The organism is Pengzhenrongella phosphoraccumulans, assembly GCF_045689905.1.
GTDB classification, from domain to species: Bacteria; Actinomycetota; Actinomycetes; order Actinomycetales; family Cellulomonadaceae; genus Pengzhenrongella; species Pengzhenrongella phosphoraccumulans.
In genome coordinates this window covers 3,026,942-3,084,612 of the sequence record NZ_CP144210.1, presented here as the reverse complement: position 1 = coordinate 3,084,612, position 57,671 = coordinate 3,026,942, and the positions used below count along the sequence as shown (strand labels likewise).

Genomic DNA, 57,671 nt, shown 5'->3' with positions numbered 1-57,671 from the left:
GGCTCCTGGCCGCTGCCGTCCTGGCACCGGTCGCGCTCACGCTGATGAACTTCGTGGTGACCAGCTACTACGTGCCCACGCAGGGCAGGTACGGGCTCTCGCTGATCCCGCTCGCGGTTGCGCTCGCCGCCGCCCAGTTCCGCCATCGAGCGCTCCAGATCACCCTCGCGGTCCTCACCGTCACCTGCCTGTGGCTCGCGTGGTACCAGCCGCCCCTGCTTGCCGGTTCCTAGCCGTCTCCTCACCGCTGGCGCGGTGCGCGGGCCTTCAGTCCCGGTCGCTCGCTGTGCGGCTCCTAGACTGGAGACGGCCCTTCGAGGTCCGCGCCATCCCGATCCGGGGACGGCACGCCGTCTTCTGCTCGGAGTGCTCGTGTCCCGAATCGCTGTCGTTGGTACCGGAATCGTTGGCCTTGCAGTTGCGGCTCGACTTGCGGAGCGGGGCGACGAGGTCGTCGTCCTCGAGAAGGAGCAGGCCGTCGCTCTCCATCAGACCGGCCGCAACTCCGGGGTGATCCACTCGGGCCTCTACTACGCGCCGGGGAGCCTCAAAGCCAAGATGAGCCGAGCCGGCGCTGTCTCCATGACGAAGTTCGCCGAAGAGAACGGCATCGAGACGCGTCGGTGCGGCAAGCTCGTCGTCGCAACGAACGAGAGCCAGGTCGCTGGCCTGCACAAGCTCGCCGACCGCGCCGTCGAGCACGGGATCGATGCCCGGCTGCTGGACACGAAGCATGCGGCTGAGTTCGAGCCCCACGTCCGCGCCGTCGAAGCCCTCCGGGTGGAGTCGACCGGAACGATCGACTACTCGCAGGTGTGCCGCGCGCTCGCTCGCTCGGTTACCGAGCATGACGGCGAGGTCCGCTTCGGATCGGAGGTCCTCGGCGCCCGCACGTCCGGCGCCCGTGTCGACATCGAGACGTCACGCGGGGTGGTTCGCGCCGACGGCTTCGTCAACTGCGCCGGATTGTTCAGCGACCGGGTGGCCGCGGCATCGGGACTCGAGCCCGACGCACGGATCGTGCCCTTCCGTGGCGAGTATTTCGAGCTGGCACCCCATGCGGCAGACCTCGTGCGCGGACTCATCTACCCGGTTCCTGATCCCCGTTTCCCCTTCCTCGGTGTGCACCTCACCCGAATGATGGACGGATCGGTCCACGCGGGTCCGAACGCAGTGCTGGCCCTGGCACGAGAGGGCTATCACAAGCTCGACATCGTTCCCCGCGACATTCTCGGCTCGCTCGCCTGGCCGGGTCTGTGGCGGCTCGGAGCGCGCAACCTCGTCCCCGGTGCGCACGAGGTGTTCCGGTCGTTCTCCCGGCGACTGTTCGCCGCAAGCCTCGCCGAACTCGTTCCCGAGATCGTCCGCGCCGACCTCATTCCGGCACCGGCGGGGGTGCGCGCCCAGGCGATCCGCCGCGACGGCACTCTCGTCGACGACTTCCTCGTGCAGCGGTCCGCCCGCCAGGTGCACGTGCTCAACGCACCGTCGCCCGCCGCGACGGCTTCGCTCGAGATCGCGCGCCACATCGTCGACGAGCTCGATGTCGTGCTTGCATAAAGCGATTAACACAATCTCCCGCAGTTCGGACATTCTTCGGCGGGTTGCGCAGGTTTCTTCCGGATTCCCGTTCGAGCGCCTAAGATTGAATTCAATCTTTGCCCACTCAGCGCCAGAGGTCCTCCATGCAAACCCCCGGTCGACGCGGACTCCGAGCGGTCACGCTCGCGGCAGCCTTGGGCTGCACGCTGGCCGCGTGCACCGCTGCTCCGTCCGGCGACCCGTCAGGGCGGGCGTCCGGCGGGCCGACCGTGGCGGCGACAAACGACTCGCCGGCTCCGACTGCGTCGGCGACCCCCGGCGACAAGCCGACCGCGGCTGATCCGGCGGATCCGACCGATCCAGCTCCTGCGCCCGATCCGACGACTGATCCCGCGTCCGGCCTGGCGGCGGTGAATGTCCGCGTCCCGAACAGCGGCTGGAACGCCAGCAGTGCGGCGGTCGAGGTGGGAGCCTTCGTCGAGGGCGTCGTCGAAGAGGGCGGCAGCTGCACGCTGAAGCTCACCAAGGGGTCCAAAATCGTCACCGCCCAGGCGAACGCGAGCGCGGATGCCGCCATCACGGGCTGCGGCGACCTCTCCGTGAGCGGCGCCTCGCTCAGCAGCGGTACCTGGTCCGCCACCGTCAGCTATGCCTCCGTCACCTCCGCAGGAACATCCGCCGCCCTAGACATCGAGGTCCCCTGATGCGCCTGCCTACTCGTCGACGCGACCGCGACGGCTCGCGTCGACGCAGCATCGCCGCCACCCTCGCCCTGCTGCTCCTCGGAGGGCTCTCCCTCGTCGCGGCCTCGAGCGCGACCGCGGTGTCGGCGAACCTCGCCGCATTCGATCCTGGCTACATCATCAGCGACCTGAACATGTACGACTCCGGCTCGATGAGCGTCGCGGACGTCCAGGCGTTCCTCGATGCGAAAGGTGCGGCATGCCGCACCTCAGCCGACGGGATCCCGTGCCTCAAGGCAGTCCGGGCCGACAGCTACGACCGCGTCGCCGATGCCCAGTGCCCGGGCGGTTACGTCGCCCAGGCGGGCCTGTCGGCCGCGCAGGTCATTGTCGGCGTAGCGCAGGCGTGCGGGATCAACCCACGCGTGATCCTGGTGACGCTCCAGAAGGAGCAGAGCCTGGTGACCCGGTCAACCGTCACCGCCAGCAACTACCAGAAAGCCATGGGTTACGGCTGCCCGGACACCGCGCCGTGCGACGCCCAGTACTACTGGTTCTTCAACCAGGTCTACAAGGCCGCGTGGGCGCTGCGGAACTACGCCGTCCGTCCTCAGGCGTGGCAGCGCCAGGTCGGGGTTGTGAACACGATCGCGTACCACCCGAACGCAGCCTGCGGCTCGTCAGGTGTACTTATCCGCAACCAGGCAACCGCAAGCCTGTACAACTACACCCCGTACCAGCCCAATGCCGCCGCCCTCGCGGCGGGCTACGGCTCCGGCGACGCCTGCTCGGCGTACGGCAACCGCAACTTCTTCGCGTACTACACCGACTGGTTCGGTGCGCCCAACGGCGCGCCGCCGATCGGCGCCGTGGACGCCCGCACCGCGACGAACACGTCCATCACCGTGCAGGGCTGGGCGCTCGACCCCGACACCTGGGCCTCCGTCCAGGCGCACGTCTACGTCGACGGCATCGGTTACCCCGTGCTCGCCGACCTCTCCCGGCCCGATATCGCGTCGATCTTCGGTCGCGGCGACAAGCACGGCTTCACCGTGACCGCACCCGCGAGCCCGGGGTCGCACGCCGTCTGCACGTTCGCGATCAGCGCCGACGCGGGTCCGAACACGCTGCTCGACTGCAGCACCGTCGTCGTGCCCGACTCTGCGCCGATCGGGGTCGTCGACGCGGTCACTACCACCGCTTCGTCGATCACAATTTCCGGGTGGACGCTCGACCCCGACACCTGGGCCTCCAACCAGGCGCACGTGTACATCGATGGGGTCGGGGTCGCTCTCCAGGCGGACCTTTCCCGCCCCGATATCGCGGCCGCATACGGCCACGGCGACCGGCACGGCTTCACGTACACCGCGCAGGCGACCCCGGGCCGGCACGATCTCTGCGTGTACGGGATCAACACCGTCGCAGGGCCGAACACCCTCCTGAGCTGCCGCACGGTGTACGTCAACGTCCCGCTTACAGCGCCGTTCGGCTCGGTCGACTCGATCGTGCCGTCGAGCACCGGCGTGACGGTCTGGGGCTGGACGATCGACCCCGACACGAACGACCCGACTGACGTCCACGTCTACATCGACGGGACCATGGTCGTCGCCAAGGCGGACCAGTCCCGCCCGGACGTGGCCGCGGCGTTCGGCCACGGCGACAAGCACGGGTTCTCCTCGACCCGAACTCTCGGAGCCGGCGCGCACAGCATCTGTGTCTACGCGATCAACACCGGCCCCGGCGCCCATACGATGCTCAACTGCAGCAACTTCGTGGTGCGGGACTCAACCCCGATCGGGAGCGTCGACGCCGTGACCGCGACGCCGGGCGCCGTGTCGATCTGGGGCTGGACGCTCGACCCGGACACGAGCGACCCCATCGCGGCGCACATCTACATCGACGGGACCGGGGTAGCGATCCCGGCAGACCAGTCCCGGCCCGACGTCGCCGCCGCGTTCGGCCATGGCGATCGGCACGGGTTCTCCTACACCACGCCGCTCGCAGCGGGGACGCATGCCATGTGCGCCTATGGGATCAACTCGTCCGGTGGGGCCAATGCCCAGCTGTTGTGCCGATCGTTCCTGGTGCCGTGACCCGCGGCTCCTACTGACCGTTGTCGTCCCACGGGATCGACGACGCCACGTCCCGATCACAACTCGGGGGGTTCGCGCCGGGCTCCACCCGAAAAACATGGGCTGAGCCCGATGTGAACTCCTCCGTGAGCAACGCACTCCCACGAAGCCCCTCCAGCGTGAAGTGCCTGGTTCCGTCCGAGATGCCCCGCTCGCCGAAGTAGACGTGACTGACCCGGTATTTCGCCAGCAAAGCCGGGACGCACGGGTCGTCCGCCGCGACCGCAAGGTTGTCGCGCAGCCAGAGCCGCTCCTTCCAGCTGTCCGGCGCTCCACCGAGATACGGCGCATTGCCGAACAGGGTCGGGACCCGGCGGTCGGCGTACATCCACATCGCGCCGTCCACCCGCAAGTCGTCGAGCACCCGAGCTCCCGCGGGCACCTGCGCGGCCAGGAAGTCGAAGGCCTTCTGGGAATCTGCGTCGACGGGGCTCGCCCGGTCGGCTACCTGGATCCCCATCGGACCGACCGGGGGCAGACCGACCGCCAAGAGGAGGGCCCCGCACACCAGCGCCACCCCATCGACGGCCCACGTGTGCTGAACCCGCGCCACCAACGTCCGTAGAACACCGGCCACCGCCGCCGCGGCGACGCCGACAGGGATGGCACCAAGGACGAAAAGGTTCCACGAGAGCCGCGCTGACTCCCGGTACCACGGCGTGGTGAGCACGCCGATCCACGTCCCCTGACCGGTTGTCAGGGCGACGTACGCGACGAAGAAGATCCCGTAGGCGAGCGTCGGCCCGAGGAAGCGCCGCCACCGCGAACCGAGGGTGAGCACCCCTCCGATGACCACGAGGACCCCGACGACGTCGATCGCTGCCCCGACCCCACCCGCGCCGCTGATCGACAGGGCCGCCCGGATCGCACGCGCGGCCGACCACGCACCCGACGTCATCGTCACGAGGGCGCCGGACCGTTCACCGGCGGATCCCAGCAACGCGGGGTCGGCCAGCACGAGCAGCGCGGCCGCCGCCACCCCGGTAGCGCCCGCCCAGACGAACCACCGCACGAATCCTCGGCCTGCACGGTCCTGCACTGCAAGGACCAGTGCCGAGGTCCCCACGAGCACCAAGGCGGTTGGGAGCTCCGACGTGTGCACCGTAGCGATCCCGATCACGGCCAGCACCGCCAGGGGAAGTGCCCGCCACGAAGGTCGCCAGGCGCCCGGGCACCGTGCCGCCGGGTCCCGGCGCAAGGCAAAGGGAGCCAGAGCCAACGCAGTCCCGGGGATGAGCGCCAGCCCGACCAGTGCGTTGAGCCGCCCCGACTGCTCGATGCCGTACAGACCGGGAACCAGAAGGCACGCGAGGGCGGCGAAGCCCGGGACGAGGACGCGCGGGCCACCCAGGTGCCGCGCGAGCGCGAACGTTCCGACCGGGAGCACCATCGCGCCCGCCACCACGGTCGACGCGAGCATGAGCTGGGAAACCGACAGCCCCGTCACCCGTTGGAGGCTGGCGACGGCGACGTCGAACCCCAACGGGTAGAAGCTGCCGGCCGCATCCGCGCTCGACACGTCAGACGACAGCACGATGGCTGTGTCGAGCGTGTGGAAATCGAGGATCTGCCGTATGAAGAAGCCGTGATGCATGGCATCCCAGCCCGCCGGCACGAGCATCGGAGCCTGGAAGGCCACCCACAGGGCGAACCCGCTGCCCAGTGCGAGCACCAGCAGGAGCTCCGATCCCCCGACGGAAACCACCCGATCGTCGGACGTCCGGGCGTGCCGCGCCGACCAACCGGCCCGGACATCGAGCAGGTCGCGACCTGCGAGCCCCGCACCGAAGAGGCACAGCACCCCGAGGACCACCGCCCCGGCCGAGGACGGATCCACGCCCAAGCTCGCCGCCACGTGGCTCACCAGGCTCAGTAGCCCGAAGCTCACCGGCGGACCGACCCCCAGCGCCCACCACCAGCCGTGGGAGCGCGCGAGGAGCCGCACGAGCGCGACCCCGGGGCCGAACAACATGAGGACCCAGGCGGCTGCCGCAACGGCCTGCGTCATGTTCACGCGCCCCCCTGATGGAACGTCAGGCGGGCATCCGGCCGGTGACCCGCCGTATGCGACCACGGGCGCGACGCGCTATCTCACGCACGCCACCGGCCTCCATGTACTGCCGGAACAGCGCCAGGTCACCGCGGATGGAGATCGGCGGCGGCGGCGCGATCCGCAGCGGGATGGTCGCTGAGCCCAGGGACGCTGCGAGGTCGGCTGCACGCCGGGGGAGCCGGCAGAACTCGATCAGCGGCGCGAGGACGAGCGACCAGCGGTATCCGTTCGCAAACTCGCGCACCCGCGCACGAACGCCCTCGATCGCTTCGGTGTCGAACAACATCTCCTCGAGCGCGGCGGCGAGAGCGTCGACATCCTCGGGTTCCACCACTCGGCCGAGGCCGTGGGTGCGAATGAGGTCGCCGAACGTGTCACCCCGTGTCGCCACGATCGGCAGCGTGGCCCAGAGATAGTCGAGGATGCGCGTGCGAAAGCTGTACGCGGTCTCGATGTGCAGGAAGTGGGTCGAGACGCCGACATCGGCATCGAGCAGGTAGTCAGCCCGCTCCTCGTACGGCACCCAACCCTCGTTGAAGAAGACGTGCTTGCCGGTGAGGCCGAGAGAGTCCGCGAGCTGCCGCGTGTCCCAGGCGATCTTCATGTCGGGCACGCCCGGGTTCGGGTGCTTGAGCCCGAGGAAGAACAGCCGTACCTCCGGGCGAGTCGCGCGCAGCTGGTCGACGGCCCGGATCAGGGTCAAGGGATCGAACCAGTTGTAGATCCCACCGCCCCACAGGATCACCTTGTCCAACGATCCGATGCCCTCGATGGCACCCTTGATGGCGTGGCGACTCTGGACCGGGTCCTCATCAGCGATCCCGAACGGCACCACGGCGAGGAGGGAGTCGAGCGTCTCGTCCTCGTCATAGACCGCGGGATTGACCCGCCCCTGACCCGCGAGCTGCCCCAGCCAGAAGTCCCGCTGCTTGTCAGACGCGCACAGCATGTAGTCGGCGCGGGCGATCTGCTCGTTGAGGGCGCGGGTCGTCTCCCGTACCGCCATCACGCGCTCGCCGGGACCGAGGTCCTTGGCCTGCTCGAGCTGTTCGAGGTGCATCGGGTCGTAGATGTCCGCGACGATGATCTTCGAGCTCGTCTTGAGCCACGGCGCCGCCTCGAGCAAGAAGCCCTGGAAGATGATGACGTCGGCCCAGTTGGTCGCGTCGATGAGCTTCTGCGCGTAGACGTACTCCACCGAGAAGTCGGCGTGGGACGTCGAGCTGCCTGCCGTCGACACGAGCCGCACCTCGTGCTCGGGGGCGAGCGCCTTGGCGATCTCCCACGCACGGATCGCTGGGCCGGCCATCTTGGCCTTGAGCGGCTCGCCGGTGACGACGAGGATCCGCTGCCGTGCCTCGAAGTGCGACGCGATGTCGAAAGCCTCGACGAGCACGCGGTGTGCCTCGAGATAGCTGTCGATCGCGTACGCCGGCTCCATGGCCTGCCGGAACAGAGGAAAGAGCTCACGGTCAGACCGGCGTCGGCGGGCCTGCAGGGCTTCTCGCGTCGCTTGCAGCGTCTCAAGGTTGTCAACGAAGTAGTCGATGGCGAACGGCGCAGTGAGCGCCATCTTCGGCAGCTCGATCGTGCCGACGTCGTCGCCTCCGGGCGATCGCTGCAGGTCGAGGGCAGTCGTGTCGACCCCCGCGCGCGCGAACGAGCGACGGATGGCGAGCGCCATCGCGGCAGGCAGCGCCTTGGCGAGCGAAACGTCGTCGAGGTTCTTGTACATCGACATGAGCGCATTGCGTTCGAGCAGGTAGCTCTCGCGGAAGTCCCCGAACTTCTTCATCGTCACGTGATGCTTGTGGTAAGCCACGGATCCGGGCACATACCGCACCCGGTAGCCGAGGATGTTGAGCCGCCAACCGAGATCGACGTCTTCGTAGAACATGAAGAAGCGCTCGTCGAACCCGCCCACCTCGCGAAAGAGCTCCGCCGGCATGAACATCGCGGCGCCCGTGCCGAACAGGACATCCTTGGCGATGTCCCACTCCCCGGTGTCGAGGTTCTCAACCTCGCGCTTGTACCCCATCCCGAACCAGGTCAATGAGCCGTCGACGTAGTCGATGCGCTCGCCGTCCCAGTCGAGCACCTTGCTCGCCACGCAGCCGATCAGGGGATCCGAGTCGAGCTCGGCGACAGCGGCACGGATCCACTGCTCACCAGGTCGGGCGTCGTTGTTGAGGAGACCGATGTACTGGCCGGTCGAATGCGCGACCCCGAGGTTGCACCCGCCAGCGAAGCCGGTGTTTCCCCCGGCCGGCACGACGATCGCGTGGGGCACCGCGGCGCGGATCCGCTCGACGCTGTCGTCGCCCGAGTCGTTGTCGATGACGACAAGCTCGAGCAGCTCGCGCGGCCAGTCCACGTCATCGAAGGCACGCAGTGCGGTGATGGTGTCGTCCGCACCCTTGTAGTTGACGAGGATGACCGAGACGACTCCCCGCCGGACCTCGGGCGTCAACACGTTCTCGCGGCTCACTCTTCTCCCTTTGCCGGGGACCACATGGCGCCCATCGCGACGATTCCGCCAGACTCGCGCAGCTCACCCGGTTCCACATCGAAACGCAGGCAGTGGCGGCGCAGGTCGAACGTGTGCTGCGTGGTCCAGTCGACGATCGAGGCGACGACGTCGAACGTGCCGGCCTGCAGCGGCAGGCGCGGGATCGTGCAGTCGATGTACCCGTCACCACGGATGCTCGAGATGTCGAGCCCGCCGTCGCGGGTATGGAAAGCCCACACGTACACGCCGTCGATGCTCTCGAGCGCGAGGCCGAAGACCGGGCGTTCGAGCGACCCGTCCGCGTGGTAATGAATCCGGAGCGTTGCGGCCTCACCTGTCTGTGCGGCGGTGGTGCTCTTGCCGGTGGAATCGAGCAGCTCGACCCGCACGACCTTGGCCTCGCCTGAGCCGTGCCGGCCCGGCTCGTGCCCGGCCTCGTCCTTTTCGCTTCGGGAGGCGAGGCTCTCGTCGATGTAGTTGTCGACCGTCGCCTCGGCAGGACCGGCGGCGACAAGCTTGCCGTGCTCGAGCCAGGCCACGTGATCGCACATCGTGCGCATCGTGCCCATGGCGTGGCTCACGAGAACGACGGTCTTTCCGGCGGCACGGAAGTCTGCGAACTTCTCCATGCATTTCGCCTGGAACGCCATGTCGCCGACAGCCAGAACCTCGTCGACAAGCAGGATCTCCGGGTCGACGTTGATCGCCACGGAGAAGCCCAGCCGCACGTACATGCCCGAGGAATAGTTCTTCACCGGCTGGTCGATGAACTGCTCGATCCCGGCGAAGTCGACGATCTCGTCGAACTTCGACTCGATCTCCTTCTTGCCGAGCCCGAGGATCGACCCGTTGAGAAACACGTTCTCCCGGCCGGTGAGCTCGGGGTGGAAGCCCGACCCGAGCTCGAGCAGCGCGGCGAGCGAACCCTGGACGCGCACGCTGCCGGTGTCCGGCACGAGGATCCGCGCGAGGCACTTCAACAGCGTCGACTTGCCCGAGCCGTTCTCGCCGATCAGGCCGTAGGTCGAGCCCTGCGGGATCTCGAACCCGACGTCGCGCAGCGCCCAGAACTCCTCGTACTTCGCGCGTCGACCGCGCATGAGCGACGCCTTGAGCGACTGATTGCGCTCTTTGTACATCCGAAACTTCTTGGAGACCCCGTCGACCACGATCGAATCGGTCATAGTTCCTCCGCCATCCGCGGCTCGAACCGCTTGAAGATCCGCCAGCCGATGAACAGCGTGATGACCGCTGAACCCACGCACCACGCCATGTCCACGCTCGACGGCCACATCTCCTCGTAGAGGACGAACCGGAACGCCTGCGTGAAGTGCATGAGCGGGTTGAGCTCCCAGAGCCGCACCAAGGGGAAGCTCAGGTCCCATTGGGCGAGCCAATTGTTGAGCAGAACGTTCGCGTCCACAACGTACTGGAGCGGGTAGATGATCGGCGTCGCGTACAACCACATCTGCAGCAGGATCGACACGAAGTGCTCGGTGTCGCGGAAGTACACGTTCGCCACGGCGAGCATCAGCGCGATCCCGAGCGCGAAGGCGGTCAGCAGCAGGAGCAGCACTAGCACCATCGGGATCCACGGGAGGACCATCTGCCCGAAGAGCGTCAGGAAGACCATGAGGACGCCGAGCTCGATCGCCGTGGTGACGTCGAGCGCGAATACCGTCGAGGCGACGAGAACCTCTCGCGGGAAGAACACCTTCTTCACCAGGCCGGCGTTCGCGACGATCGACCCGAGCCCGCCCGAGATGGCACCCGAGAAGAAAGTCCACGGGACGAGTGCGCACATCAGCCACAGAGCAAAGACGTTCAGCCCTGTACGGCTGGGCTCGATCTGGACCCGCATGAAGACCCCGAACACGACGGAATAGATAGCCATCGTCGCGATGGGGTTGATGAGCGACCAGAGGTTGCCGAGAGTGGTGCGCTTGTAGCGCCCCTTCACCTCACGCAGAGTGAGGTTCAGGAGCAGCTCGCGCGTCTGCCGGTTAGCGAGATCACCCATCATGTGGTGCTCGATCCCGAGTAGGAAACGCCAAGGCGAGCGGGTGCAGGCCCGGGGCAAAGCCCCCGGCTAAGACGTCGGTGCATGCGTCGATACTAAGTGACGTGTCCCGCGAGGCGGACAAGACAGTCACTGCTGACGCAGGCCCCGGACCCATCCGTAGACGCGCCGGGGCGCCCGGAGTGCCCGGAAAGACCTCGTCCCGGCGAGGGTATGGAAGTCGTCCTCGGCGACCGAAACGCGGGAACCGAGCCGGGCCACCGTGGCGCTCAATGCCTCCACCTCGGCGCGGCGTGCCGCCAACTCCTTGGTGGTCTTTCGCAGGGTCTCCTCCGCTGTGTCGTAACGCAACCGCAGCACCTCGACAGCGCCGTCCGCATCGTTCTTGATCGCCCGAAGGACGAACTGGTAGACCGCCGCATCGGGTTGGTCCTCCACCCATTCCACGACCCCGTCGGGCAGGTTCGTCGCATCGATCGCGATCTCCGTCGCGAACGTCCCCGCGGTCGTGGACCGGACGTCGACCGCCACCAACCCGGCGTTGCGCACGAGATCGAGGAGGGTCGCGCGGGTGAAGAACTGCACGTGAGTCCGGTCGAGGAGCCCCCGATCGGAGTAGACCCATTGCCCTTGGAGCAGCGCCAGGCGGAGCGCTGCATGCGCGACGTTCGGGATCGAGATCACGATCGAGCCCTTCTCCGCGAGCAGTCCCACCGCGCTGCGCAGAAGCCGCTCCGGATCCCGCACGTGCTCCAGCACGTCGCCGAAGACCACGACATCGAACGAACCCGCACCGAAGTGGTCCACGAGGTTGGCCGTCTCGAGGTCGGCGACGAGGACCTCGTCGAGCACCTCCTTCGCCCGGAGCGCTGCCTCAGGATCAAGCTCGACTCCGCTGACACGGCAACCTCTCGCCATCAGCGCCTCGCCCAGATAGCCGGTCGCGCAGCCGACGTCGAGCACGCGGCGATCGGGGCCGACTAGCCTCAGCATCAGGGCGTGGGAAGTGTCGGCCGAGGAATCGACCTCGGCGTCGTAAGTCGGCATGGAACAGGCCTTCCTGGGTGCCAGCCAGCAGGCGGCACTGCAGTGCGGAACGGGAGGTTTGCGATCGAGGACGGCGACCGCCATCGACAGTGTGCTACTCCACTTCCCTCGCTGCAAAACAGGCAGGCCCGGCGGAGCCGTCCCGCCTTCGCTGGCCGGACCCGTGGGCGCCGCGTGAGAACATCTGCGAATGCGGATCACCCTGGACGCGACCCCTCTGCTGGGCCCGCGGACCGGTGTCGGTCGCTACACCGAGCACCTCATCGCTGCCCTGCCCGCCGCGCTGCGCCGGCGCGGGATCGAGCCGCAGGTGCGGGTGAGCACCTGGACAGCGCGCGGCGGGCGGCTGACGGATCTGCCCGACGACGTGACTCAGGTAGGGCCACGCGTCCCCGCACGACTGCTACGGGAGGCCTGGCGCCGCGTCTCCTTCCCCCCGATCGAGGCCCTCGTAGGGACGACCGAGGTGTTCCACGGCACCAACTTCGTCTCGCCGCCCACGAGGCACGCCCGCGAGGTGGTCACCATCCACGACCTCACCTATGAGCTGCTCTCGGGCACGGTCTCGTCGGCGAGCCTGATGTACCGCGAACTCGTGCCGAAGGCACTGAAGCGCGGCGCGCTCGTAGTCACTCCGACCCACGCGATCGCCGCCGCCGTGCGGGCGCACTATGGGCTTCCTGCGGAACGCGTGCACGTGACCCCGCTCGGGGTCGATGCGACCTGGTTCGCAGCCGCCGGGTCCACACCGACCTGGCTTTCGCGCCGCGCCCTGCCGCACGACTACTTCGTCTTTGTCGGCGCGCTCGATCCCCGCAAGAACCTGCCACGGCTGCTCGCCGCCCACCAAGAGCTTCGCGCGGCGGACAGCGGGGCACCTGACCTCGTGCTCGCGGGTCCTGCAGGCCGCGAGACCCGCCTAGCCGAGCAGCCCGGCGTACACGTGACAGGTTGGCTCGAAGACGACGAGCTTCGCTCGCTGGTAGCGGGCTCCCGCGCCCTGGTGCTCCCGTCGATAGACGAAGGCTTCGGACTCCCGGTGCTGGAGGCGCTAGCGACCGGTCGGCCAGTCGTGATCTCCGACCTCCCGGTGCTGCGGGAGGTCACCGGCTCCTTCGGCATCGCCGCGCCCCCCACCGACGTCGCTGCCCTAGCCGGGGCCATGGCGCAGGCCCTCACCGCACCGGACGACGAGACCGCACGGACCGCTCGGCGCGACTGGGCCGGTCGCTTCACCTGGGAGGCCTGCGCCGACAGCACCATCGACGCCTACCTCGCGCCGCGATGACCGCTGTCCACGAATGCCCAGACGTCACCGTCGTCACGGTCACCTTCAACGCGGCGACCTTGGTCGAGGAGTGCCTCGCGGGGCTGGCCACGCAGGTTCTCGGCAACCGCACGATGGAGGTCGTGGTAGTCGACAACGCCTCCACCGACGGCACCGCCGAGCTGGTGGCGCGCACGTACCCCGAGGTCCGCGTGCTCAGGTCCCCACGCAATCTCGGCTTCGCCGGCGGCAACAACCTCGCGCTGCGCAGGATCGAGAGCCCCTACGTCATCCTGCTGAACAACGACGCCGTTCCTGGCCCGGGTTTCGTGGCTGCCCTCGTGGATTCGATCGCGGCCGCCGACGGGCAGCTCGCGGGCCTGACAGCGACGGTGCTCCTGGCCGACCGGTTCCGCGCTGCGAACGTGACCGACCCTGCGGCAGATCGGATCACGGGCGCGGACGGTACCTACGTGCGCGACCCCGATGGGCCGATCACCCTGGTGAACTCGACCGGAAACGCCGTCAGCCGGGACGGCTACGGCTTCGACCGCGGGTGGCTCACCGAAGCAGGTGGGGAATGCCCGCCCCCTGAAGTGTTCGGCTTCTGCGGGGCCGCGGCGATCCTGCGCGTGGCCGCACTGGACGACGTCGGCCTCTTCGACGAGGACTTCTTCCTGTACTACGAGGACTCCGACCTCTCCTGGCGGCTGCGGCTCGCTGGCTACCGGATCGAGCACTGCGCGGAGGCCGTGGTGCACCACGTGCACGCCGCGTCGACCGGCGAGGGCAGCGACCTGTTCAGGTTCTTCGACGGCCGAAACCGACTGCTCATGGTGACGAAGAACGCCAGCGGATCGCTCGCAGCGCGCGTGCTCGCTCGGTACCTCCTCACGACCGCGTCGATCGCCGTCCGCCGATCGCAGCCTCCCGCCCATGTACGAACGCGGCTGCGGGTCATGGGCTCCGCCACGCGGCTGCTGCCGACGATGCTCCGCAAGCGACGGGCGATCGGGCGGAGCGCCCGGACCCCGCGCGCGGAGGTCGAGCGGCTGCTCGTGGATCCCCCGCCTGCGGCGACCGGCGGTTACCGGACCTGACGTTGCCGAGCCGCCGTCCAGCGCCGAGCTGACGCCGTCCGCCTGATCGCGAGTTGCCAGAACTGGAGCATTCATGCGCGGGTCGAACCGACCGTACCTCTACCCCGTCGATCATCTCCGAGCAGCGGCTGCCCTCCTGGTGCTGATCTACCACAGCACCCAGCTCATCTCGCTCGCGATGGCCCCGGACGCAGGTCTCGGGTCCTCGGCGAGGTGGCTCTTCTCCCTCAACCCGCTCAAGACCGTCATTCTCGAGGGCCACACCGGCGTGGCGCTCTTCATGGTCCTCAGCGGGTTCATCTTCACCGTGGGGATGCTCGGTGAGAACGCTCGGTACGGGCCGTACATACGCAACCGAGCGTTGAGGATCTACCCCCTGTATCTCGTCCTGCTCCTTGTGGGGGTCTCCGCGACCGGTTCATCCTTTGACCTGGGCGTCTTCGTGCGAGCGGTGCTCCCACTCGCCAACTTCGGGCCGATCGCCATCGGTGGCGCCTGGGGTGCGATGTTCTGGGCGGTCGCCATCGAGGTGCAGTTCTACCTGGTCTTCCCGTTCCTCCTGTCGTTTCTCAACAAGAGGGGGCCACGCGCGCTTCTGGAGATCATTGCCGCCATGATGCTGCTCCGCGCGCTCGCGGTGCTCGCCAACCCGGCCGGCGTCGACCTCAACGCACTGACCTACTACTCGCTGGTCGGCCGCCTCGATCAATTCCTTCTCGGCATGCTCGCCGCGTGGCTCTACTCCCGGCACCGGGGATCGCTGACGGTGCCCACCCTGCTGGCGAGCGGGGCCGCCGTCACCGCACTGCTCTGGGGTTTCAACCAGCTGCACGGATATGCGGATCCACAGTGGTGGCGCATCGTTTGGGTCGATCTTGAGGGCGCTGCCTGGGCGGTGTTCATCGCCTCGTACGTCAGCGTCTTCGAGCGATCCGCGGGCAGGTTCTCGCGGCTGCTCGCCCGGCTCGGTGAGACGAGCTACTCCATCTATCTGCTGCATTTCGTCGTGATCGGGTGGATCGCGTCGGACGACTCGCTGTGGATCCGGCTCGGGGGCCGGTCACGTCCGCGATGGCCACCGGACTGCTGGTCGTGGCGCCGATCACGATCGGCGCGGCCTTCCTCACGTACCACTCGATCGAGAAGCCCTTCCTCGCCATGCGCGGAACCTACCGGAGCCACCCCGCACCGCCACGGATTCCCCGCCTAGCCCCTGAGGTGGACCCGGTCTCGCCCGGCCACGCGGAGCCCGGCCTGAGCTCAGCACGCGGCCGGTAAGGTGACGACTCATATCCTCGCGCCCACCAGGAGGTCTCCAGTGCGTCTGCTCGTCACCGGCGGAGCCGGCTTCATCGGCTCGAACTTCGTCCACCACACCGTCCGCGACCGTCCAGATGTGCAGGTCACCGTCCTGGATGCGCTGACGTACGCGGGCGACGAAGCTTCCCTCGCCCCCGTCGCTGACCAGATCACCTTCGTTCAGGGCGACATCACCGACGCCGCTCTGGTCGATCGCCTCGTGGCAGAAACAGACGTCGTCGTCCATTTCGCCGCCGAGTCGCACAACGACAACTCGCTCGAGAACCCCTGGCCGTTCGTGCAGACCAACGTGATCGGCACCTACACGCTGCTCGAGGCCGTCCGCCGGCACGACAAGCGCTACCACCACATCTCCACCGACGAGGTCTACGGCGACCTCGAGCTCGACGACCCGAACCGCTTCACGCCCGAGACGCCGTACAACCCGTCGAGCCCATACTCCTCGACGAAGGCCGCAAGCGACCTGCTCGTGCGCGCCTGGGTGCGTTCGTTCGGCGTCCGCGCGACGATCTCCAACTGCTCCAACAACTACGGGCCGTACCAGCACGTCGAGAAGTTCATCCCCCGCCAGATCACCAACGTGGTCGACGGCGTGCGACCCAAGCTCTACGGCACAGGCGAGAATGTCCGCGACTGGATCCACGTCGAGGATCACAACTCGGCGGTCTGGGCCATCATCGACGGGGGTCGGATCGGCGAGACGTATCTCATCGGCGCCGACGGGGAGATGAACAACAAGGACGTCATCGAACTGATCCTCGAGCTGACCGGCCAGCCGCGCGACGCGTACGACCTGGTCAATGACCGCCCAGGGCACGACATGCGCTACGCGATCGACTCGAGCAAGCTGCGCACCGAGCTCGGCTGGGCTCCCAAGTTCTCGAACTTCCGCGACGGGCTTGCCGCGACGATCGCCTGGTACCAGGCCAACGAAGCCTGGTGGCGCCCGCAGAAGGACACGACCGAGGCCAAGTACGTCCAGCTCGGCCGCTGACCGCGCGTCCGCTACGCCCCAATTGGGGCCCCGCGGCGTAGCGGATCTGCACAGGTCCTCCACGCCGCGGTGCCCCAAGTCCAGCAAACCCACAGCCCGGCACCCTAAACTCCTCGGGTGCCTTCCCATCACGCCACCTCAGCGCGCCCGCACGCCGCGCGCCACGCCCGCCGACCGGAGTCCCACCGGATCGTCGTCGGCACGGCGCTCGCCGTCACGGCGCTGCTCGCGTTCAGCGTGACCGGCGTGGCAACTGCCTACACGAAGCTCCAGGGCAACATCAGCTCCGCAGACGTCACCAACCTCCTCGGTGACGACCGCCCAGCGGCCGCCGTCGCGCCGGACCCCAACGACCCGAACGCAGGCCGAGCGCTCAACATCCTCCTCATGGGGTCGGACGTGCGTGACGGCGAGAACGCGGCGATCGGCGGCTCCGTCGATGGCATGCGCTCGGACACGACGATCGTGCTGCACCTGTCCGCGGACCGGAAACGTGCAGATCTGGTGTCGATCCCGCGCGACACGCTGGTCGACATCCCGGCGTGCGAACGCTCGGACGGCTCGAGTTCCAAAGCCCAGAAGGGGCAGTTCAACGCCGCATTTTCGATCGGCTCCCAGAGCGGCGAGGTGTCCGACGCGGCGGCGTGCGCGATGCGCACGGTCGAGAAGAACACCGACCTCCGGCTCGACGACTTCGTGGTGATCGACTTCGCCGGCTTCACGCGCATGGTCGACGCCCTTGGCGGCGTGCCGATCTGTGTCCCGAACGACATGGACTCCCCCAAGGCCGGTCTGAGCCTCACCGCCGGCCAGCAGACGCTCGACGGTACGACGGCCCTCGCTTTTGCCCGCGCGCGCACCGGGACCGGCGTCGGCGACGGGTCGGACACCAACCGGATCGGGCGCCAGCAGCAGCTTCTCGCCGCGACCGTACGCGCCGTGCAGTCGAAGAACCTGCTCACGGATGTGCCCGAGCTGCTCCAGTTCCTCAATGCCGCGACGTCGTCGATCACGGCGAGCCCCGAGCTCGCCTCGATCCCCAACCTCACCGGCCTCGCGTTCAGCCTTCGCGGCACGCCGAGTGGCAGCATCACCTTCATGACCATCCCGTTCGCCACCGCGCCGTCCGACCCGAACCGGGTCGTGATGACCAAGGACGCCGACGCCGTCTGGGCGAACCTCAAGGCAGACCAGCCGATCGTCGCGCCCGCCGCCCCAGCCGAGACCCCGGCCGCGACCCCCGGCGCGACGGCCGACCCGGCCGCCCCGGCCGCGCCCCGGCACCGGCACCGACTGAGACGAAGAAGCCCGGCAAGGACGCAATCACGGCCGACGACGTCACCGCCGTCTGCGGCTGAGGACCACCGTGGCCCCTGACGATCGCCCCCGTCGCCCGTCGGGCGCGAGCCGCGCCCGTACCGGTGGCACCGCCCGACCGGTCGACGAAGCAGGTTCGCGCCCGGCGCAGGCCGCCCGACCCGTTCCCCCGCGCGCCCCCACAGGCCGCGCGCCGTCGGCGGTCCCGCCGAGCTTCCGCCCCGGCGGCGAGACCCGCCGCCCGTCCGCGTCGGAGCACGCGACCTCGATCGGGACGCCGGCGCGCCCACCTGCCCCACAGTCACGTCCACGGACCGACCCAGCTGTCCGAGGGGCGGGCCCAGCGAGCGCCGCTGCGCCCGTTCGCCCGTCAGCGGCGCCGCCGACTCCGCGCGGGCCCGTCGGACCTCCCAAGCCACCTCGAACGCCTGGCTCACGCCGTAAGCGCATCGCGATCGTCGCGGCCGTCGTCGTGATCGCCATGATCGCTTGGCCCGTAGGCCTGCTGATCTGGGCCAACGGCAAGATCCAGCACGTCGACGCCCTGTCCGGTGCGGCCAACACCCCCGGCACCACGTATCTGCTCGCGGGCTCCGACTCCCGGGGCGGCGCCGACGGGATTGCCGAGGATGGCACGCTCGGCGCCCGCACCGACACGATCATGCTGCTCCAGGTCCCGCCAAGCGGTCCAGCAGCCCTTATCAGCCTGCCACGCGACACCTACGTCGACATCCCGGGCCACGGCCCGGCGAAGCTCAACGCCGCGTACTCCCTGGGTCAGGCGCCGCTCCTCGTCCAAACCGTGGAACAGCTCACCGGCCTCCATGTCGACCACTTCGTCGAGATCGGCCTCGGTGGCGTCAAGAGCGTGGTCGACGCCGTCGGCGGCGTCGAACTATGCCTGGACCCCGCGGTCAACCTCGTCGAGCTACCGATGAACGACGCCGACTCGGGGCTGATCTGGGACGCACCCGGGTGCAAGGTCGTCGACGGCACGATGGCGCTGTCGTTCGCTCGCATGCGCAAGGCCGACCGCGAGGGCGACATCGGCCGCGCCAAGCGCCAGCAGCAGCTCATCTCGGCGCTCTCGTCGACCATCGCAACGCCGTCGCTGGTGCTTCACCCCGGCCGCCAGGTCAAGCTCATCGAGACCGGCCTCGGCGCCGTCCAGGTGAGCAACGAGACGGACATCATCGACCTCGGCCGCCTCGCGCTCGCCTTCCGCAGCGCAACCGGCCCCACCGGCATCCGCGGCACGCCCCCGATCTCCAACCCGGACTACCGCCCGGGGGGCGTCGGCTCGACAGTGCAGCTCGACCCGGACACGGCCCCGGCGTTCTTCGCCGCAATCCTGGCAGGGACGCTGCCCGCCGGTCCTGTCGGCGGGCTACCGACCCCCTGAACCGCGGACCACGGCCCCGACCCGCTCGAACCCGGCCTGCACAGCTGCGCGCAACGGCGGCCCCACCCGCTTCTCGACGCCGTAGTGGATCGTCGCGGCGAGCATGAGCGCGAACGACGTTGCCAAGGCGAGCACCACGTAGGGCGAGAACGTGCCGGCGAGGTTCGAGATCAGCCACCAGCCCCAGTGCTCGTGCACGAGGTACAGCGGGTAAGTCAGCGCGCCGAGCGTCGTCAGCCAGCGCCAGTCCAGCCGCGCGACCGGCGTCAGGGTCACGACGGCGACCATGGCGATGCAGGCCACGACGAGCACGGCGAGGACCACGGCCGACGGCGCGTGGTCGGTGTTCCGGAGCTGCTTGACCATCTGGTCGGGCACCACGAGCCACACGGCCGCGGCCGTGTTGGCCACCACCAGCCACCACGCGCCCCGCGAGTGCCCCTCGCGCCGGATGAGGAACAGGACCATCCCGGCGGCGAACAGCGGCGCGAACTGCGCGACCAGGATGGTCTGCAACCACCCGGACCCGACGGCGTCGGCCACGAGGGCCAGCGCGGGCCACAGCGAGGCGAACAGCAGCACCCGGCGACGCGTGACGCCGATCGCGACGAACACGACGATCAGCGCGTAGAACCGCAGCTCGGCCCAGAGCGTCCAGTAGACGCCGTCGACGTTCCCCACATCGAACAGGGACTGCAGCATCGTGAGGTTGACCGCGACCTCGCCGGGCGTGACGTCCTTGCCGCCGGGCCAGATCCACAGCAGCAGGGCGCCGGTGAGCAGCACCCCGGACCAGTACGCAGGGAACAGGCGCGCGATCCGGGACGCGGCGACGTTGGCCACGGAACGGTCCCACGCGGTCATGAGGATGACGAACCCGCTGATCACCAGGAACAGCTCCGGGCCGAGCGAGCCGTACATCAGCCACTCCCCCACGTTCGGGAAGACCTCGGCCGGTGGGCGCCCCCAGGCCTGGGAGTTGCGCACCGTGTAGTGGTAGATCAGCACCGCCATCGCGGCGAAGAACCGGAGTCCGTCGAGGGCTCCGAGGCGGGCGCGACGCGGTGGAACCACCGCCTCCTGCAGCTCGACGGTCGGGGTGCGAGGGGCGTCAAGCAGGGTGCCCGACGGCGCGGCTGAGGTCGGCAGGGTGGCAAGTGGCATCGATCGACTGTAAGCGTAAAGACCTCGCAAACCGCAACTCACAGGGCTGGACATATCGAGGATCGATATGTATGTTGGGTCTCAACGTATCGATCTTCGATATGCACACAGACCTGGGGGAGCCATGAAATCGACGCTGCGGATGGCGCTGCGCGACTCGGAGTACGTCGGACCGCGGACCAGCCGGGTGATCGCCGGCCTGCTGCTGCTCGCCGGCGTCGTCGCCGCGGTCAGCGGGGTGGGGTACGCGATCAACGGCGCGACGCAGGCACCGGCGACCGTGACGGTGCCGATCAGCCTCGAGGCGGACGACGGCGCCCCCGCGGCCCGGTCTCAGTGAGCGTCGACGGCGTCGTCGTGCCCGACGGCGCCCGCCTCCAGGTCGCGCCGGACGGGCTGCAGCTCGTGGCCGAGTTCACCGGTGCCAGCCGTTGGACGGGCTTCCTCGCGCGCGGCGATGCTGCGCTGATGGGACTCGGCATCGGGGCGTGCGCGCTGCTGCTGGTTCCCGTCGTCAACGCGGTTGCGGCGGGCGACCCCTTCCGGCGGAGCAACGCCGCCCGGATCGGGTGGACCGGGGCGATCGTGGGCGTCGTCGGGATGGTCGCGCCGATGCTGCCGAGCTTCGCGGCGATCACGGTCATGACCTCGTTCGACGCCGCCGACGGGACCAACCCCTTCGCAGTCGTGTTCGGCGCCTCGCTCGCGCCGATCGGCATCGCCGCGCTGATCCTCGTGGTCGCCGAGGCGTTTCGGCGCGGGACGCAGCTCAGTGCCGACACCGCGGGGCTCGTATGAGCAGGCAGGCAGCTGCGACGCCCAACGTGACCCCGGACGAGACCCCGCGCGACGACCCGGCGGGCGGCACGGAGCACCGCGTCGTGTGCCATCTCGACGCCCTGCTCACCGCGCGAGGGCTCACGCTGACCGAACTTGCGGTGCGCGCCGGGGTCACGGTGGTGAACCTGTCGGTGCTGAAGAACGACCGCGCCCGGGCGATCCGGTTCTCGACGCTGACGGCAGTCTGCGACGCCCTGGACTGCCAACCGGGCGACTTGTTGACCGTCGACCGATCCGATCCGTGAGGTCAGCTCAACCTGGACGGCGGGCAGTGAGGAGGTGGTGGGGGTGCATCCGGCCGTGATCCAGGCGCTGCGTGGTCGTGGTCAGGCCGAGCTCACGCAGCCACCCCGCCATGATCGAGGGTTCGACGAAGTCGAACGACGATCCCTCGGTGATCCGCAAGACCTTGACTGACACCGTCTCTTGCAGGGTGTTCCACCGAACCTTCCAGTGCGGGTGCGTGCCCATCTCCTTGATGATCAGGCTCCCGCCGGGGGCGAGAACGGCTGCGGCATCGGTCAGCAGGCGGCGCTGCGACACGGCAGGCAGGAGGTAGAGCATGTCGACGAACGCGACGGCGTCCCAGGGACCCGCCGGAACGGCGCCGGACTCGTCGACCGCGAAGGTGAGGCGCGCCGTCGAACGTCGGGCAGCCGCCTGGGCGAGGCGGATCTTGCCCGCATCGATGTCGGTGCCCGTCACCGTGCGCCCGGGTTCACTGAGCGCGGCATAGGCGGAGAAGAGCCCGTGACCGCAACCGATCTCCAAGATCCGGCCCGACGCCGGGAGCGCCGCGGCGACCGGCTCGAAGGGCGCGCTCCACCAACGCACGAGCACGTGCGCACGGGCGGCCGCAGGCTCGCCCCCATACAGGGCCAGTGCGGCGCGGCCCGCGGCGGACGGCCGGCGACGGGGCCCACTCATGCGCGCGCCCCGGCAAGGTCTCGAAACGAGCCGAGCCGGTAGCCGCGTTCGACGACCATGGCGCGCGCGCTGGGGTCGGTCAGCATCGCGAGCTCGTCCGCCCAGTGGAAGCCCCACGCGAACCGGTCGGCGTCGACGTCGCCCGCCTCGCCCGGGTGGGCGTTGATCTCGACCGTTGCCCCGGTTCCGCGCGCCAGGCCGGCGAGGGACCGCCCGAAGGTCGACAGGTCCATCGACCCGGCCTCGTCCAGGCCCGCGTACCCGTCCGTCGTCGCGAGACCCGCAGAGCGGAGCCGGCGCCGGAGCGCGGCGGCGAGCACCCCCACCCCCGCGCCGACCGGGCCTCGACGTCGGCTGGCGGGCAGGCGAACGGCGGGGATCCCGTGCTCGACGGCGAGACCCGTCACCACCCGCGCGACGACCGGCCACAGGTGCGTGTGCTGGTGGGTGTCCAGGTGCGTGACCGGGAGCCCGATGCCGAGGACCCGCTCGAGCTGGGCAGACAATTCGCGGCGCACATCGTCCGGATCGATGCGTCCCGCGACCCCGCGCGCGACAACGGTCCGGTAGGTCAGGGGGAACGACCCGCGCGCGTTCACCAGCGTCGGCACCTCACGCGCGGAGAGCAGCGGCGGGTCCTCGCCGACGAGCGCCAGGTGGGCGCCGAGGTCGAGGGTCGGGGTGTCTCGCAGCATCGCGGCCGCGGACTCGAACGCCCGGCCGACAGCCAGCAGCGTCGTGGACGTCACGATGCCCTCGACGTGGCCGCGGTGGATGGCGCGGCCGACCCCCTCGGTCAGGCCAAGGTCGTCGGCCGTGACGATGAGCAGCCGGGTCATGCGCGCGCGACGGGAGTGACGGACTTGAGGTCCTCGCGCAGCGAGACCATCTCGCGCAGCATCGTCCGGATCACCCCGAACGACGACAAGGTCGAGATCCCACGGGTGCGCGGGAAGTAGTCGACGCCAATCTGGACGATCTCGAAGCCTGAGCGCTGCGCGCGGATGATCAGCTCGGCGTCGATGAAGGACCCCTCGCTCGACAGCCAGATGTGATCCAGGACCCGTCGCCGACACAGCTTGAACGCGAAGTTGATGTCCCGCAGCCGCGTGCCGAACATCGCATGGATCAGCCAGTTGTACCCCCACGAGTACACGGCGCGCCGCGGTCCTTCACCGGTGCGATCGAGCCGGTAGGCGCTGACGATGTCGGCCTCGTAGGTCCGCAGCACCCGGATCGCACGGATGAGCTCGAGCATCTCGAACGGCAGGTCGGCGTCGGTGTAGAGCACCAGGTCGCCCTTCGCCGCCTCGAAGCCGCTCTTGATCGATCCGCCGAGCTTGCGGTTGTGCGAGTGGTGGACCACCCGCACCCGCGGGTCGGCCGCCGCTAGGGCATCGGCGAGTGCCCCGGTCGCGTCAGTGGAGGCGTCGTCGACGACGATGAGCTCGTAGTCGACGATCTCGCCGTCGGCGACCAGCCTTTCGCTGATCTCCTTCGCCGCGCGGACGGCGCGATGGATGTACGCCTCCTCGTTCCACATCGGGAAGAAGATCGACAGGAGCGCAAAGCGCTCCGGCTCGAGCTCGGTGGTCATGAAACCTCAATCCCTCGGCTGTACAAGACCGTCATCACGACGAGCAGAACGCCGCTCGTAAACAGAGCCACCGGCCGTAGCCACCGCCTCCGGCTCGTCGCAAGAAATTCGCCCGCAGCGGCCAGGACGGGGAACGCGACCAGCACGTACCGGCCAGTGCCCATAAAATCCTTGGTGCCGAGGATCGGGATCAGCAGCACGACGGCGGCATACGTCGCATACCCCCACCCGAACCGGCGCCCCACCCGGCGTAGCAGCAGTACGGCGGCGAGGCAGGCGAGTGCCTGGAGGGTGAGCACGAGCGCGATCGAGTACGGACCATTGATCACGGTGCCGAGGTACGTGAGCTTGAACCAGGTGCGCGGACCGACACCCTGGTCCCACCCGGGAGCGGACTCCACAGCCACGAAGGCCAGCGGGTTGCCGAACACGAGCCACAGATACACGGTCCAGGCGAGCAGGCCAGCCCCCGAGAGCAGGACCCCGGCCTGGCGCCAGCGCACGGCGGGGAGTGCGCCGACGATCCCTCGCCACCCGCTCGTACCGCGATCCTGAGCGACGAGCTCGAGCATCCGGACCACGAGCCCGACGGCGACCGCGATCCCGACGGGGCGGCCAGCCGTAGCGAGCGCCCCGACGAGGCCGGCGAGCCAGTACATCCTGCGCTCCAGGAGCACGAACGCGCCGAGCGCAGTGAGCAAGAAGAGTGAGTCGGCATACATCGCGCCGTACAGGTAGAGCGAGAACGGGTACACCATCATGACCGCGACCGCGGTCAAGGCGCTCGACCTCGGCAGGCGCCGCCACACCCACGCACCGAAGAGCAGCACCGTAGCGGCCCCGGACCCGACTCCGATCAGGGAACCGGCAATCTGGTAGTCGCCGAGAAGGTCACCGAGCCCGCGCACGGCCATCGGGTAGGTGGGAAAGAAGGCGATCGAGGACTGCTGCCCGGGAACATAGTTATAGCCGCCGGTCGCGATTCCGTAGTACCAGCCGGCATCGAACTGGAACCAGCCGTCCAGCCAGGCAGGTCCGGCCAGGATGGCGCTCGACCGCTCGACGGTGCTAGAGGCCGCGGCCACCACGACGGTGAGAAGCAGACACATGGCCGCAAAGAAACCGAGAACAGGAAGCCAGGGGAAGGGCGGTGTTTGGAGGGGCGCGCGGGGGAACAACTCGGCCCGCTTCGCAGGTCCAGAAGTCACACGGCCGTGCTGCCGCGGCACTACGGTGTCCATAGTTCCCCCTGTGTCCTGGGGCATCCCCCTGGCACCAGTGCATAATCTTACCTGCCGGCACCATCCGGTCCCGGTCAACCGGCAGGGCCTTCCGAAAGGGTCTCGCGGTGTCGCTCGCTCTGATCGGGGTCGTCGCGGCCGCCGGGTGCTCAGGCACGGCTACGGTGCTGCAGGCCCGAGCCGCACAGCGAGAGCCGGCTCGGCCAGGACTTGATGCGACCTTGATCGTCCGACTGCTGCGACGTCCGGGCTACGTCGCGGCCCTCGCCCTGGTGGCCGCCGGATTTGCGCTGTCCCTGTTCGCCCTACGCACGCTGCCCCTTTTCGTGGTCCAGGCCGGGCGCGCGTCGAGCCTGGCGGTCACGGCAGTGCTCGCGGTGCTGATTCTCCGGGCTCGGCTCAGCCGGCTGGAGGTCGGAGCGGTGATCGCCGTCGTCGCGGGTGTTGTTCTACTCGGTGCTGCGGCGGGGGCCAGTGGGTCCGGCGCAGTCCCTGCCGGAACGCGGCTCGGTCTGATCGTCGCGCTGATCGCTATCGCTGGCGCCGGCGGCGCCGCGACCCGGATCAGGTCCGTTGCGCACAGCGGGCTGGTCCTCGGGTCGCTTGCTGGAGTCTCGTTCGCGGTCCTCGCCCTCGGCGCGCGCATCCTTAGGACCTTCGATCCGGCGGCACTGGTCGTCGACCCGGCCGCGTGGGCGATCGGAGCAGGCGGCGCCCTCGGACTGCTGCTCGCAGCGATGGCGCTCCAGCGCGCCTCCGTCGTCGGCGCGACCGCACCGATGGTCGCGACCGAGACCATGCTCGGAGCGGTGCTCGGCATGGCATTGTGCGGTGATCGGCCGGCCCCAGGAGGCGCGGTCGCCGCCGCCGTCGGATTCGCGCTGGTGCTCACGGGAGCACTGAGCCTGGCAAGGTTCGCAGCCCCGGATTCGAGCGTCGACCACAGCCGGGCGCTGCCAAGGCAGAACGCCGATACCGCATGACAGTGCTGATCACGGGCGGCGCCGGCTACATCGGCGCCCACATCACACGGCTCGCCCAGCAGGTCGGACGCGACGTGATCGTCGTGGACGATTTCTCGACCGGGGACCCGGCACGAATCGCGAGCACGCCGAGCCATCAACTGGACGTCACCGAACCGAGCGCGATCGGCAGGCTGACCGAGCTCATGCACTCGGCCCGCGTGACTGCTGTCGTCCACCTGGCCGCGCGCAAGCAGGTCGCGGAGTCGATGGCGCGACCCGCCTGGTACTACCAGCAGAACGTCACGGGGCTGGCGAACGTGCTCGCGGCGATGGAGGCGGCGCGGGTCTACAGCCTCGTCTTCTCGTCGTCGGCGGCGGTCTACGGAGACCCTGTGTCGGGCCTCGTCACCGAGAGCTCGTCGACCTGCCCGGTCAGCCCGTACGGCGAGACGAAACTGGTCGGCGAATGGCTCATCCGGGACGCGGCGCGGGCGTGGGGACTGCGAGGCGTCTCGCTGCGCTATTTCAACGTGGCCGGCGCCGGCTGGCCGGACCTCGGCGACCCCGAGAACGGCAACTTGATCACGATGGTCCTCGACCGGATCTCGCGGGATGAGCACCCGCAGGTGTTCGGTAACGACTACCGCACTCCCGACGGCTCCTGCGTCCGGGACTTCGTGCACGTCATGGACGTCGCCCGGTCGCATCTCGCCGCGCTCGACTACGCGGCCCGTCCCGTGCGGGAACATGACGTGTTCAATGTCGGGACCGGCATCGGATCTTCGGTGCTCCAGGTGGTCCACGGGCTCATCGCCCTCGCGGGTGCGAGTTCGAGCCCTGACCTCGCACCGCGACGCCCGGGCGATGCGGCGAGCTTCGTCGCCTCGGTCGACCGCATTGCCGAGACGTTGGGCTGGCGCGCGAGGGCCGGACTGCCTGAGATCCTTGCGAGCGCCTGGGCCGCCCGTGCAGCCAGGGGTTCAGAGGCAATGACCCTCAGGCGCTGAAGCCCATCGACGGGCCACGCTTTCCGGCGGAGTACTGGACCCGCAGCCGCTCACCTTTGGCCGTCGCCTGATCACGCAGCTCCTCCTGGAAGGCGAGCATTGCGGACCGCAGGCGAGCGGCGTCGTCGTCGGCCCCCGACGCCAGGATGCGAACGGCGAGCAGGCCGGCGTTGCGCGCGCCGCCGACCGAGACGGTCGCGACCGGGACGCCCGCGGGCATCTGCACGATCGACAGCAGCGAGTCGAGCCCGTCGAGGTGCGCGAGCGGTACTGGGACTCCGATCACCGGCAGCACCGTCACTGCAGCGAGCATGCCGGGCAGGTGGGCTGCACCCCCGGCGCCGGCGATGATCACACGCAGGCCCCGCTCTGCGGCGGTGCGCCCGTAGGAGACCATCTTCTCGGGCTGGCGGTGCGCGGAGACGACGTCGACCTCGACCGCGATGCCGAACTCGGCCAGGGCGTCAGCGGCGGCCTGCATCACGGGCCAGTCGGAGTCGGACCCCATGACGATGCCGACCAACGGCCCGACGGCGTCCGGGTTGCTCGCCGGCGTCGCCGGTGTGCCGATGGCGAACCCTGCGTTCATGACTGCTCCCGATCCCCTGCTGAATCCGATCCGATGGGAGTGACAACCCCCGCTGGGGCTGACATGTTTCCCCGGCTCAGGATTGACGCGGCGGCGCGGGCCCGGGCGAGGACCTGCGGGAGGTCGTCACCGATGACAGTCACGTGGCCGAGCTTGCGGCCCGGGCGCGGCGACTTGCCGTAGAGGTGCACCTTGACGCCGTCGTCGAGCGCGGTGACAGCGGCGAGGGCGTCGACCGGGTCTGCGGACCCCGTGCCGATCACGTTGACCATCACCGACCAGCCCTCGCGGGCCGCCGTCCCGCCGAGCGGGAGGTCGAGCACCGCGCGGAGGTGCTGCTCGAACTGGCTCGTCGTCGACCCCTCGATGGTCCAGTGCCCGCAGTTGTGCGGGCGCATCGCGAGCTCGTTGACGACCACGGTCGGGAGGCCACCGTCGATCCCCGGGACCTCGAAGAGCTCCACGGCCAGCACCCCCGTGACGCCCAGACCCTCTGCGATGGTGATGGCGAGCTGTGTCGCCGCGCGGGCGACCTCGGGGTCCAGCCCGGGCGCGGGCGCGATCACCTCCGCGCACACCCCTGCCGCCTGCACCGACTCAACGACCGGCCAAGCGCGCACCTGGCCCGACGGGCGGCGCGCGACCAGCACGGCCAGCTCGCGGGTGAAAGGAACCTTCTCCTCGGCGAGCAGCGGGATGCGCGGGCCGTCGACGGCCTTCGACGCCTCGAACCAGTCGGCCACCTCAGCGGTGGACTTCACGATCCGCACCCCCTTGCCGTCGTAGCCGCCGCGCGCGGTCTTCACCACGGCCGTGCCGCCGACCTGACCGAGGAAGGTCTCCAGCGCGCCGGCGTCCGGAAGCTCGACCCAGCGCGGGCACGGCACGCCGAGCTCGCCGAGCCGGCGGCGCATCACGATCTTGTCCTGCGCGTGGACCAGCGCCGAGGCGTCCGGGCGGACCGGGTGCCCCTCAGAGACCAGCTGCTCGAGCAGGGAGTTCGGCACATGCTCGTGCTCGAAGGTGAGGACGTCGGCGGCGCGGCCATCGGCGCCCCCGTCAGAACCGTCGTTGGCGGGTGCCGCCTCCCGTCGGCCGCGCGCCGCCTGCGCCCCCGCGACCAGGGCACGGATCTCCACCTCGTCGTTCGCGGCACCCACACGCGAGTAGGGGATCACCTGGGCGGCCGACGACGTCCGATCCTCGACCAGCGCACGCAGGTGCACTCCGAGCGCGGCCGCCGCCGGCGCCATCATCCGGGCGAGCTGTCCGCCACCGACCACTGCCACCACAAGGTCTGCCACGAGGCGGAAGCCTAGACGGTCACCCCTGCACCCTTCATCCGCCCCTCGTTCGCGTCGATAAGGAAGGGACCAGGTCTGTTACCCGCACATCGAGGGAACTCCCGTGAAAAGCCTTCTGACGGCCCGCCGGACCGCCGCCGCCGGACTTGTCGCACTGCTGTGGCTGGGCTCCGCCGGAGCGGCCGTGGCGTCCACCGGGGCCGACGGGCCCAACGACGTCACCGTCAGCGGGATCGTGGAGGAGATCGTCGTTGACCCCGTAGGCGAGTTCACCGCGGACGCTCCCGAACCGAACGCCGGCGAAGCGGCCGGGGCGCTCACGACCGAGCTCTTCGTCGACGTGAGCGGCACCCTGATCGATCTCCCGCCGCTGGAGTCGCCGTCGACGCTGACCGATGGGCAGGCCGTCTCCGTGACCTTGACGGTCCCTGATGGGATGAGCGCAGACGCTGCGCTGGCCGAGCTTGCCACGGCGGACGAGACGCAGCAGGCCGACGCGTCGGTTGTCGAGGTGACCGCCGTCGTGCCAGCGGCCGCTGCGAACCCAGCGGGCGAAGCCGGGGCAGACGCGACGCTGGCGACCGTCGGACAGCACCACCTCACCATCCTTCCCGTCTACTGGTCGGCCCGCGACGCGGCGAACCTCGCGTCCCTGCGAACTGTCGCCGATCAGACGGCTCAGTTCTGGTCCGACCAGTCGAACGGCCAGTTGTCGATCACGACCACGGTCAACGACTGGGCGCAGATCGCCGATCCGGGCACGTGCAACGTCACAACCCTGTTCAACGCCGCCCTTGCGGCGCACCAGCAGGCGGCACCGAGCGGCCTGCGCGACCACGTGGTCGTCTACTTCCCCTACCGAGCCGATTGCGGTGGGTGGGCGGGCCTAGGTTCGGTGAACGGCTCCCGGGTGTGGGTCAACGGGTACCCACGCGCCGATGTGGTCGCCCACGAGATCGGGCACAACCTCGGACTTGGTCACGCCAACCAGTTGACGTGCACCTCCGGTGGGGCTGCTGTCCCGCTGTCTGACTCGTGCACCGTCCGCGAGTACTACGACGGCGCGGATGTCATGGGGTACTCGACCGGGCAGATCCCAGGAAGCCTGAATACAGCTCTAGCCACCGGCCTGGGGTTCGTCCAGACGGTCGACGCCTCCCCGACCGCCACTGTCACTGTCGATCTCGCGGCCCTGACCCAGCCCTCCCAGGTGCGCGCTCTGCGCATCCCCACCTGGGACGGAATCGACCTGTACGTCGACTTCCGCCCGGCGACGGGCCGGGACGTACGAACGGCCTCGTGGGCAGGGGTCCAGGTCCACCGTCGGGTGCCCTCGGCCGGCGCGCCGACGTCTCAGCTCGTGAACATGCAGGCCTCGACGGGCTCCGGCCTCGAGTCGATGCGTCCCGGATCGGTGTACGCGATCCCGCGGTCCGACTACACGCTCACCACCGTCTCCGTCGGCCCCACCAGCGCGCGAGTCCAAGTCACGCCGAATGCGCTGACTCCCGCAGCAACTCCCCCGCCCGCCGCCAACGCGACCCCCATCGCGAACCTCGACGCCCTCACCACCACCGCCAACACCATCACCTTCGCCGGCTGGGCCCTCGACCCCGACACCACCAACCCCATCGACGTCCACATCTACATCGACGGCACCGTGCGCGCCATCACCGCAGACCTCAGCCGCCCCGACGTCGCCGCCGCCTTCGGCCACGGCGACCGCCACGGCTTCTCCACCACCATCGCCACCACCCCCGGCAACCACGCCATCTGCGTCTACGCCATCAACACCCCCGCCGGCGACAACCCCATGCTCCGCTGCACCACCGTCACCGCCGCCAACGCGACCCCCATCGCGAACCTCGACGCCCTCACCACCACCGCCAACACCATCACCTTCGCCGGCTGGGCCCTCGACCCCGACACCACCAACCCCATCGACGTCCACATCTACATCGACGGCACCGTGCGCGCCATCACCGCAGACCTCAGCCGCCCCGACGTCGCCGCCGCCTTCGGCCACGGCGACCGCCACGGCTTCTCCACCACCATCGCCACCACCCCCGGCAACCACGCCATCTGCGTCTACGCCATCAACACCCCCGCCGGCGACAACCCCATGCTCCGCTGCACCACCGTCACCGCCGCCAACGCGACCCCCATCGCGAACCTCGACGCCCTCACCACCACCGCCAACACCATCACCTTCGCCGGCTGGGCCCTCGACCCCGACACCACCAACCCCATCGACGTCCACATCTACATCGACGGCACCGTGCGCGCCATCACCGCAGACCTCAGCCGCCCCGACGTCGCCGCCGCCTTCGGCCACGGCGACCGCCACGGCTTCTCCACCACCATCGCCACCACCCCCGGCAACCACGCCATCTGCGTCTACGCCATCAACACCCCCGCCGGCGACAACCCCATGCTCCGCTGCACCACCGTCACCGCCGCCAACGCGACCCCCATCGCGAACCTCGACGCCCTCACCACCACCGCCAACACCATCACCTTCGCCGGCTGGGCCCTCGACCCCGACACCACCAACCCCATCGACGTCCACATCTACATCGACGGCACCGTGCGCGCCATCACCGCAGACCTCAGCCGCCCCGACGTCGCCGCCGCCTTCGGCCACGGCGACCGCCACGGCTTCTCCACCACCATCGCCACCACCCCCGGCAACCACGCCATCTGCGTCTACGCCATCAACACCCCCGCCGGCGACAACCCCATGCTCCGCTGCACCACCGTCACCGCCAGGTGAGCAACCCCGGCGCCAACCGAGCGAGGGGAGGTGATCGGAGTGACCCCTCGAATGACCATCGAAACCGATAGAGTCGACGTCGTGGATTCTGACGTTGCACCGAGCCAGCCCCCGGCTCCCGGCACAAGGTCATGGCTCCCCGCCGCCCGCGCCCGGCTCGCCGAGCTCGCCCGGTTCGGTTCCGTCGGCGCCGTCGCCTACGTCGTCGACCTCGGCCTGTTCAACCTGCTCCGCTTCGGCCCGGGCGACCTGCTGATCCACAAGCCCTTGACCGCCAAGGTCATCTCGGTCGCTGTCGCCACCCTGGTGGCCTGGCTCGGCAACCGGTACTGGACCTTCTCCGACCGCAAGACGTCCTCGCGCCGGCGCGAGCTCGCCGGGTTCGTCGTGGTGAACGTCGGCGGCCTGATCATCGGCGTCGGCTGCCTCGCGTTCTCGCACTACGTCCTGGGGCTGACCTCGCCGCTCGCCGACAACATCTCCGCGAACGTCGTCGGGCTCTTCCTCGGCACGGCATTCCGCTACGTCTTCTACCGGCGCCTCGTCTTCACGGGCGGGTCCACCGAGCCTGCCGCCAGCGCCGCCGACGTGCCAGTCCACACGGCCAGGGTCGACGCCGTCCGCCCGTGATGCCCTCCCCGCGGCCGGACCCGCGCCCCCGCCGCGTTACCCTCACCTGATGAGCACCCGCGGCGGCACCCCCAGGCCCCGCCTGCTCGATCGGACCATCCACGTCTTCGGCGCCCGCATCCGCGTCGGCGAGCTCGCGCGGTTCTGGTCCGTCGGCGCCACCGCCTACGTCATCGACTTCACCGCGTTCAACCTCCTGCGCTACGGCCCGGGTGAGCTGCTCGGCGACCGGCCGCTCACGGCCAAGGTCGCCAGCGTCGCGATCTCCACGATCGCGGCCTGGCTCGGCAGCCGGTACTGGACCTTCGCCGACCGGCGCACCGCCGGTCGCGGCCGCGAGCTGGCCACGTTCGCCCTGGTCAACGCGGGCGGGCTCGGGGTCGCCGTCGGCTGCCTGGCCTTCTCGCACTACCTGCTCGGCCTGACCTCCCCGCTCGCGGACAACATCTCCGCGAACGTCATCGGGCTCGTGCTGGGCACGATCTTCCGGTACACGTTCTACCGGCGCGTGGTCTTCACCGGCACGCCGGACGAGCTCGTCCGCGTCGCCGCCACTGGAGCGATCCCGGTCGCCACCGCGCCGTCACCCGCGTAGCGGGCTCGCACTTCACCTCGAACTACCCCGGCCGACGACGACGTCGCACCTTGTCCGTGGACACCCGCGACCCCCGCGGCAGCACGATGTCGGGGTCGAGCGACTTCGGCACGCCGGCCAGGAACACCGCGAACACCGCGGGCCGGCGCTGCGCGAGCTCGATCCGGCCGCCGTCGGCCGCGACGAGGTCGCGCGCGAGCGACAGGCCGAGCCCGGTGCCGTTGCCGGACGTCATGCCGCGTTCGAAGATGTGCGGCGCGATGTCGTCGGGCACGCCCTCGCCCTCGTCCGCGATCTCGACCACCATCGCGCCGCTCGCACCGCTGGGGCGCGACCGGACGGTCGTCTGCCCACCGCCGTGCTTGAGCGAGTTCTCGATCAGGGTGGCGATCGCCTGGGCGAGCGCGCCCGGGGTCGCGAGCACCTGGACGTCGTCGGGCACGTCGAAGACCAACCGGCGCCCGGCGGCCGCGAACGTCGGCGCCCACTCCTCCTCCTGCTGGCGCGTGACCTCGCTGAGGTGCACGGCCTCGGTCGTGCCGCCCGCGGTGCGCCTGGAGCGCCCCAGCAGGTCGTCCACGACCGTCACGAGGCGTTCGATCTGCTCGAGCGCGATCCGGGCCTCCTCGCGGACCTCCGGCTTCTCGCTCGCGTACGCGATCTCCTCCAGCCGCATCGACAGCGCGGTCAGCGGCGTGCGCAGCTGGTGGGACGCGTCGGAGGCGAACTGGCGCTCGGCGGCGAGACGGCCGGCCATCCGGTCCGAGCTGCGCGCCAGCTCGGCGGCCACCAGGTCGATCTCCTCGACGCCGGACGGCTCCAGCCGCGGGCGGACCTGTCCCGAGCCGAGCTGCTCCGCCGAGGCGGCGAGGTACACGAGCGGCGCCGCGAGCCGGTTCGCCTGCCACATCGCCATCGCGATCCCGGCCGCGAACGCGACCACGGCCGCGACGACCACCAGCCCGACTATCTGCGCGCTGAGCCAGAACACGTCCCACCACGAGATGGTGAGGATCACGAGCGCGCCGGTCGCGGCGTTCGCCTGCGCGGACAGGGACTTGCCCTCGATCGGCTCGCCGGACTGCAGCCGGGTGCCGTCCGGCTCGATCACGAGCACCGACGCCGGCAGCGAGTTCATCCCGCCGGTGTAGGAGTCGAGCATCCCCTCGCTCAGCGCGATGTTGCGCGAGGACCGGAAGTCGATGGTGGACGCGAGGTTGGAGGCACGCGTCTCGAGCTCGCGCAGCTCGTTGTCGCGCGCGTACTGCGCACCGAGGAACGCGAGCGGGAAGCCGAGCAGGACGACGGCGACCGTGACGGCGGCGATCGTCGCCTGCAGAACGCGACGGCGCATCGAGCTAGGCCACCGCGTGCTCGCCGGTCTCGAACCGGAAGCCCATCCCCCGGACCGTGCTCACGTAGCGGGGGGCGTTGGCGTCGTCGCCGAGCTTGCGGCGCAACCAGGACACGTGCATGTCGAGGGTCTTGGTCGAGCCCGACGGGTCGGTGCCCCAGACCTCGCGCATGAGGGTCTCGCGGGACACGACGGTGCCCGACGCGGCCACCAGAACGCGCAGCAGGTCGAACTCCTTGGCCGTCAGGTGCAGCTCGCGGTCGCCCTGGAACGCGCGGTGCGCCGCGACGTCGATCCGGACGTTCTGCGCCTGCAGGTCGTCCTCGTCGACGGGGTCGCCGTGCGCGCGCCGCAGCAGCGCCCGCACCCGCGCGAGCAGCTCGGCGAGGCGGAACGGCTTGGTGACGTAGTCGTCGGCACCGGCGTCGAGCCCGACGACGAGGTCGACCTCGTCCGCGCGGGCCGTCAGGACCAGCACCGGCGTGGTCAGGCCCTGGTTCCGGATGGCCCGGGCGACGTCGAGTCCGTCCATGTCCGGCAGCCCGAGATCCAGCACGACCAGGTCTGCGCTTGGGGCATGGTCGATCGCGCCTTGACCAGTTCCTTGCACGATTACGTCATAGCCCTCACGGCTCAGGGCTCGGGCCAAAGGCTCGGCAATCGCGGGGTCGTCTTCTGCCAGCAGTACCTGGGTCATTTCGCCATGCTAGGTCACCCGACCCCCATCTCGCCCAACAATCGGCAAACCAAGGCCCACGGGAGAGATGTGAGTCGCACCGCACCAGGCCCGCAGCCCGTGCGAAGCGGGGCCCGAGACGGCGTCCTGCACCCCCGGGTGGAGGCCCGCGCGGCCCCGATCCCCCTGGTGGCCGACGCCGACCCGCCGCCGGGCTGCTTAGGCTGGTCGCCATGGGCTGGTGGGAGCGGTGGAACCGCTGGGTCGACGCGCACGCGTTCCACCTCGACGCGCTCGCCGCCGGCCTGTTCGCGCTGGTCGCGGTCCCGACCGCGACCGACCTCCTCACCGGGTACTCCACCACCTCGACCGCGACCCACGTCTGGGCCCTGCTGGTCATCCTCCCGCTGGCCTGGCGGCGCACCCGTCCCGTCGCCTCCGCCATCGCGGTCTTCGCCGTCGGCCTGGTGCACGTCCTGGCCGGCCAGTCCCTGATCTTCCCGGCCGACATCGCCGTGCTCATCGCGCTCTACTCGGTCACCGTGTACGGACCGCGCTGGGCGCACCGCACGGCGATCGCGGGCGCGTTGACCGGTTCGCTCCTGCTCGCGGTCACCCTGGTGCTGCAGCAGAACGGGGCCGGGCTCGTGGCCATCTGGCTGCTCGCGTCGGTCACCGCGCTGGCGGTGTGGGCCTTCGGGCTGGTGCGCCGCGCGCGCTACGAGACCCTCATCGCGCTACGCGACCGGGCCGAGCGGCTGGAGGTCGAGCGCGACCAGCAGGCCCAGCTCGCCACGTCGGCCGAGCGCGCGCGGATCGCCCGCGAGATGCACGACATCATCGCCCACTCGCTCTCGGTGATCATCGCCCAGGCCGACGGCGGCAGGTACGCCGCCCAGGCCGACCCCGCGGCGGCGGCGCGGTCGCTCGGCACCATCGCCGAGACGGGCCGGGCCGCGCTCGCCGACATGCGCCGCCTGCTGGGCGTGCTGCGCGTCGGGGAGGACGGCGCGACCGCGCTCGTGCCCCAACCGGCGGCCACCGATCTCGAGCAGCTCGTCGAGCAGATGCGCGCGAGCGGGATGCGCGTGTCGTTCGCGCGGATGGGCGCGCCGCGCACCCTGCCACCCGGGGCCGGCATGGTCGCCTACCGGATCTGCCAGGAGTCGCTCACCAACGTCATGAAGCACGCCGGCCCGGACCCGAGCGTGACCGTGCTGGTGCAGTGGCTGCCCGAGGCGCTCGCGCTCGAGGTGTCCGACGACGGTCGCGGCGCCGCCGCCGTCTCGGACGGTCGCGGGCAGGGCCTGGTGGGCATGCGCGAACGCGCGGCGATGTTCGGCGGATCGGTCGCCGCCGGGCCGCGCGCCGGGGGCGGGTTCCGGGTGCGGGTCGACCTGCCGATGCCTCCTTCGCCGGCGGCTGTCACGTGAGCGTCCCGCCCGACCCGACCCGCACCGCCGTCGGCCATTCGCCGCGGGGGCTGCTTGCCGGCCCGACACTGGTTGACCCGTGCACCACCCCGACCCGAAGGACCCTCCCGTGACCCCCTCCCCCGACGCCTCGCCGATCCGCGTCGCGCTCGTCGACGACCAGCAGCTCGTGCGCGCCGGGTTCCGGATGGTCATCGACTCCCAGCCGGACCTGTGCGTGGTGGCCGAGGCCGGGGACGGTGAGGAGGCGGTGCGCCTGTTGACCCGCAGCGCGACAGCGGTCGGCGAGCACGTCGACGTCGTCCTCATGGATGTCCGCATGCCCCGGCTCGACGGGCTGGCCGCGACCGCCCGGCTGACCGAGGCCGCAGCGAAGGGCATGGTCGTGCCGCGCGTGATCGTGCTCACCACGTTCGACCTCGACGAGTACGTGCTGGCCGCGATCCGCGCCGGCGCGAGCGGGTTCCTGCTCAAGGACGCGCTGCCCGAGGAGATGCTGGCCGCGATCCGCACCGTGCACGCGGGCGACGCCGTGATCGCGCCGTCGAGCACGCGCCGACTGCTCGAGCACCTCATGACGACGCTGCCCGCCCCGCCCGCGCCGGACGCGCCGCGGTCCGCCGGCGAGATCACGCTCAGCCACCTCACCGACCGCGAGCGCGAGGTGCTCGTGCTCATGGCCCACGGGCGCTCGAACACGGAGATCGGCCGCGACCTGTTCGTCGCGGAGGCCACCGTCAAGACGCACGTCGGCCGGGTCCTGGCCAAGCTGGAGGTCCGCGACCGGGTCCAAGCGGTGGTCTTCGCCTACGAGACCGGCCTGGTCAACCCCGGCGCCTGACACCGGCGGGGGAGGCTCCCGGACGGGGGTCGTACCGGGGGATGACGGCGGAAGCGTCTGGGGGGCGATGCGGTGCGGTAGGCGCGGTCCGTAGCGTCGAGGACGTACCCCGTTACCGACGCCAGGAGTTGTTGTGGACACCACCGTCCAGCCCGCTGTGTCCCCCCACCACGCACCGCGAACCGCCGGCACCATCGCGGTGCGGGCCCGCGCACTCACCAAGGTCTACGGCACCGGTGAGGCGACCGTGCGAGCGCTCGACGGCGTCGACGTCGACTTCGCCGACGGCGCGTTCACCGCGATCATGGGCCCGTCGGGCTCCGGCAAGTCCACGCTGATGCACCTGCTCGCGGGGCTCGACAGCGCGTCGTCGGGCCAGGCCTTCCTGGGCGAGACCGAGATCACCCGGCTGAACGACGACGCGCTGACCCGGCTGCGGCGCGATCGCGTCGGGTTCGTGTTCCAGTCGTTCAACCTGTTGCCCATGTTCACCGCGGAGCAGAACATCCTGCTGCCGCTCGAGCTCGCGGGCCTGCCGCGCGAGTCGACGGCGCGGGCAGCGGCCAAGGCGTCCTCGCGGGAGTGGTTCGACACGCTCGTGGCCACCCTCGGCCTCGCCGACCGCCTCACGCACCGTCCGGCCGAGCTCTCCGGCGGCCAGCAGCAGCGGGTCGCGATCGCCCGGGCCCTGATCGCCCGGCCCGACGTCGTGTTCGCCGACGAGCCCACCGGCAACCTCGACTCGCGCTCCGGCGCCGAGGTGCTCAGCTTCCTGCGCCGCTCGGTGCGCGAGCTCGGGCGCACGGTCATCATGGTCACGCACGACCCCGCCGCGGCCGCGTACGCCGACCGCGTGGTGCTGCTCGCCGACGGCGCGATCGCGGGCGACATCACCAACCCGACGCCGGAGTCCGTGCTTGCCGGGCTCGACGCACTGCGCACGCTCGAGAGCGGCTCCCGCACCGCGGGCTCCCCTGCCGACCCCACCGCCGCGACGAGCACCTCCACGACGAGCACCTCCACGAACACCGTGGCCCGCTGATGTGGCGCCTCACGTTCGCCCAGATGCGCCGTAGCCTCGGACGGCTGGCCGCCGCGGGTCTCGCGATCGTCATCGGCACCGCCTTCGTCGCGGCGACCCTCGTCGCGGGCGGGGTCATCACCCGCACCAGCTACGACGCCATCGCGGCGTCCTTCGCCGATGCCGACCTCGTGGTCACGGCGCCGGACGACGGCACCGGCGTCGGCCTCACCCCCGACGACCTGGCGGCGATGCGCAGCACACGCGGGGTCGACGCCGTCGACGGACGCCGCTCGACCTGGGTCGAGCTCGTCGCGGGCGCCAAGCGCGCCGTGCCGGAGATCACCGCCACGGCGTCCGACCCCCGGTTCGAGGCGCAGGTCCTGACCTCCGGGACCTTCCCGACCGACCCCGGCCAGGCAGCCCTGCCCGCCGCGCTGGCCGAGCGCCTCGGCGTCAGGATCGGCGGGGTCGTCACGGCGAACCGCGAGGTCTGGACGCCCGACGCCGCGAGCACCGAGCCCGCAGCGACCCCGCCGTCGGGCACGGGCGAGGAGGGCGCCGGCACCGAAGCGGCCGGGACCTGGACGACCGCCCCCGAGAAGCTCACCGTCGTCGGGCTCCTCGACGACCCGAACGGCGCGTTCGCGCAGTCCGGCGGCGCCGTGGTGATCACCGCCGACGACGCCGACCGCTGGGCCGCGCAGGATACGGCGGGATCGATGGGCGCGCCGGCCGCGGCGACCTTCGCCCGCGCCGTCGTCGCCCTGGCCGACAGCGCCGACGTCACCCAGGTGACGGCCGCCCTCCAGGCGGCTGCGCCCGAGGGCACGGTGATCCGCACCAAGGACGCCGAGGCGAAGGCCACCGTCGGCGAGCTGACCGGCGGGTCGGAGATCTTCACCACGATCGTGCTCGGCTTCGCCGCCATCGCGCTGCTCGTCGCGGCCCTGGTCATCTCCAACACGTTCCAGGTGCTCATCGCGCAGCGCACCCGGGCGCTGGCGCTCCTGCGCTGCGTCGGGGCGACCAAGTCGCAGCTGCGTCGCTCGGTGCTCCTCGAGGCGAGCCTGCTCGGGCTCGCCGCGTCGTCGCTCGGCCTGCTGATCGGGATCGGGCTGGCGCAGGTCACGCTCGTCGTCCTCGACCGGATGATCACGGGCGTGCCGCTGCCGGCGTACGTCTCGATCACCCCGGCCGTGGTCCTCGTCCCGCTCGCGATCGGCACGGTCGTCACCGTGCTCGCCGCGCTCGCGCCCGCTCGGGCCGCCACCCGGGTCGCACCGCTCGCCGCGCTGCGGCCCGCCGACGCGCCCACGTTCACCCACCGCCGCAACCTGCCGCGCCTGGTGCTGTCGTGCCTCGCGACCTTTGCAGGGGTCGCCCTGCTCGGGTGGGCCGTCGCCGGGGCGTCCACGATGGATGCGCTCGCCGCGCTCGGGGTCGGCGTGCTCGGAGGTGCGCTGTCGTTCGTCGGCGTGCTCGTCGGCGCCGTGTTCTGGGTGCCGACCGTGGTCGCGGCGGCCGGTCGGCTGCTCGCGCCGTCGGGGACGGCGGCCAAGCTCGCCGTCGCCAACACGATCCGCAACCCGCGTCGCACCGCCGCCACGAGCGCGGCCCTGCTCATCGGCGTCACGCTGGTGGCGATGATGAGCACCGGCGCCGCGAGCGCACGGACGACCCTGGGCGGTGCGCTCGACAGCCAGTTCCCGGTCGACGTGGCCATCGGCCGCGATGCGCCCTCGATGACGACCGACGGCGCGGCGGTCGAGCTCGTGACGCCCGCCCTGGTGAAGACCATCGCGGACGTCCCGGGGGTCGCCGAGGCGATCACGCTGCGCGACGTCGTGGTGCAGCTCGACTTCGCCGGGCAGACGGTCTGGTCGAACGCGATGGCGCTCGATCCCGCCGAGGCGAAGACCGTGCTGCGCGCGCCGACCATGATGGCCGGGCTCGACGACCTCCACGTCGTCGTCTCCCGCGACACCGCGGCCCAGCACGGCATCACGGACGGCCAGGTGATCACGGTGACGCCCACGATCGTCGGCAACGACGGCCTCGACCAGAGCGCCGGTGAGCCCGTCGAGCTCACCGCCGTGCTCACCGACCTGCCCGGCGGGCTGCTGCTCAGCCCCGCCGCGCTGGCCCGCACCGGTGCCGACCTGCCGACCAACCAGGTCTGGGTCCGGCTCACCGACGTCAACCAGGCCGGCGTGGTCGTGCCCGCGATCGAGGATGCGCTGTCCGACACCGCTGTGCAGGTCAGTGGGGCCGCAGTCGAGCACGCGCAGTTCCAGAAGATCATCGACACGCTGCTCGCGGTCGTGGTCGGGCTGCTCGGCGTCGCGGTCCTCATCGCGCTCATCGGCGTGGCGAACACGCTGTCGCTGTCGGTGATCGAACGTCGGCGCGAGTCGGCGACGTTGCGGGCCATCGGGCTGTCCCGTCGCCAGCTGCGCACGATGCTTGCGATCGAGGGGATGCTCATCGCGGGCGTCGGCGCGGTCATCGGCGCGGGGCTCGGCACGCTGTACGGCTGGGCGGGCGCCGCGACGGCGCTCGGGTCGCTCGGCGACGTGCAGTTCGAGGTGCCGTGGCGGGACCTCGGCCTGGTCGTGCTCGTGGCGCTGGTGGCGGGCCTGCTCGCCTCGGTGATCCCGGGACGCGCGGCGGCCCGCACGTCGCCGGTGGCGGCGCTCGCGGTGGACTGATCTCGGGATGAGTGACCCTGGGGTTGAGGGACCCTGGGATCGAGGAACACCTCGCGATCCGACCGGCGGGCCTGTGGACCCGGGGACCATCCCCGGCGTCCGCAGGCCCGCCGGTCGTGGCTGTCGTGCCGGAGCCAAGGTGGCTTCGTGCGCCTCACCCTGGCCGGGCTGCCCGGCATGCCCGACGTCGACCTCGACGTCCCCGACGGCGCGCGGCTGGGTGACCTGCGCCCGCTCCTCGCGGCAGTGACCGACCGGGCCGACCTGGCCGACGGCGCCGTCGTGCTGGCCGTCGACGAGACCCTCCTCGACGCCGACCACCTCACCGGCCAGGTGCCGCTGCGGGCAGGGGCGATCCTGCGGGTCGGGGCGGGGCAGATCGACCGCGACCGGGCGGCGCTGCGCGCGCACTGGCATCTCGCGGTCGTCTCGGGACCGGACTGCGGCGCGCTGATCGCGCTCGACCGGACGGTCGTCGTGGGGCGGGCGGGCGACCTGGCGATCGACGACGCCGGCGTCTCTCGGCGCCACGTCGAGCTGACGGTCGGGCGCGCGGGACCGCGCGCCCGAGACCTGGGGTCAAGCAACGGCACCGAGCTCCGGACCGCCCGCAACCGCCGTCGGGGGCACCCGGACCGGGGCCGACCGCTCGGCCGGATCCCGCTGTTCCGCAGCGGAGCGCTGCGGTCCGTTCGGCTCCGTGGCATTCGACTCCATGGCCTCCAGCTCAGTCGGATCAAGCTCAGTCGCCTCACCCTCCGTGGCCGCCGACTCCGTGGCCTCGGACTCCGTCGTATCCGCAGCCGTGGCACCCGCCTCCGTGTTGGCGACCGGCTGGTGCTCGGCGCAACGATCCTCGAGCTGCGGCGCGTCGCGGTGCTGCGCCCGAACCCGAGCGCGGCCGGCGGCCGACCCCCTCGGGCGACCGGCGCGTCACCCGGGCTGTGGCTCGGGCCCGCGATCGGATCGCTCGTCCTGGCCCTGAGCACCGGCAATCGCGCCCTGCTCGCGCTCGCGCTGCTCGGCCCGGTGGTCGCGGCGTGGCCGTGGCTGCGCGGCCGCGTGACCGGCCGCGGGCTCGGCGCCGAGGTCGGCAATGGGGTCGGCAACGGGGTCGGCCACGGCGTCGGCAACGGGGTCAGCCGCCCCGCCGGGCACGACCGCGCGCACGACGACCGACCAGACGACCTCCACGATGCCGCGCCCTCGCCCGCGGACCTCACGACCCGGGCGTTACGGCTGCTGGCGGGTCCGGCCGTCCCGTCGCCCGCTCGCACGCGCGACGGGCCGCCAGCCGGGTCGCCCGACGCCGCCGTCCCCGCCGCAACGCCCCCGTGGAGCGTGCGGTCTCTCGCGCCCGACGGATGCCTCGCGGTGGTCGGGCCGCGGTCGCTCGCGCTGGCAGCCGCGCGCGCCCTGATCGCGGCCTCCGTTCCCCTCGGGCCGGGGGGCAGCGCGGACGGGCCAGCAGCTCTCTCTGTCCGATCATCACCCGGCACGGCCTCCGACTGGGCGTGGTGCCGCTGGCTCGACCGGGACGGCTCGGCAGTGGGAGGCCTCGTCGTCGCCGATCAGCCGCGCGGCACCACGCGCCTCGATCTCGCGCACCGCTGGGCGGGGGGCCAGGGCGCCGCCGTACTCGTCGTCGAGTCCCGGCGCGCGAACGTCCCCGCGTGGTGCCGGACGGTGCTGACCGTGCGCGCCGGGAGCGAGCACGCGACGCTCGAGCTGCCCGACGGCACCGAGCGCACCGTTCCCCTGCTCGCGGTCTCGGACACGTGGGCGCAGGGATACGCCCGCCGGGTAGCGGCGATCCGGGGCCAGGCGCGCCCGCGCGAGGAGCCGCCGACAACGGTGGCGCTCGCCGACCTCCCCGGCATCCCCTCCCCAGGCGACGAGGCTGCGCTCGCCGGTGCGGTCGCGGCGACCTGGCACCGGGCCGGCTCCGGACCGCGGGCAGACCTGTCGTTCTGCCTCGGGCTCGGGGCCGGAGGTCGGCCGGTCGTGCTTGACCTGGTCCGGGACGGTCCGCACGCGCTCGTCGCCGGAACGACGGGTGCCGGCAAGTCCGAGCTCCTGCAGACGATGCTCCTGTCGCTCGCCCTGACCCACTCCCCGGCCGACCTCGCGATCGCGCTCATCGACTACAAGGGCGGCGCGAGCTTCGGCGGGTGCGCCGAGCTGCCGCACGTCGTCGGGCAGGTCACGGACCTCGACGACGAGCTCGCCGCGCGCGCCCTGCTCGGGCTGCGCGCCGAGCTGCGCAGCCGGGAACGGCTTCTCGCCGCCGCGGGGGTGAGTGACCTGGCCGCACTGCGACGCGTTCCGGGCCGGTCGCCGGTCCCGCCGCGGCTGCTCGTGGTGGTCGACGAGTTCCGCGCTCTCGCCGACGAGCTCCCGCGGTTCGTGCCCGGGCTGCTGCGGGTCGCGGCGCAGGGACGCTCGCTGGGGATCCACCTCGTGCTGGCGACCCAGCGTCCGGCGGGGGCGGTCGGCGCCGACCTGCGGGCCAACGTCGCGCTGCGGATCGCGCTGCGCGTGACCGACGCGGCGGACTCGCTCGACGTCGTCGAGGTGGCCGACGCCGCCCGGATCCCCGCCACGCTCCCCGGCCGCGCGATCGTGCGCCGCGGTTCCCTCCCGCCCGAGGAGGTCCAGGTGGCGCACGCCGACGGCCTCGCGACAGGCACGACCGGGGCGGTGCGCCTCGCGCCGGCCTGGCCCCGGGCCGACCGCGACCCAGTCGCGACAATGGCGCTGGTGGAACCGCCTGCTGGTAGCCCGAGCCCGGCGCGGACCTTCGTCGACGCGGCCCGCACCGCGGCCACCGACTCGGGGGTACCGCTGCCGCAGCCGCCGTGGCTGCCCCCGCTCCCGCAGCACGTGCTCGCACGCGACCTGCTCGGGCACGACCCCGCCCTATCCGCCGGCGGAACGACGGCGTTCCCGCTCGCCCTGGCCGACGTGCCTGCCGCGCAGCGCCGCGCGGTGGTCCGGTGGGACCCGATGGCCGGTCACCTCCTCGTCCTCGGCGCACCGGGCTCGGGTCGCAGCCAGACCCTGCACACCGCCACCTGCGCCGCGCTGGCGCGTGGCTGGCACGTGCACGCCGTCGGCCTGCCGGCGACCCTGCTCGCCGGGCTGGCGGACCACCCCGGCCTCGGCACGGTCGTCGGACCGGACGAGCCGCTGCGACTCGCTCGCCTGGTGACCTGGCTCGGGTCCCAGCCCCACCCGTCGGCTGCGGGCGGCGCCCCGGGCAGACCCGACCGTGTCTCAGCACCGCAGCTGCTCGTTGTCGACGGGTTGGACGCCGCGCTCGAGTCCGTGGCCCGGGTGGCCCGGGGAGCCGGCGTCGACCGGTTCGTCGACCTGCTGCGACGTGGGCGCGGTCGCGCGGTCGCGGTCCTCGCGGCGACCGGCTCGGCGGCGCCCGGAACGATCGGGGCGCTGTTCGCCGAACGGCTCGTACTGGCGGTCGGCGACCGCGTGGCGGAGTCCCTCGCCGGTGTTCCGGCCGATCTCACCGGTGCGCGCCGAGGCCCCGGGCGCGCGATCCGGCTCCCCCCGGTCGGTCCCGGCGTCGCCCGCGACACCCTGGGCGCGGTGCTGTGCCAGGTGGCCGTCGCCGACCCGGCCGACGCGGGAGCCACGCGGCGGTGGGCCAGTGCGGCGCCTGCGGACCGGGCCATGCGCCTCGCACCGCTGCCCGAGCGCGTCCCCCGCTCGGACCTCCTGGCGCTCCCGGACCTCCCAGACAGCGGCGACGGCACCCATCCGATCGTCGGTCTCGGCGGGGACGACTGCGGACCGGTCCGCCTCGACGTCTCCCGCGGCGCGCTCGTCGTCGGTCCCCCGGGTTCGGGCCGGTCGACCGCCCTCGCGGTGCTCACCTCGGCGTTGGGCGACCTCGGCCGCCCCGTGGCGGTGATCGCGCGGGACGGCCCGGCGCGCGAGGTCGGGGAGGGACGCGCCGCAACCCGCACCGTCGGGTTCGTCCCGGCAGACATCGACCGGCTGCTCGACGGCGGCCTGCCCGCCGGGACGGTCCTGCTCGTCGACGACCTGGAGGTGCTCGAGCAGCTGTCGCCCGCGACCGGCGACCGGCTCGCTGCCCTGGTGACCGACGCCGGCCCCGGCGTGCGGGTCATCGCGTCGGCGTCGACCGCGCGCGCCGCGATCGCCCACCGCGGGGCCCTGGGCGCGCTGCGGTCGGTGCGCCGAGGCCTGGTGCTTGCGCCGGCCGAGCCGGGCAGTGGGGAGGTGTTCGGCGTCGCGCTCGACTGGGTCGTGGACCCCGCGCACCCGCACGCCGCGGGACGGGGCGTGTGCCAGCACGGACGCGACCTCGTCGTCGTGCAGGTGCTCGACCCGGAGGTCAGCTGACCGGCGAGTCGCCGTCGGCCACCGGTGCCCGACCGGACGTCGCCGCCACGACCGCCGGGAGGAGCAGACCGACCACGACGAGGAGCGAGCTGACGAGGACCGCCACCGCCCAGCTCGTCCGTTCGACGCCGAGCCAGCCGGCCGACATCGCGATCAGCAGGATCTGCCAGGTGATGACCGGAGAGCGCGCCCATCGCCGCCCGCGCCACAGCGCGCGCGCGGACGCGATCAGGAGCGCGGCGATCCCGACGGCGAATGCGATAAGAAACAGCGTCGCGCCGGGGATCTCGCTGGCCCCCGCGATCAGGTCGCGAACCCAGGCGCCAGCGAGGCCGATCAGCACTGCGGCCTGCAACAACACCACCAGGCAGACCCCCGCGAGCACGACGGGCCGGGCCGCTGCGGGGCGGTTCGGCCGGGCGGGCACAGGCACGGGATCTCGCGGAGCGGACGGCATGGAATTGAGCCTACGACGTGAACCAATCCCGCCGTTCGCCCCCAAAGGTGTGACGAACGCCTCGGACAGAGAGGGAGAAATGCGACCGAGGACCCTTGTGTTGGACCCCGACTAGGGGGAGCCTTATCTGAGCCGCGTTCTTTCGACCCCCCCTTGAGACCAGCCCAGACAGGGCCTGCCTCGACCTGTGCCTAGGAGAAGCTATGGATTGGCGCCACCGCGCTGCGTGCCTGGAAGAAGACCCCGAACTCTTCTTCCCGATCGGAAACACCGGACCTGCGCTCGCGCAGATCGAACAGGCCAAGAGCGTCTGCAACCGGTGCCCGGTCGTCGACACGTGCCTGAAGTGGGCGCTCGAGTCCGGCCAGGATGCCGGCGTGTGGGGTGGCCTGTCCGAGGACGAGCGCCGCGCCCTCAAGCGCCGCACGGCCCGCCAGCGTCGCGCCAGCTGACCTCACGCTGGACACACGAACCTGACGCCCCGCGTCACCAAGGCCCCGACGGATCCTTTCGTCGGGGCCTGTGTCGTGCCGGGCCCCGGGCTAGGTCGTCGGGGCACGCAGCGTCACGTGCAGCACGACCTGCGTGCCGCCACCCTCGCGCGGACGCCACTCGATCGTGCCGCGCAGCTCGTTCGTCACGAGCGTGAGCACGATCTGCGTGCCCAGCCCCGAGCCCGCACCCTTCTCGGGATCCATGCCGACGCCGTCGTCCTCGACGACGACGCGCAGCTCCTGCCCCTCGCGCTCGGCCCGGATCTCGACCGTGCCCCCCTCGGTCGTCCCGAGCCCGTGCTCGACGGCGTTCGTCACCAGCTCGGTGAGCACGAGGGCGAGCGCCGTCGCGTCCGCCGCGGGAACCAGGCCGAACGCGCCCGTCGTCACGGTCCGCACCGGGCCGCCCGCGGACGCCACGTCGGCGGCGAGCCGCAGGCTGCGCCCGACGAGCACGTCGAACGGCACCGTCTCGTCGAGGGTCTGCGAGAGCGTCTCGTGCACGAGTGCGATCGTCGCGACCCGGCGCATGGCCTCCTCGAGCGCGGCGCGCGCCTCGGGTGACTCGAGCCGGCGCGCCTGGAGCCGGAGCAGGGCCGCCACGGTCTGCAGGTTGTTCTTCACGCGGTGGTGGATCTCGCGGATCGTCGCGTCCTTGGTGATGAGCTCGCGCTCGCGCCGCCGCAGCTCGGACACGTCGCGGCACAGCAGCACGGCTCCGGTGCGCTGGCCGTTCTCGGTGAGCGGGACCGCGCGCAGCGACAGGCACACGCCGCGGGTCTCGATGTCCGTGCGCCACGGCGCCCGCCCCATGACCACCAGCGGCATGGACTCGTCCACCGGCATCTTCTGCTCGAGATGCTTGGTGGTGACCTCGATCAGCGACCGACCGACCAGCGACCCGAGGACCCCCAGCCGATGGAAGGCGCTCAGTGCGTTCGGGCTGGCGTACAGGACCTCGCCCTCGGAGTTCAGGCGGATCAGGCCGTCCCCGACGCGCGGGGCACCGCGCCGCGAGCCGGTGGCGGAGTTGCGCAGCGGGAACTCGCCGCGCGCGATCATGCCCATGAGGTCGTCGGCGGCCTCGACGTAGTTGAGCTCGAGCCGGCTCGGCGTGCGCGCACCGCCGAGGTTGGTCTGCCGGGCGACGACGGCGATCGCGCGCCCGTTGCGCACGACCGGGACGGCCTCCTCGCGCACGGCGTAGGAACCGAACCAGCGCGGCTCGCGCGAACGCTGCGACCGCACCTCGGTGAGCGCCTGCCGGAGCTGGGACCGCTGCCCCTCGGGGGCGCGTGCACCGACGATGTCGTCGTAGTGCACCGTCGCGCCGGTGCTCGGGCGGCACTGCCCGATGGCGATGAAGTCGCCGTCCCGGGTCGGCAGCCAGAGCACGAGGTCGGCGAACGCGAGGTCCGCGATGACCTGCCAGTCCCCGAGCAGCAGGTGCAGCCATTCGACGTCGGCGGACTCGAGGTCGGCGTGAGTGGCGACCAGATCGCTCAGCGTAGGCACGCGAGTCAGCCTAATGCGGGTACTGCAGCACCTCACCGGCGCGCACCGGCGCCCACCACGCCCCGACCTTCGCTAATCTTCAGGGTGTACCAGCGAGTCCCCCGCGGGGACATCGCGGCCGGCGTGTAACCGGGCGCGGGCGAAGGAGGCCGAGTCCAGGTGTACGTCAACGTAGAGCTGCGGTACCGAGCGGATGTCTCGACCGTCGCCGCCATGCTGTCCGACCCTGCCTACGGGCGTGCGCGGGTCGCAGCCGGCGGGGCGACCGCCACGCACGTCGACATCCTCGGCAGCGCCGACGGCGCGTTCACGATCACCACTCGGCGGTCGATGCCCACCGATCAGATCCCGGCGAACATCCGCGCCTTCGTCGGCGCCAGCCTCGAGGTCCGGCAGATCGAGGCCTGGGAGGCCCCGGGCGACGACGGCCGCCGTGGGACGGTCGTCGTGGAGATCGCCGGCGCGCCGGTGCGCCTGACCGGCACCACGAGCCTCGTGCAGGACGGCCTCGATGCCAGCGTGCTGACCTACGCCGGCGAGGTGAAGGCAGGGGTGCCGCTCTTCGGCGCCGCGATCGAGGAGGCCGCCGCCCGCGCGGTCCGCACCGCCCTGGAGGCAGAGCAGCAGTCCGGGACCGACTGGCTCGAGGGCCGCGGGCAGCACGAGAACGCCTGAACCGGCCGCGACGCCGTCGGCGGATCCCATCGTCGACGTGTCCGATCTCACGCCCCGAGGGCGCGCCAGCGTAACGATTCCGTAACGCCACGAAACGTCGAAACGCTGTGACCTGCACCTTTACTTGGATGGGAGCGCTACCACGCCCATTCGCCAGTGCGCGCCCTTGACACCCTGGGCGGACGGGATCACTCTTCAACTACAACCCATGGGAGCGCTCCCGCGCAGAGCATCGGCAACATTGCGGGGCGGTGGGAGCGATTCCATCTTTGAACAGGTCAGTCTCAATCAGCTTCGACCAAGTGCCCGGCGAGGACGCCGGGCCAACTGACAAGGGAGTCACAGTGCGTAAGAGCAACAGCAGGATGTGGGCACTCGCAGCAGGGGCCACGGGTGTGGCCCTGCTCGCTACCGGGTGTGCCTCGGGCACGACGAGCGGCGACGCCACGACGGCGAGCAGCACGGAGAAGATCACCCTCACCGTCGCCACGTTCAACGAGTTCGGCTACGAGGACCTTCTCGCCGAGTACACGAAGCTCAACCCGAACATCACGGTCGAGCAGAAGAAGGCCGCGACCTCCAACGAGGCCCGCGACAACATGAACACGCGGCTCGCGGCCGGCTCCGGCCTGTCCGACGTCGAGGCCATCGAGGTCGACTGGCTCCCCGAGCTCATGCAGTACCCGGACAAGTTCGTCGACCTGACGGACAAGGCCGTCGAGGGCCGCTGGCTCGACTGGAAGGTCGCCCAGGCGACCACGGCCGACGGCGTTCTCATCGGCTACGGCACCGACATCGGCCCGGAGGGCGTCTGCTACCGCTCCGACCTGTTCAAGGCCGCCGGTCTGCCGACCGATCGCGCCGAGGTCGCCACCCTCCTCGGTGGCGAGTCCGCCACCTGGGACGACTACTTCGCCGCCGGCAAGAAGTTCACCGCCGCCGGTACCGGCACGCCGTGGATGGACTCCGCGGGCGCCACGTACCAGGGCATGGTCAACCAGCTCGAGAACGCGTACGAGAAGGCCGACGGCACGATCATCGCCGCCGACAACCCCGACGTCCGCAAGCTCTACGACACCGTCCTCGGCGCCTCCACGACCGATGGGCTCTCCGCCCACCTCGGCCAGTGGAGCGAGGACTGGACCGCGTCGTTCCAGAACAACGGCTTCGCGACCATGCTCTGCCCCGGGTGGATGCTCGGTGTCATCGAGGGCAACGCCAAGGGCGTCACCGGCTGGGACATCGCTGATGTCTTCCCCGGCGGCGGCGGCAACTGGGGCGGCTCGTTCCTGACCGTTCCGGCCCAGGGCAAGCACCAGGCGGAGGCCAAGGCGCTCGCCGCCTGGCTCACGGCTCCCGAGCAGCAGATCAAGGCGTTCGTCGCCAAGGGCACGTTCCCGTCCCAGACCGAGGCCCTCACGAGCCCCGACCTGCTCGGCGTGACCAACGCGTTCTTCAACAACGCCAAGACCGGTGAGCTCCTCGCCAACCGCGCCAACGCCGTCAAGGTCGCCCCGTTCAAGGGCCCGAACTACTTCGCGATCAACGACGCGATGCAGCAGGCGCTGTCCCGCGTGGACGTCGACAAGACCGATGACGCGGCGTCGTCCTGGGCGAAGTTCCAGACGGACGTCAAGGCCCTCGGCTAAGTAGTCCGCACACCAGCAGTCCCGCTGCGGGTCCGCCAGCACCATCCGGCGGACCCGCAGCGCACGGTTGCAGCCCGCGGCCTTCTGTGCCCGCTGCCTTGCCTGCCCCACCCTCACCCGCGCCGAAGGATTCCTCATGGCCGTGATCAGCCCCCCGAACCTCGAACCCGAGCTCGTACCGGCCCCGGACAGCGCGCCGCGGCGGATCGCCTTCCGCCAGAAGCTGGGGCGCTGGGACGTCAAGCTCTCGCCCTACCTGTACATCTCTCCGTTCTTCCTGCTGTTCGCCGTCGTCGGCCTGTTCCCCCTCGGCTACACCGCGTGGGTCTCGCTGCACGACTGGAACCTCATCGGCGGCAAGGGCGGGTTCGTCGGGCTCGAGAACTTCGTCACCGTCCTGCAGGCCCCCAACTTCTGGACGGCACTGCGCAACACCTTCAGCATCTTCCTGCTCTCCTCAGTCCCCCAGGTCTTCCTGGGGCTCGTCCTCGCGGCGGTCCTGGACGCGAACCTGCGCGCCAAGACGTTCTGGCGCATGGGCGTGCTGCTGCCGTACGTGGTGGCCCCCGTCGCCGTCGGCCTGATCTTCTCGAAGATGTTCGCCGACCAGTCCGGCCTCATCAACACCCTGCTCGGTGACATCGGGATCGACCCGATCCGCTGGCACGCCGAGGTGCTGCCGAGCCACTTCGCGATCGCCACGATGGTGAACTTCCGCTGGACCGGCTACACGACCCTGATCCTGCTCGCGGCCATGCAGGCCGTCCCGCGCGACCTGTACGAGGCCGCCGTGATCGACGGCGCCGGGCGCGCCCGGCGGTTCTTCTCGGTGACCATCCCGATGCTCCGCCCCACGCTCATCTTCGTGGTGATCACGTCCACCATCGGTGGCCTGCAGATCTTCGACGAGCCGCGCATGTTCGACCAGTTCGGCCAGGGCGGCGCCGACCGCCAGTGGATGACCGTGACCATGTACCTCTACGAGCTCGGCTGGGGCGCCCAGAAGAGCTTCGGCCGCGCCGCCGCGGTCGCCTGGATCCTGTTCCTCATCATCATCGCCATCGGCCTGATCAACTTCGCTATCACGCGGCGCATCGCCACCTCCGGATCCTCCAAGTCCAAGACCGGAAGGAAGTCGAAATGACCTCCGTCGCCATGACCGCACAGACAGCCGGGGCCGGTGCCGCCCGCGCGGCCGCCCGCAAGCGCAAGCGCATGGCCGGGGGTGCCGGCGCGAACCACCGGCCCGGCTGGGTGACCTACGCGATCCTCGCCGCCGCGCTCCTCATCTCGGCCTACCCGCTGTACTACTCGTTCCTGCTCGGCTCGTCCGACGCCCAGACGATCGCACAGAACCCCGTCCCGTCCCTGATCCCCGCCAAGCACTTCTTCGACAACATCACCCGCGTGGTCACCTCCGACATCCAGTTCTGGAAGGCGCTGAGCAACTCCGTCATCGTCGCGACCATCACGTCGTTCTCGGTGGTGGTGTTCTCGACCCTCGCCGGGTTCGCCTTCGCCAAGCTGCGCTTCCGCGGTCGCGGCCCGCTGCTGGTGTTCGTCATCGCCACGATGGCCGTCCCCACCCAGCTCGGCATCGTCCCGCTCTTCATCGTCATGTCCCAGCTCGGCTGGACCGGCAAGCTCGTCGCCGTCATCGTGCCCGCCATGGTCACCGCGTTCGGGGTGTTCTGGATGACCCAGTACCTCGAGGAGGCCCTCCCCTACGAGCTGATCGAGGCCGCCCGGATCGACGGCTGCTCGATGATCAGCACGTTCTGGCACGTCGCCCTGCCCGCGGCACGCCCCGCCGCGGCGATGCTCGCGCTGTTCACGTTCGTCGGGTCCTGGACCAACTTCTTCTGGCCCTTCATCGTGCTCGGCTCGTCCAACCCCACCCTGCCCGTCGCGGTCCAGCTGCTGCAGTCCTCGTACTTCAAGGACTACTCGCTCATCCTGGCCGGAGTGACCCTGTCGACCATCCCGCTGATCGTCGTCTTCGCGATCGCCGGCAAGCACCTCGTGTCCGGCATCATGCAGGGCGCGGTCAAGGGATGACCGAACTGCTCACCGGCACGGCCCCGTCGCCGTCGGACCCGGGGACCCGTCGGTTCCCGCCCGGCTTCCTGTGGGGGGCGGCCACCGCCGCTTACCAGGTCGAGGGGGCCGCGCACGAGGGCGGCCGTCGTGACTCGATCTGGGACACCTTCGCCCGGATCCCGGGCGCGGTCGTCGGGGCGCACACCGGCGAGATCGCGTGCGACCAGTACCACTGCATGGCCGACGACGTCGCCCTGATGGCACGCCTGAACCTCGCCTCCTACCGCTTCTCGACGTCGTGGGCGCGCGTGCGGCCCGACGGCGGTTCGATCAACCCGGTCGGCGTCGACTACTACTCACGCCTGGTCGACGAGCTGCTCGGCGCGGGGATCACCCCCTGGCTGACGCTTTACCACTGGGACCTGCCCCAGGCCCTGGAGGACACCGGCGGGTGGACCAACCGCGACACGGCCTACCGATTCGCGGAGTACGCCGTCGGGATGCACGAGGCCCTCGGCGACCGGGTCGACGTGTGGACCACGCTCAACGAGCCCTGGTGCTCGGCGTTCCTCGGCTACACCGCCGGGCTGCATGCGCCGGGCCACCAGGACCCGGCCGCCGGCCTGGCCGCGGCGCACCACCTGCTGCTCGGCCACGGCCTCGCGGTCACCGAGCTGCGCAAGCGCGCGCCGGAGGCGAACCTCGGCATCACGCTCAACTTCGACGTGCCCGACCCCGTCGACCCCACCGATCCCGGTGACGTCGAGGCGGCCCGCCTGCTCGACGGCCAGCTCAACCGGATCTTCCTCGACCCGCTGCTGCGCGGGTCGTACCCGGCCGACGTGCTGGCCGACGTCGCAGAGCTCGGCCTGGCGAGCCACATCAAGGACGGCGACCTCGAGATCATCTCCGCCCCCCTCGACACCCTCGGCGTGAACTACTACCACGGCCAGGCGGTCAGCGGCCGACCGGCCCCCGAGGCGCCCGGCGGGAACGCACCGGTCGCCCGGCCGACGTCGACCCCGTTCCCGGCTGCACCCGATGCTCACAGCCACCTGCGCGGCCTGCCGATCACCGGCATGGGTTGGGAGGTCCAGCCTGAGGGCCTCACCCGGCTGCTCGTCCGGCTTCAGCAGGACTACACCGGCCCCGCCGGGGTGGCCCTGTACGTCACCGAGAACGGCGCCGCGTACGACGACGTCCCGGACGCGGACGGCTTCGTCCAGGACGACGCGCGCCTCGACTACTACGACCAGCACCTGCGCGCCGTGCACGACGCCATCGACCTCGGCGTCGACGTGCGTGGCTACTTCGCGTGGTCGCTGCTCGACAACTTCGAGTGGGCGTGGGGCTACGAGCAGCGGTTCGGTATCGTCCGCGTCGACTACGACACCCAGGTCCGCACGCCCAAGGCGAGCGCACTCTGGTTCGCCCAAGTCGCTGCGAGCAACTGTGTACCGCCGCGAGACCACTCGGTGCCGACCCAAGCCTGACAAGATCGATCTATCCTGCACGACACGCAAGGCGAGGGGCGCATGACCACCGAGAGCGAGCAGTCGATCCGACCAGCCGTAGCGGCAGGCACAGTGCGCGGCAGCGCACCAGCAGGCCCCGTGCGCATCGGCGTGCCCACACTCGAGCAGGTCGCGGAGCGCGCCGGGGTGTCGCGGTCGACGGCATCGCGGGCCATCAACGGTGGCCTGCGGGTGTCCCCGGAGGCCCAGGCCGCCGTAGACGCCGCGGTCGCCGATCTCGGCTTCATCCCGAACCGGGCCGCTCGCACCCTGGTCACCCGGCGGACGAACTCCGTCGCGCTCGTCGTCCCGGAGCCGGACGACCGGGTCCTTACCGACCCGTTCTTCGCGGGCACGATCAACGGGTTGAACGCGGCGCTGCGGGACACCGAGCTGCAGCTCGTCCTCGTGATGGCCCGGCCGGACGACATGGCGACCCGCACCCTGCGCTACCTGCGCGGGGGGCACGTGGACGGCGCCATCGTCGCGTCCCACCACCGCGACGACGTGCTCGCCGCCGAGCTGAGCCGGTCGGCCGTGCCGACGGTCTTCGTCGGTCGGCCCTTCGAGGGCCCGCACCAGGTCAGGTACGTCGACGTGGACAACATCGGCGGCGGTCGGATGGCAGCGGAGTACCTCCTGAGCATCGGTCGCCGAAAGATCGCCACGATCGCGGGACCGCAGGACATGTCGGCCGGCCTCGACCGGTTGCAGGGCTGGTCCGCCGCCCTCGTCGATGCGGGGCTGGCGGGCGACGCCATCGCCTACGGCGACTTCACCGGCGACGGCGGCGCTCGAGCCGCCACCCAGCTGCTCGCCGAGCACCCCGACCTCGACGCGATCTTCGTCGCCTCGGACCTCATGGCGTCGGGCGCGCTCCGCGTGCTGGCCGACGCGGGCCGCACGGTGCCGGGCGACGTCGCCGTCGTCGGCTTCGACAACCTCGCGGTGGCCACCGCGACCTCTCCGCCGCTGACGACGATCGTCAACCCGGTTATCGATATGGCAAGGGCCGCCGGCGAGATCCTCCGCGATCTCCTCGCCGGCCACGAGGTCGACCCCGCCCCGGTGATCTTCGCCCCGGAACTTATCATCCGCGCCTCGGCCTAACCCAAGGCCGAACTCCCTCCTCCCCCTCCTCCCCCTCCTCCCCCACCAGCAAGCCCCACGCGCGCCCGCGAACTCGGAGGTTTGCTTCGAACTAGGACACCCTGCTGTCCGAGTTCGAGGCAAACCTCCGAGTTCGGCGGCTGGGGTTAGACGTGGCCGAAGCGGTGCCGGGTTTGGCTGATGGACTGCTCGCGGAGCATTGTCAGGAGCTCTCGGCGGCCGCTGGCCAGGACCGGGGCGTCCAGGACCGTGACCTCGCCGACGCGGGTCCGCGCGGCCTCGCGCAGGCCTGGCGCCTGGCCGACGACGCGGATGCGTCCGCCGACCCGGCCCTCGCGCACGCGGGCCGCGAACGCGTCGTCGGCCTCGACCTCGGCGCGGCTGAGCGTCACGGGCACGCCCGCCCGGCTGGCCGCCGCGAGCACGCGCGTGACCTCGCGCTCGACCGCCCCGGCCCCCACCCGCACGGTCATGTGCGGGATCGGGCGGTAGCGCAGCACGTTCGCCTCGACCCGCAGGCCGCTCGGGTCGTGCTCGGCACCGAACTCGTCCTGCCACCAGCGCGCGTCGTCGGCCGCGGCCCAGGCGAGCCAGGCGGCGTCGTCCATGGGGACCTCGGGGCTGTCGGACCAGCTGCCCAGCTCGGCCACGTAGTTGGGCCCGCCCGCCTTCGCGCCGGGTCCGACCGAGGAGGCCTTCCAGCCGCCGAACGGCTGCCGGCGGACGATCGCGCCTGTGATGTGCCGGTTGACGTACGCGTTGCCGACCTCGACCCGGTCGAGCCAGCTCGCGATCTCGTCCTCGTCGAGCGAGTGGATCCCGCCGGTCAACCCGAAGGCCACGGCGTTCTGCAGCTCGATCGCCTCGGCGAGGGTCTCGACCCGCATCACCCCGAGGACCGGGCCGAACACCTCGGTGAGGTGGAAGAACGACCCGGGCGCGACGCCGTGCTTGACGCCCGGCGTCCACAGGTAGCCGTCGTCGTCCAGCCGGCGCGGCTCGACGAGCCACGTCTCGCCCGGATCGAGCGTCGTCAGGGCCCGCAGCAGCTTGCCCGACGCCGGCTCGGTCAGCGGTCCCACCGTGGTGGCGAGGTCGGTCGCCGGGCCGACCCGCAACGAGCTGACGGCGTCCGCGAGCTGGCGGCGCAGCCGGTCCGACCGGCCGGCCGAGCCGACCAGGATGAGCAGCGACAGCGCCGAGCACTTCTGCCCGGCGTGCCCGAACGCGGACCGCACGATGTCGGCCACGGCGAGGTCGACGTCGGCCGACGGGGTCACGACGAGCGCGTTCTTGCCCGAGGTCTCGGCGAGCACCTCGAGGTCCGAGCGCCAGGACGAGAACAGCTCCGCGGTCTCGATCGAACCGGTCAGCACGACCCGGGAGACGTCCGGGTGCGTGACGAGCCGCCGTCGGGCCTCGCCCTGGGGCGACAGCACGACCTGGAGCACGTCGCGCGGCACGCCGCACTCGTCCGTCGCGCGGTGCACGGCCGCGACGGCGACCTGCACGCAGCGCGGGGTGCGCTTGGCGGGCTTGACGAGCACCGGCGAACCCGCGGCGAGGGCCGACAGGACCGAGCCCATCGGGATGGCGACCGGGAAGTTCCACGGCGGTGTCACCACGGTCAGGCCGTGCGACCGGAACACCGCGCCGGGGACCGCGCCGTCGGCGAGGAGCTCGGCCTGGTCGGCGTAGTACCGCGCGAAGTCGACCGCCTCGCTGACCTCGGGGTCCGCCTCGGCGATCGTCTTGCCGGGCTCGGCGATCATGGTCGCGACAAGGTCGCCGCGCGCGTCTTCGAGGTAGTCCGCGGCCAGCCGCAGCATCCGGGCGCGGTCGTGCGGGGGTGTTCCGGCCCAGCCGGCCGCGACGGCGGACGCGCGCGCGATCGCGGCGTCGACGTCCTCGACCGACTCGATCGTCGCGGCCGGGGGCACCGGCACCTCGCGCACCACCAGGTCGGCGGCCCACCGGCGCGACTGCGCGACGGCGGCGTCGGTGTCGGGCGTGTTGGTGAACGGCTGGTCGACCGTCGGCGTGACGAGGGCGGCGCGCGGCTGCCGGCGCGGCTGCGTCGAGGGCAGCTGGCTGTCCCGGACGGAGGCGAGGAAGGCCTCGCGCTGACCCTTGAGCCGCGTCTGCGGGTCGGGTGCACCGCCCTGCGCGAACAGCGAGTGCAGGAAGTTCTGCGCCGCGGCGTTCTCCTCCAGGCGCCGGATCAGGTACGAGATCGCGACATCGAAGTCCTCCTTCGCCACGACCGGCGTGTACAGCAGCACGCGCCCGACGTCGCCCCGCACGGCCCGGGCCTGCGCGGGCGCCATGCCCTGCAGCATCTCGATGTCGAGCGCCTCGCTCACGCCGCGCTCCGCGGCCAGCAGGTGCGCGTACGCGACGTGGAACAGGTTGTGGCTCGCGACCCCGACGCGGACGTGGGCGGACCGCTCGGGCAGCAGCGCGCGCTCGACCAGGCGCACGTAGTTGGCGTCCACCTCGGCCTTGGTCGAGTAGGTGGCCTGCGCCCAGCCGTGCAGCTCGGCCTCGACGAGCTCCATCGCGAGGTTCGCGCCCTTGACCAGGCGGACCTTGATCCGGGCCCCGCCGATGGCCCGACGGCGCTCGGCCATCGCCGTGATCTCGTCCAGGGCCGCGAGCGCGTCCGGCAGGTAGGCCTGCAGCACGATGCCGACCTCGAGGTCGCGCAGCTCGGGGTCGACGAGGATCCGCTCGAACACCGCCGTGGTCAGCGCGAGATCCTTGTACTCCTCCATGTC

At 71.0% G+C, this 57,671-nt stretch carries 47 protein-coding genes (2 of these 47 running past the window's edge); 30 read left to right on the top strand and 17 right to left on the bottom strand.

From position 1 onward, the window contains the following. The 4 genes from VTA80_RS14205 to VTA80_RS14190 form a co-directional block, all read left to right on the top strand. On the top strand, positions 1-233 hold the end of the coding sequence (locus VTA80_RS14205; RefSeq protein WP_407341747.1) for a hypothetical protein. It extends 1,108 nt beyond the left edge of the window; only the last 233 of its 1,341 coding nucleotides appear in the window; its start codon lies beyond the left edge, outside the window; the stop codon is at positions 231-233. Between the two features lie 22 nt (positions 234-255). Further along, the gene (gene lhgO / locus VTA80_RS14200) at positions 256-1,560 is read left to right on the top strand and encodes an L-2-hydroxyglutarate oxidase (RefSeq protein WP_407341746.1); all 1,305 of its coding nucleotides are present in this window, start codon (positions 256-258) and stop codon (positions 1,558-1,560) included. Positions 1,561-1,952: 392 nt separating this feature from the next. Further along, positions 1,953-2,246, top strand: a complete 294-nt coding sequence (locus VTA80_RS14195; protein WP_407341745.1) for a hypothetical protein — start codon at positions 1,953-1,955, stop codon at positions 2,244-2,246. After that, entirely contained in the window at positions 2,246-4,318 is a 2,073-nt protein-coding gene (locus tag VTA80_RS14190) for a hypothetical protein (protein WP_407341744.1), read from the top strand. The genes VTA80_RS14195 and VTA80_RS14190 overlap by 1 nt, the downstream gene beginning before the upstream one ends. A gap of 10 nt (positions 4,319-4,328) precedes the next feature. On the opposite strand, the gene VTA80_RS14185 is transcribed toward VTA80_RS14190, so the two are convergent. The 5 genes from VTA80_RS14185 to VTA80_RS14165 all read right to left on the bottom strand — a co-directional run bounded on the left by VTA80_RS14185 (position 4,329) and on the right by VTA80_RS14165 (position 12,070). After that, entirely contained in the window at positions 4,329-6,365 is a 2,037-nt protein-coding gene (locus tag VTA80_RS14185; RefSeq protein WP_407345778.1) for a DUF6541 family protein, read from the bottom strand. Positions 6,366-6,390: 25 nt separating this feature from the next. After that, on the bottom strand, positions 6,391-8,898 hold the full coding sequence (locus VTA80_RS14180) for a glycosyltransferase (RefSeq protein ID WP_407341743.1): 2,508 nt from the start codon (positions 8,896-8,898) through the stop codon (positions 6,391-6,393). Further along, positions 8,895-10,103 carry an ABC transporter ATP-binding protein gene (locus VTA80_RS14175; protein WP_407341742.1) on the bottom strand — a complete coding sequence of 403 codons (1,209 nt, stop codon included), beginning with the start codon at positions 10,101-10,103 and terminating at the stop codon, positions 8,895-8,897. The genes VTA80_RS14180 and VTA80_RS14175 overlap by 4 nt, the downstream gene beginning before the upstream one ends. Then, positions 10,100-10,939 carry an ABC transporter permease gene (locus VTA80_RS14170; RefSeq protein ID WP_407341741.1) on the bottom strand — a complete coding sequence of 280 codons (840 nt, stop codon included), beginning with the start codon at positions 10,937-10,939 and terminating at the stop codon, positions 10,100-10,102. Before VTA80_RS14170 ends, VTA80_RS14175 begins: the two co-directional genes overlap by 4 nt. A 129-nt stretch (positions 10,940-11,068) precedes the next feature. Beyond that, on the bottom strand, positions 11,069-12,070 hold the full coding sequence (locus VTA80_RS14165) for a class I SAM-dependent methyltransferase (RefSeq protein ID WP_407341740.1): 1,002 nt from the start codon (positions 12,068-12,070) through the stop codon (positions 11,069-11,071). Between the two features lie 106 nt (positions 12,071-12,176). Between VTA80_RS14165 and VTA80_RS14160 the strand changes: the two genes are divergently transcribed. From VTA80_RS14160 to VTA80_RS14135, 6 genes are all read left to right on the top strand, one after another. Beyond that, positions 12,177-13,274, top strand: a complete 1,098-nt coding sequence (locus VTA80_RS14160) for a glycosyltransferase family 4 protein (protein WP_407341739.1) — start codon at positions 12,177-12,179, stop codon at positions 13,272-13,274. Continuing rightward, positions 13,271-14,353, top strand: a complete 1,083-nt coding sequence (locus VTA80_RS14155; protein ID WP_407341738.1) for a glycosyltransferase family 2 protein — start codon at positions 13,271-13,273, stop codon at positions 14,351-14,353. Before VTA80_RS14160 ends, VTA80_RS14155 begins: the two co-directional genes overlap by 4 nt. 73 nt (positions 14,354-14,426) lie before the next feature. After that, positions 14,427-15,563, top strand: coding sequence for an acyltransferase family protein (locus VTA80_RS14150; RefSeq protein ID WP_407341737.1), 1,137 nt, complete (start codon positions 14,427-14,429; stop codon positions 15,561-15,563). Between the two features lie 108 nt (positions 15,564-15,671). Then, positions 15,672-16,667: a dTDP-glucose 4,6-dehydratase gene (gene rfbB, locus VTA80_RS14145; protein WP_407341736.1), complete on the top strand. Its 996-nt coding sequence runs from the start codon at positions 15,672-15,674 to the stop codon at positions 16,665-16,667. 117 nt (positions 16,668-16,784) lie between these two features. Next, positions 16,785-18,044 (top strand): LCP family protein, encoded by a 1,260-nt coding sequence (locus tag VTA80_RS14140; RefSeq protein WP_407341735.1) that lies wholly within the window; start codon positions 16,785-16,787, stop codon positions 18,042-18,044. A gap of 421 nt (positions 18,045-18,465) precedes the next feature. Beyond that, a complete protein-coding gene (locus VTA80_RS14135; RefSeq protein WP_407341734.1) occupies positions 18,466-19,386 on the top strand; it encodes an LCP family protein in 921 nt (306 codons plus the stop codon). Here the strand turns inward: VTA80_RS14135 and VTA80_RS14130 are convergent. Continuing rightward, positions 19,372-20,550 carry an acyltransferase family protein gene (locus VTA80_RS14130; protein WP_407341733.1) on the bottom strand — a complete coding sequence of 393 codons (1,179 nt, stop codon included), beginning with the start codon at positions 20,548-20,550 and terminating at the stop codon, positions 19,372-19,374. The two genes, VTA80_RS14135 and VTA80_RS14130, sit on opposite strands and share 15 nt — an antisense overlap. Positions 20,551-20,674: 124 nt before the next feature. On the opposite strand from VTA80_RS14130, the gene VTA80_RS14125 reads away from it, so the two are divergent. The 3 genes from VTA80_RS14125 to VTA80_RS14115 are packed head-to-tail and all read left to right on the top strand — an operon-like array spanning position 20,675 to position 21,635. After that, positions 20,675-20,890, top strand: a complete 216-nt coding sequence (locus VTA80_RS14125) for a hypothetical protein (protein ID WP_407341732.1) — start codon at positions 20,675-20,677, stop codon at positions 20,888-20,890. After that, a complete protein-coding gene (locus VTA80_RS14120) occupies positions 20,887-21,348 on the top strand; it encodes a DUF2975 domain-containing protein (protein ID WP_407341731.1) in 462 nt (153 codons plus the stop codon). Before VTA80_RS14125 ends, VTA80_RS14120 begins: the two co-directional genes overlap by 4 nt. Continuing rightward, on the top strand, positions 21,345-21,635 hold the full coding sequence (locus VTA80_RS14115) for a helix-turn-helix domain-containing protein (protein WP_407341730.1): 291 nt from the start codon (positions 21,345-21,347) through the stop codon (positions 21,633-21,635). The genes VTA80_RS14120 and VTA80_RS14115 overlap by 4 nt, the downstream gene beginning before the upstream one ends. A gap of 7 nt (positions 21,636-21,642) precedes the next feature. Here VTA80_RS14115 and VTA80_RS14110 read toward each other — a convergent pair whose 3' ends face one another. Genes VTA80_RS14110 through VTA80_RS14095 form a run of 4 tightly spaced genes read right to left on the bottom strand, consistent with a single transcriptional unit; the run spans position 21,643 to position 25,023 of the window. Continuing rightward, positions 21,643-22,317 carry a class I SAM-dependent methyltransferase gene (locus VTA80_RS14110; protein ID WP_407341729.1) on the bottom strand — a complete coding sequence of 225 codons (675 nt, stop codon included), beginning with the start codon at positions 22,315-22,317 and terminating at the stop codon, positions 21,643-21,645. After that, positions 22,314-23,156 (bottom strand): ChbG/HpnK family deacetylase, encoded by an 843-nt coding sequence (locus tag VTA80_RS14105; RefSeq protein ID WP_407341728.1) that lies wholly within the window; start codon positions 23,154-23,156, stop codon positions 22,314-22,316. The genes VTA80_RS14110 and VTA80_RS14105 overlap by 4 nt, the downstream gene beginning before the upstream one ends. Further along, the gene (locus VTA80_RS14100; protein ID WP_407341727.1) at positions 23,153-23,914 is read right to left on the bottom strand and encodes a glycosyltransferase family 2 protein; all 762 of its coding nucleotides are present in this window, start codon (positions 23,912-23,914) and stop codon (positions 23,153-23,155) included. Before VTA80_RS14100 ends, VTA80_RS14105 begins: the two co-directional genes overlap by 4 nt. After that, the gene (locus VTA80_RS14095) at positions 23,911-25,023 is read right to left on the bottom strand and encodes a hypothetical protein (RefSeq protein ID WP_407341726.1); all 1,113 of its coding nucleotides are present in this window, start codon (positions 25,021-25,023) and stop codon (positions 23,911-23,913) included. Before VTA80_RS14095 ends, VTA80_RS14100 begins: the two co-directional genes overlap by 4 nt. A gap of 239 nt (positions 25,024-25,262) precedes the next feature. Here VTA80_RS14095 and VTA80_RS14090 point away from each other — a divergent pair, with 239 nt between their 5' ends. Together VTA80_RS14090 and galE are read left to right on the top strand one after the other, a co-directional pair. Beyond that, on the top strand, positions 25,263-26,138 hold the full coding sequence (locus tag VTA80_RS14090) for a hypothetical protein (RefSeq protein ID WP_407341725.1): 876 nt from the start codon (positions 25,263-25,265) through the stop codon (positions 26,136-26,138). Beyond that, positions 26,135-27,127 carry a UDP-glucose 4-epimerase GalE gene (galE, locus tag VTA80_RS14085; RefSeq protein WP_407341724.1) on the top strand — a complete coding sequence of 331 codons (993 nt, stop codon included), beginning with the start codon at positions 26,135-26,137 and terminating at the stop codon, positions 27,125-27,127. Before VTA80_RS14090 ends, galE begins: the two co-directional genes overlap by 4 nt. Here galE and purE read toward each other — a convergent pair. Both purE and VTA80_RS14075 read right to left on the bottom strand, forming a co-directional pair. Beyond that, complete coding sequence (gene purE / locus VTA80_RS14080; protein WP_407345777.1) at positions 27,117-27,635, bottom strand: 5-(carboxyamino)imidazole ribonucleotide mutase; 519 nt, start codon at positions 27,633-27,635, stop codon at positions 27,117-27,119. The genes galE and purE overlap by 11 nt on opposite strands. Before the next feature lie 77 nt (positions 27,636-27,712). Continuing rightward, on the bottom strand, positions 27,713-29,020 hold the full coding sequence (locus VTA80_RS14075; RefSeq protein WP_407341723.1) for a 5-(carboxyamino)imidazole ribonucleotide synthase: 1,308 nt from the start codon (positions 29,018-29,020) through the stop codon (positions 27,713-27,715). Between the two features lie 103 nt (positions 29,021-29,123). Here VTA80_RS14075 and VTA80_RS14070 point away from each other — a divergent pair, with 103 nt between their 5' ends. From VTA80_RS14070 to VTA80_RS14060, 3 genes are all read left to right on the top strand, one after another. Further along, positions 29,124-31,793, top strand: coding sequence for a hypothetical protein (locus tag VTA80_RS14070; protein ID WP_407341722.1), 2,670 nt, complete (start codon positions 29,124-29,126; stop codon positions 31,791-31,793). Positions 31,794-31,874: 81 nt separating this feature from the next. Then, positions 31,875-32,423, top strand: coding sequence for a GtrA family protein (locus tag VTA80_RS14065; RefSeq protein WP_407341721.1), 549 nt, complete (start codon positions 31,875-31,877; stop codon positions 32,421-32,423). 49 nt (positions 32,424-32,472) lie between these two features. After that, positions 32,473-33,018, top strand: coding sequence for a GtrA family protein (locus VTA80_RS14060; RefSeq protein WP_407341720.1), 546 nt, complete (start codon positions 32,473-32,475; stop codon positions 33,016-33,018). A 22-nt stretch (positions 33,019-33,040) separates the two neighbouring features. Here VTA80_RS14060 and VTA80_RS14055 read toward each other — a convergent pair whose 3' ends face one another. Both VTA80_RS14055 and VTA80_RS14050 read right to left on the bottom strand, forming a co-directional pair. Continuing rightward, positions 33,041-34,372, bottom strand: coding sequence for an ATP-binding protein (locus VTA80_RS14055; RefSeq protein WP_407341719.1), 1,332 nt, complete (start codon positions 34,370-34,372; stop codon positions 33,041-33,043). Positions 34,373-34,376: 4 nt separating this feature from the next. Then, a complete protein-coding gene (locus VTA80_RS14050; protein WP_407341718.1) occupies positions 34,377-35,069 on the bottom strand; it encodes a response regulator transcription factor in 693 nt (230 codons plus the stop codon). A 212-nt stretch (positions 35,070-35,281) separates the two neighbouring features. Here VTA80_RS14050 and VTA80_RS14045 point away from each other — a divergent pair, with 212 nt between their 5' ends. The 5 genes from VTA80_RS14045 (at position 35,282) to VTA80_RS14025 (ending at position 45,440) form a co-directional block, all read left to right on the top strand. Next, positions 35,282-36,481, top strand: a complete 1,200-nt coding sequence (locus VTA80_RS14045; RefSeq protein WP_407341717.1) for a sensor histidine kinase — start codon at positions 35,282-35,284, stop codon at positions 36,479-36,481. A gap of 109 nt (positions 36,482-36,590) precedes the next feature. Then, on the top strand, positions 36,591-37,322 hold the full coding sequence (locus VTA80_RS14040) for a response regulator (RefSeq protein WP_407341716.1): 732 nt from the start codon (positions 36,591-36,593) through the stop codon (positions 37,320-37,322). A 133-nt stretch (positions 37,323-37,455) separates the two neighbouring features. Then, complete coding sequence (locus VTA80_RS14035; protein WP_407341715.1) at positions 37,456-38,364, top strand: ABC transporter ATP-binding protein; 909 nt, start codon at positions 37,456-37,458, stop codon at positions 38,362-38,364. 23 nt (positions 38,365-38,387) lie between these two features. After that, positions 38,388-41,054 (top strand): ABC transporter permease, encoded by a 2,667-nt coding sequence (locus VTA80_RS14030; protein ID WP_407341714.1) that lies wholly within the window; start codon positions 38,388-38,390, stop codon positions 41,052-41,054. 147 nt (positions 41,055-41,201) lie between these two features. After that, complete coding sequence (locus VTA80_RS14025) at positions 41,202-45,440, top strand: FtsK/SpoIIIE domain-containing protein (RefSeq protein ID WP_407341713.1); 4,239 nt, start codon at positions 41,202-41,204, stop codon at positions 45,438-45,440. On the opposite strand, the gene VTA80_RS14020 is transcribed toward VTA80_RS14025, so the two are convergent. Further along, positions 45,433-45,897, bottom strand: coding sequence for a hypothetical protein (locus tag VTA80_RS14020; protein ID WP_407341712.1), 465 nt, complete (start codon positions 45,895-45,897; stop codon positions 45,433-45,435). The genes VTA80_RS14025 and VTA80_RS14020 overlap by 8 nt on opposite strands. Before the next feature lie 203 nt (positions 45,898-46,100). On the opposite strand from VTA80_RS14020, the gene VTA80_RS14015 reads away from it, so the two are divergent. Further along, positions 46,101-46,349: a WhiB family transcriptional regulator gene (locus VTA80_RS14015; protein WP_407341711.1), complete on the top strand. Its 249-nt coding sequence runs from the start codon at positions 46,101-46,103 to the stop codon at positions 46,347-46,349. A gap of 90 nt (positions 46,350-46,439) precedes the next feature. Here the strand turns inward: VTA80_RS14015 and VTA80_RS14010 are convergent, their stop codons facing one another. After that, the gene (locus VTA80_RS14010) at positions 46,440-47,906 is read right to left on the bottom strand and encodes a sensor histidine kinase (RefSeq protein ID WP_407341710.1); all 1,467 of its coding nucleotides are present in this window, start codon (positions 47,904-47,906) and stop codon (positions 46,440-46,442) included. A 159-nt stretch (positions 47,907-48,065) separates the two neighbouring features. Here VTA80_RS14010 and VTA80_RS14005 point away from each other — a divergent pair, with 159 nt between their 5' ends. The 6 genes from VTA80_RS14005 (at position 48,066) to VTA80_RS13980 (ending at position 54,894) form a co-directional block, all read left to right on the top strand. Beyond that, positions 48,066-48,581: a DUF2505 domain-containing protein gene (locus VTA80_RS14005; protein ID WP_407341709.1), complete on the top strand. Its 516-nt coding sequence runs from the start codon at positions 48,066-48,068 to the stop codon at positions 48,579-48,581. 344 nt (positions 48,582-48,925) lie between these two features. Continuing rightward, positions 48,926-50,230, top strand: a complete 1,305-nt coding sequence (locus VTA80_RS14000; RefSeq protein ID WP_407341708.1) for an extracellular solute-binding protein — start codon at positions 48,926-48,928, stop codon at positions 50,228-50,230. Between the two features lie 136 nt (positions 50,231-50,366). After that, positions 50,367-51,374, top strand: a complete 1,008-nt coding sequence (locus tag VTA80_RS13995; RefSeq protein WP_407341707.1) for a carbohydrate ABC transporter permease — start codon at positions 50,367-50,369, stop codon at positions 51,372-51,374. Further along, positions 51,371-52,288: a carbohydrate ABC transporter permease gene (locus tag VTA80_RS13990; RefSeq protein WP_407341706.1), complete on the top strand. Its 918-nt coding sequence runs from the start codon at positions 51,371-51,373 to the stop codon at positions 52,286-52,288. The genes VTA80_RS13995 and VTA80_RS13990 overlap by 4 nt, the downstream gene beginning before the upstream one ends. Beyond that, positions 52,285-53,763 carry a GH1 family beta-glucosidase gene (locus VTA80_RS13985; protein WP_407341705.1) on the top strand — a complete coding sequence of 493 codons (1,479 nt, stop codon included), beginning with the start codon at positions 52,285-52,287 and terminating at the stop codon, positions 53,761-53,763. The genes VTA80_RS13990 and VTA80_RS13985 overlap by 4 nt, the downstream gene beginning before the upstream one ends. A 42-nt stretch (positions 53,764-53,805) precedes the next feature. Further along, on the top strand, positions 53,806-54,894 hold the full coding sequence (locus VTA80_RS13980; protein ID WP_407341704.1) for a LacI family DNA-binding transcriptional regulator: 1,089 nt from the start codon (positions 53,806-53,808) through the stop codon (positions 54,892-54,894). A 146-nt stretch (positions 54,895-55,040) separates the two neighbouring features. Here the strand turns inward: VTA80_RS13980 and VTA80_RS13975 are convergent, their stop codons facing one another. Next, positions 55,041-57,671: the 3' portion of a bifunctional proline dehydrogenase/L-glutamate gamma-semialdehyde dehydrogenase gene (locus VTA80_RS13975; RefSeq protein ID WP_407341703.1), read on the bottom strand. Its footprint extends 663 nt past the window's final position; only the last 2,631 of its 3,294 coding nucleotides appear in the window; the start codon falls outside the window, past its right edge; the stop codon is at positions 55,041-55,043.

What these genes read in the sequence shown, in the direction of transcription:
- VTA80_RS14190 (WP_407341744.1), top strand. Translation starts at nt 2,246, where the DNA reads ATGCGCCTGCCTACTCGTCGACGCGACCGCGACGGCTCGCGTCGACGC.
- VTA80_RS14185 (WP_407345778.1), bottom strand. Translation starts at nt 6,365, where the DNA reads ATGACGCAGGCCGTTGCGGCAGCCGCCTGGGTCCTCATGTTGTTCGGC.
- VTA80_RS14175 (WP_407341742.1), bottom strand. Translation starts at nt 10,103, where the DNA reads ATGACCGATTCGATCGTGGTCGACGGGGTCTCCAAGAAGTTTCGGATG.
- VTA80_RS14170 (WP_407341741.1), bottom strand. Translation starts at nt 10,939, where the DNA reads ATGGGTGATCTCGCTAACCGGCAGACGCGCGAGCTGCTCCTGAACCTC.
- VTA80_RS14165 (WP_407341740.1), bottom strand. Translation starts at nt 12,070, where the DNA reads ATGGCGGTCGCCGTCCTCGATCGCAAACCTCCCGTTCCGCACTGCAGT.
- VTA80_RS14160 (WP_407341739.1), top strand. Translation starts at nt 12,177, where the DNA reads ATGCGGATCACCCTGGACGCGACCCCTCTGCTGGGCCCGCGGACCGGT.
- VTA80_RS14155 (WP_407341738.1), top strand. Translation starts at nt 13,271, where the DNA reads ATGACCGCTGTCCACGAATGCCCAGACGTCACCGTCGTCACGGTCACC.
- VTA80_RS14150 (WP_407341737.1), top strand. Translation starts at nt 14,427, where the DNA reads ATGCGCGGGTCGAACCGACCGTACCTCTACCCCGTCGATCATCTCCGA.
- VTA80_RS14135 (WP_407341734.1), top strand. Translation starts at nt 18,466, where the DNA reads ATGATCGCTTGGCCCGTAGGCCTGCTGATCTGGGCCAACGGCAAGATC.
- VTA80_RS14130 (WP_407341733.1), bottom strand. Translation starts at nt 20,550, where the DNA reads ATGCCACTTGCCACCCTGCCGACCTCAGCCGCGCCGTCGGGCACCCTG.
- VTA80_RS14125 (WP_407341732.1), top strand. Translation starts at nt 20,675, where the DNA reads ATGAAATCGACGCTGCGGATGGCGCTGCGCGACTCGGAGTACGTCGGA.
- VTA80_RS14115 (WP_407341730.1), top strand. Translation starts at nt 21,345, where the DNA reads ATGAGCAGGCAGGCAGCTGCGACGCCCAACGTGACCCCGGACGAGACC.
- VTA80_RS14110 (WP_407341729.1), bottom strand. Translation starts at nt 22,317, where the DNA reads ATGAGTGGGCCCCGTCGCCGGCCGTCCGCCGCGGGCCGCGCCGCACTG.
- VTA80_RS14105 (WP_407341728.1), bottom strand. Translation starts at nt 23,156, where the DNA reads ATGACCCGGCTGCTCATCGTCACGGCCGACGACCTTGGCCTGACCGAG.
- VTA80_RS14100 (WP_407341727.1), bottom strand. Translation starts at nt 23,914, where the DNA reads ATGACCACCGAGCTCGAGCCGGAGCGCTTTGCGCTCCTGTCGATCTTC.
- VTA80_RS14095 (WP_407341726.1), bottom strand. Translation starts at nt 25,023, where the DNA reads ATGTGTCTGCTTCTCACCGTCGTGGTGGCCGCGGCCTCTAGCACCGTC.
- galE (WP_407341724.1), top strand. Translation starts at nt 26,135, where the DNA reads ATGACAGTGCTGATCACGGGCGGCGCCGGCTACATCGGCGCCCACATC.
- purE (WP_407345777.1), bottom strand. Translation starts at nt 27,635, where the DNA reads ATGGGGTCCGACTCCGACTGGCCCGTGATGCAGGCCGCCGCTGACGCC.
- VTA80_RS14060 (WP_407341720.1), top strand. Translation starts at nt 32,473, where the DNA reads ATGAGCACCCGCGGCGGCACCCCCAGGCCCCGCCTGCTCGATCGGACC.
- VTA80_RS14055 (WP_407341719.1), bottom strand. Translation starts at nt 34,372, where the DNA reads ATGCGCCGTCGCGTTCTGCAGGCGACGATCGCCGCCGTCACGGTCGCC.
- VTA80_RS14050 (WP_407341718.1), bottom strand. Translation starts at nt 35,069, where the DNA reads ATGACCCAGGTACTGCTGGCAGAAGACGACCCCGCGATTGCCGAGCCT.
- VTA80_RS14045 (WP_407341717.1), top strand. Translation starts at nt 35,282, where the DNA reads ATGGGCTGGTGGGAGCGGTGGAACCGCTGGGTCGACGCGCACGCGTTC.
- VTA80_RS14030 (WP_407341714.1), top strand. Translation starts at nt 38,388, where the DNA reads ATGCGCCGTAGCCTCGGACGGCTGGCCGCCGCGGGTCTCGCGATCGTC.
- VTA80_RS14020 (WP_407341712.1), bottom strand. Translation starts at nt 45,897, where the DNA reads ATGCCGTCCGCTCCGCGAGATCCCGTGCCTGTGCCCGCCCGGCCGAAC.
- VTA80_RS14015 (WP_407341711.1), top strand. Translation starts at nt 46,101, where the DNA reads ATGGATTGGCGCCACCGCGCTGCGTGCCTGGAAGAAGACCCCGAACTC.
- VTA80_RS13995 (WP_407341707.1), top strand. Translation starts at nt 50,367, where the DNA reads ATGGCCGTGATCAGCCCCCCGAACCTCGAACCCGAGCTCGTACCGGCC.
- VTA80_RS13990 (WP_407341706.1), top strand. Translation starts at nt 51,371, where the DNA reads ATGACCTCCGTCGCCATGACCGCACAGACAGCCGGGGCCGGTGCCGCC.
- VTA80_RS13985 (WP_407341705.1), top strand. Translation starts at nt 52,285, where the DNA reads ATGACCGAACTGCTCACCGGCACGGCCCCGTCGCCGTCGGACCCGGGG.
- VTA80_RS13980 (WP_407341704.1), top strand. Translation starts at nt 53,806, where the DNA reads ATGACCACCGAGAGCGAGCAGTCGATCCGACCAGCCGTAGCGGCAGGC.